Origin of the sequence: Pelagivirga sediminicola (assembly GCF_003072125.1) — a bacterium.
Lineage (GTDB): Bacteria > Pseudomonadota > Alphaproteobacteria > Rhodobacterales > Rhodobacteraceae > Roseovarius > Roseovarius sediminicola.
Genome location: NZ_QCYH01000009.1, coordinates 54,981 through 111,508, shown reverse-complemented (window position 1 = coordinate 111,508; position 56,528 = coordinate 54,981). Strand labels below are relative to the sequence as shown.

At 65.1% G+C, this 56,528-nt stretch carries 54 protein-coding genes, 1 tRNA gene and 1 pseudogene (2 of these 56 cut by a window edge); 29 read left to right on the top strand and 27 right to left on the bottom strand.

Features of this window, described 5'->3' with window-relative positions; all coding sequences use genetic code 11:
- On the top strand, positions 1-1,173 hold the 3' portion of the coding sequence (locus DC366_RS14675; RefSeq protein ID WP_108692979.1) for a TIGR02302 family protein. It extends 1,437 nt beyond the left edge of the window; the window shows 1,173 of its 2,610 coding nt (coding positions 1,438-2,610); its start codon lies beyond the left edge, outside the window; the stop codon is at positions 1,171-1,173.
- Here DC366_RS14675 and DC366_RS14670 read toward each other — a convergent pair.
- Positions 1,156-2,073: a DMT family transporter gene (locus DC366_RS14670; protein ID WP_108692978.1), complete on the bottom strand. Its 918-nt coding sequence runs from the start codon at positions 2,071-2,073 to the stop codon at positions 1,156-1,158. The genes DC366_RS14675 and DC366_RS14670 overlap by 18 nt on opposite strands.
- Before the next feature lie 5 nt (positions 2,074-2,078).
- Entirely contained in the window at positions 2,079-2,987 is a 909-nt protein-coding gene (locus tag DC366_RS14665) for a zinc-ribbon domain-containing protein (RefSeq protein WP_108692977.1), read from the bottom strand.
- A gap of 161 nt (positions 2,988-3,148) precedes the next feature.
- On the opposite strand from DC366_RS14665, the gene DC366_RS14660 reads away from it, so the two are divergent.
- Genes DC366_RS14660 through DC366_RS14645 form a run of 4 tightly spaced genes read left to right on the top strand, consistent with a single transcriptional unit; the run spans position 3,149 to position 6,063 of the window.
- Positions 3,149-3,826, top strand: a complete 678-nt coding sequence (locus tag DC366_RS14660) for a cell division ATP-binding protein FtsE (protein WP_108692976.1) — start codon at positions 3,149-3,151, stop codon at positions 3,824-3,826.
- Positions 3,823-4,734 (top strand): cell division protein FtsX, encoded by a 912-nt coding sequence (locus tag DC366_RS14655; protein ID WP_243405146.1) that lies wholly within the window; start codon positions 3,823-3,825, stop codon positions 4,732-4,734. Before DC366_RS14660 ends, DC366_RS14655 begins: the two co-directional genes overlap by 4 nt.
- Positions 4,731-5,471 carry a lysophospholipid acyltransferase family protein gene (locus DC366_RS14650; protein WP_108692975.1) on the top strand — a complete coding sequence of 247 codons (741 nt, stop codon included), beginning with the start codon at positions 4,731-4,733 and terminating at the stop codon, positions 5,469-5,471. Before DC366_RS14655 ends, DC366_RS14650 begins: the two co-directional genes overlap by 4 nt.
- Complete coding sequence (locus tag DC366_RS14645; RefSeq protein ID WP_108692974.1) at positions 5,458-6,063, top strand: MSMEG_1061 family FMN-dependent PPOX-type flavoprotein; 606 nt, start codon at positions 5,458-5,460, stop codon at positions 6,061-6,063. The genes DC366_RS14650 and DC366_RS14645 overlap by 14 nt, the downstream gene beginning before the upstream one ends.
- 66 nt (positions 6,064-6,129) lie before the next feature.
- Here DC366_RS14645 and lpdA read toward each other — a convergent pair whose 3' ends face one another.
- From lpdA to sucC, 8 genes are all read right to left on the bottom strand, one after another.
- On the bottom strand, positions 6,130-7,518 hold the full coding sequence (gene lpdA, locus DC366_RS14640) for a dihydrolipoyl dehydrogenase (RefSeq protein WP_108692973.1): 1,389 nt from the start codon (positions 7,516-7,518) through the stop codon (positions 6,130-6,132).
- 118 nt (positions 7,519-7,636) lie between these two features.
- On the bottom strand, positions 7,637-8,047 hold the full coding sequence (locus DC366_RS14635) for an MAPEG family protein (protein ID WP_108692972.1): 411 nt from the start codon (positions 8,045-8,047) through the stop codon (positions 7,637-7,639).
- Complete coding sequence (locus DC366_RS14630) at positions 8,044-8,577, bottom strand: hypothetical protein (RefSeq protein ID WP_108692971.1); 534 nt, start codon at positions 8,575-8,577, stop codon at positions 8,044-8,046. Before DC366_RS14630 ends, DC366_RS14635 begins: the two co-directional genes overlap by 4 nt.
- 3 nt (positions 8,578-8,580) lie before the next feature.
- Complete coding sequence (locus tag DC366_RS19680) at positions 8,581-9,294, bottom strand: hypothetical protein (RefSeq protein WP_133176218.1); 714 nt, start codon at positions 9,292-9,294, stop codon at positions 8,581-8,583.
- Position 9,295: 1 nt separating this feature from the next.
- The gene (gene odhB, locus DC366_RS14625) at positions 9,296-10,888 is read right to left on the bottom strand and encodes a 2-oxoglutarate dehydrogenase complex dihydrolipoyllysine-residue succinyltransferase (RefSeq protein ID WP_108692970.1); all 1,593 of its coding nucleotides are present in this window, start codon (positions 10,886-10,888) and stop codon (positions 9,296-9,298) included.
- Positions 10,889-10,891: 3 nt separating this feature from the next.
- Entirely contained in the window at positions 10,892-13,852 is a 2,961-nt protein-coding gene (locus DC366_RS14620) for a 2-oxoglutarate dehydrogenase E1 component (RefSeq protein ID WP_108692969.1), read from the bottom strand.
- 115 nt (positions 13,853-13,967) lie between these two features.
- On the bottom strand, positions 13,968-14,849 hold the full coding sequence (gene sucD / locus DC366_RS14615; RefSeq protein WP_108692968.1) for a succinate--CoA ligase subunit alpha: 882 nt from the start codon (positions 14,847-14,849) through the stop codon (positions 13,968-13,970).
- A gap of 75 nt (positions 14,850-14,924) precedes the next feature.
- Positions 14,925-16,118 (bottom strand): ADP-forming succinate--CoA ligase subunit beta, encoded by a 1,194-nt coding sequence (gene sucC / locus DC366_RS14610; protein ID WP_108692967.1) that lies wholly within the window; start codon positions 16,116-16,118, stop codon positions 14,925-14,927.
- Positions 16,119-16,345: 227 nt separating this feature from the next.
- On the opposite strand from sucC, the gene DC366_RS14605 reads away from it, so the two are divergent.
- Positions 16,346-17,377, top strand: coding sequence for a glycosyltransferase family 2 protein (locus DC366_RS14605; RefSeq protein ID WP_165802923.1), 1,032 nt, complete (start codon positions 16,346-16,348; stop codon positions 17,375-17,377).
- A 62-nt stretch (positions 17,378-17,439) separates the two neighbouring features.
- On the opposite strand, the gene mdh is transcribed toward DC366_RS14605, so the two are convergent.
- Positions 17,440-18,402 (bottom strand): malate dehydrogenase, encoded by a 963-nt coding sequence (gene mdh, locus DC366_RS14600; protein WP_108692965.1) that lies wholly within the window; start codon positions 18,400-18,402, stop codon positions 17,440-17,442.
- 263 nt (positions 18,403-18,665) lie between these two features.
- Here mdh and DC366_RS14595 point away from each other — a divergent pair, with 263 nt between their 5' ends.
- The 17 genes and pseudogenes from DC366_RS14595 (at position 18,666) to DC366_RS20315 (ending at position 34,196) form a co-directional block, all read left to right on the top strand.
- Complete coding sequence (locus tag DC366_RS14595; protein ID WP_108693001.1) at positions 18,666-19,526, top strand: HpcH/HpaI aldolase/citrate lyase family protein; 861 nt, start codon at positions 18,666-18,668, stop codon at positions 19,524-19,526.
- Positions 19,527-19,531: 5 nt separating this feature from the next.
- Positions 19,532-20,077, top strand: a complete 546-nt coding sequence (locus DC366_RS14590; protein ID WP_108693000.1) for an NnrU family protein — start codon at positions 19,532-19,534, stop codon at positions 20,075-20,077.
- Positions 20,078-20,084: 7 nt separating this feature from the next.
- The gene (locus DC366_RS14585) at positions 20,085-20,288 is read left to right on the top strand and encodes a DUF1737 domain-containing protein (RefSeq protein WP_108692964.1); all 204 of its coding nucleotides are present in this window, start codon (positions 20,085-20,087) and stop codon (positions 20,286-20,288) included.
- Positions 20,289-20,290: 2 nt separating this feature from the next.
- The gene (locus DC366_RS14580) at positions 20,291-21,325 is read left to right on the top strand and encodes a MaoC family dehydratase (RefSeq protein WP_108692963.1); all 1,035 of its coding nucleotides are present in this window, start codon (positions 20,291-20,293) and stop codon (positions 21,323-21,325) included.
- A gap of 91 nt (positions 21,326-21,416) precedes the next feature.
- Positions 21,417-21,872: a dUTP diphosphatase gene (dut, locus tag DC366_RS14575; protein ID WP_108692962.1), complete on the top strand. Its 456-nt coding sequence runs from the start codon at positions 21,417-21,419 to the stop codon at positions 21,870-21,872.
- Positions 21,872-22,927: a HesA/MoeB/ThiF family protein gene (locus DC366_RS14570; RefSeq protein ID WP_108692961.1), complete on the top strand. Its 1,056-nt coding sequence runs from the start codon at positions 21,872-21,874 to the stop codon at positions 22,925-22,927. Before dut ends, DC366_RS14570 begins: the two co-directional genes overlap by 1 nt.
- Positions 22,924-24,936 carry a M3 family metallopeptidase gene (locus DC366_RS14565; RefSeq protein ID WP_108692960.1) on the top strand — a complete coding sequence of 671 codons (2,013 nt, stop codon included), beginning with the start codon at positions 22,924-22,926 and terminating at the stop codon, positions 24,934-24,936. Before DC366_RS14570 ends, DC366_RS14565 begins: the two co-directional genes overlap by 4 nt.
- A 55-nt stretch (positions 24,937-24,991) precedes the next feature.
- Entirely contained in the window at positions 24,992-25,447 is a 456-nt protein-coding gene (locus DC366_RS14560) for a universal stress protein (RefSeq protein WP_108692959.1), read from the top strand.
- Between the two features lie 161 nt (positions 25,448-25,608).
- Positions 25,609-26,172, top strand: a complete 564-nt coding sequence (locus DC366_RS14555) for a NifU family protein (protein ID WP_108692958.1) — start codon at positions 25,609-25,611, stop codon at positions 26,170-26,172.
- A complete protein-coding gene (tsaB, locus tag DC366_RS14550; RefSeq protein ID WP_108692957.1) occupies positions 26,162-26,755 on the top strand; it encodes a tRNA (adenosine(37)-N6)-threonylcarbamoyltransferase complex dimerization subunit type 1 TsaB in 594 nt (197 codons plus the stop codon). The genes DC366_RS14555 and tsaB overlap by 11 nt, the downstream gene beginning before the upstream one ends.
- Complete coding sequence (locus DC366_RS14545; RefSeq protein ID WP_108692956.1) at positions 26,742-27,167, top strand: GNAT family N-acetyltransferase; 426 nt, start codon at positions 26,742-26,744, stop codon at positions 27,165-27,167. Before tsaB ends, DC366_RS14545 begins: the two co-directional genes overlap by 14 nt.
- Before the next feature lie 140 nt (positions 27,168-27,307).
- Positions 27,308-28,225, top strand: a complete 918-nt coding sequence (locus DC366_RS14540) for a sulfite exporter TauE/SafE family protein (protein ID WP_108692955.1) — start codon at positions 27,308-27,310, stop codon at positions 28,223-28,225.
- A complete protein-coding gene (locus DC366_RS14535; RefSeq protein WP_108692954.1) occupies positions 28,222-28,983 on the top strand; it encodes a TIGR02186 family protein in 762 nt (253 codons plus the stop codon). The genes DC366_RS14540 and DC366_RS14535 overlap by 4 nt, the downstream gene beginning before the upstream one ends.
- Positions 28,984-29,167: 184 nt before the next feature.
- Positions 29,168-30,390, top strand: a pseudogene (locus DC366_RS14530) (MFS transporter).
- Between the two features lie 73 nt (positions 30,391-30,463).
- The gene (gene metG / locus DC366_RS14525) at positions 30,464-32,182 is read left to right on the top strand and encodes a methionine--tRNA ligase (protein WP_108692953.1); all 1,719 of its coding nucleotides are present in this window, start codon (positions 30,464-30,466) and stop codon (positions 32,180-32,182) included.
- 189 nt (positions 32,183-32,371) lie between these two features.
- On the top strand, positions 32,372-34,039 hold the full coding sequence (locus DC366_RS14520) for a sodium:solute symporter family protein (RefSeq protein WP_108692952.1): 1,668 nt from the start codon (positions 32,372-32,374) through the stop codon (positions 34,037-34,039).
- A gap of 37 nt (positions 34,040-34,076) precedes the next feature.
- Complete coding sequence (locus DC366_RS20315; protein WP_243405145.1) at positions 34,077-34,196, top strand: putative transporter small subunit; 120 nt, start codon at positions 34,077-34,079, stop codon at positions 34,194-34,196.
- A 106-nt stretch (positions 34,197-34,302) separates the two neighbouring features.
- On the opposite strand, the gene tig is transcribed toward DC366_RS20315, so the two are convergent.
- The 10 genes from tig to DC366_RS14475 all read right to left on the bottom strand — a co-directional run bounded on the left by tig (position 34,303) and on the right by DC366_RS14475 (position 40,686).
- The gene (gene tig, locus DC366_RS14515) at positions 34,303-35,637 is read right to left on the bottom strand and encodes a trigger factor (RefSeq protein ID WP_108692951.1); all 1,335 of its coding nucleotides are present in this window, start codon (positions 35,635-35,637) and stop codon (positions 34,303-34,305) included.
- 116 nt (positions 35,638-35,753) lie between these two features.
- On the bottom strand, positions 35,754-36,041 hold the full coding sequence (locus DC366_RS14510; RefSeq protein WP_108692950.1) for a hypothetical protein: 288 nt from the start codon (positions 36,039-36,041) through the stop codon (positions 35,754-35,756).
- Positions 36,038-36,754: a hypothetical protein gene (locus DC366_RS14505; RefSeq protein WP_108692949.1), complete on the bottom strand. Its 717-nt coding sequence runs from the start codon at positions 36,752-36,754 to the stop codon at positions 36,038-36,040. Before DC366_RS14505 ends, DC366_RS14510 begins: the two co-directional genes overlap by 4 nt.
- Before the next feature lie 56 nt (positions 36,755-36,810).
- A complete protein-coding gene (locus tag DC366_RS14500) occupies positions 36,811-38,226 on the bottom strand; it encodes an APC family permease (RefSeq protein ID WP_243405144.1) in 1,416 nt (471 codons plus the stop codon).
- Between the two features lie 12 nt (positions 38,227-38,238).
- The gene (locus DC366_RS19940) at positions 38,239-38,406 is read right to left on the bottom strand and encodes a hypothetical protein (protein WP_165802920.1); all 168 of its coding nucleotides are present in this window, start codon (positions 38,404-38,406) and stop codon (positions 38,239-38,241) included.
- A 13-nt stretch (positions 38,407-38,419) separates the two neighbouring features.
- On the bottom strand, positions 38,420-38,800 hold the full coding sequence (locus DC366_RS14495; protein ID WP_108692948.1) for a hypothetical protein: 381 nt from the start codon (positions 38,798-38,800) through the stop codon (positions 38,420-38,422).
- Between the two features lie 14 nt (positions 38,801-38,814).
- A complete protein-coding gene (locus DC366_RS14490) occupies positions 38,815-39,108 on the bottom strand; it encodes a hypothetical protein (RefSeq protein WP_243405143.1) in 294 nt (97 codons plus the stop codon).
- A gap of 388 nt (positions 39,109-39,496) precedes the next feature.
- Positions 39,497-39,583, bottom strand: a tRNA-Leu gene (locus tag DC366_RS14485).
- Between the two features lie 42 nt (positions 39,584-39,625).
- On the bottom strand, positions 39,626-40,171 hold the full coding sequence (locus tag DC366_RS14480) for a tetratricopeptide repeat protein (RefSeq protein WP_108692947.1): 546 nt from the start codon (positions 40,169-40,171) through the stop codon (positions 39,626-39,628).
- Between the two features lie 47 nt (positions 40,172-40,218).
- Positions 40,219-40,686: an Lrp/AsnC family transcriptional regulator gene (locus tag DC366_RS14475; RefSeq protein ID WP_108692997.1), complete on the bottom strand. Its 468-nt coding sequence runs from the start codon at positions 40,684-40,686 to the stop codon at positions 40,219-40,221.
- A gap of 133 nt (positions 40,687-40,819) precedes the next feature.
- On the opposite strand from DC366_RS14475, the gene putA reads away from it, so the two are divergent.
- From putA to DC366_RS14460, 3 genes are read left to right on the top strand one after another with little or no spacing between them, the layout of a single operon-like run.
- Entirely contained in the window at positions 40,820-44,251 is a 3,432-nt protein-coding gene (gene putA / locus DC366_RS14470) for a bifunctional proline dehydrogenase/L-glutamate gamma-semialdehyde dehydrogenase PutA (RefSeq protein ID WP_108692996.1), read from the top strand.
- Between the two features lie 46 nt (positions 44,252-44,297).
- Positions 44,298-45,041: a rhomboid family intramembrane serine protease gene (locus DC366_RS14465; protein ID WP_108692946.1), complete on the top strand. Its 744-nt coding sequence runs from the start codon at positions 44,298-44,300 to the stop codon at positions 45,039-45,041.
- On the top strand, positions 45,038-45,394 hold the full coding sequence (locus DC366_RS14460) for a GFA family protein (RefSeq protein ID WP_108692945.1): 357 nt from the start codon (positions 45,038-45,040) through the stop codon (positions 45,392-45,394). Before DC366_RS14465 ends, DC366_RS14460 begins: the two co-directional genes overlap by 4 nt.
- A gap of 3 nt (positions 45,395-45,397) precedes the next feature.
- Here DC366_RS14460 and DC366_RS14455 read toward each other — a convergent pair whose 3' ends face one another.
- From DC366_RS14455 to DC366_RS14445, 3 genes are all read right to left on the bottom strand, one after another.
- Positions 45,398-46,186, bottom strand: a complete 789-nt coding sequence (locus tag DC366_RS14455) for an inositol monophosphatase family protein (protein ID WP_108692944.1) — start codon at positions 46,184-46,186, stop codon at positions 45,398-45,400.
- A 72-nt stretch (positions 46,187-46,258) separates the two neighbouring features.
- Entirely contained in the window at positions 46,259-46,561 is a 303-nt protein-coding gene (locus tag DC366_RS14450) for a monooxygenase (RefSeq protein ID WP_108692943.1), read from the bottom strand.
- Between the two features lie 85 nt (positions 46,562-46,646).
- The gene (locus DC366_RS14445) at positions 46,647-47,561 is read right to left on the bottom strand and encodes a LysR family transcriptional regulator (RefSeq protein ID WP_108692942.1); all 915 of its coding nucleotides are present in this window, start codon (positions 47,559-47,561) and stop codon (positions 46,647-46,649) included.
- A gap of 98 nt (positions 47,562-47,659) precedes the next feature.
- On the opposite strand from DC366_RS14445, the gene metF reads away from it, so the two are divergent.
- Positions 47,660-48,526: a methylenetetrahydrofolate reductase [NAD(P)H] gene (gene metF, locus DC366_RS14440; RefSeq protein ID WP_108692941.1), complete on the top strand. Its 867-nt coding sequence runs from the start codon at positions 47,660-47,662 to the stop codon at positions 48,524-48,526.
- 13 nt (positions 48,527-48,539) lie between these two features.
- Here metF and DC366_RS14435 read toward each other — a convergent pair whose 3' ends face one another.
- On the bottom strand, positions 48,540-49,613 hold the full coding sequence (locus tag DC366_RS14435; RefSeq protein ID WP_108692995.1) for a T6SS phospholipase effector Tle1-like catalytic domain-containing protein: 1,074 nt from the start codon (positions 49,611-49,613) through the stop codon (positions 48,540-48,542).
- Positions 49,614-49,762: 149 nt separating this feature from the next.
- Here DC366_RS14435 and DC366_RS14430 point away from each other — a divergent pair, with 149 nt between their 5' ends.
- Both DC366_RS14430 and DC366_RS14425 read left to right on the top strand, forming a co-directional pair.
- The gene (locus DC366_RS14430) at positions 49,763-50,371 is read left to right on the top strand and encodes an HD domain-containing protein (protein WP_108692940.1); all 609 of its coding nucleotides are present in this window, start codon (positions 49,763-49,765) and stop codon (positions 50,369-50,371) included.
- Positions 50,372-50,560: 189 nt separating this feature from the next.
- A complete protein-coding gene (locus DC366_RS14425) occupies positions 50,561-53,710 on the top strand; it encodes a valine--tRNA ligase (RefSeq protein WP_108692939.1) in 3,150 nt (1,049 codons plus the stop codon).
- 54 nt (positions 53,711-53,764) lie between these two features.
- Here the strand turns inward: DC366_RS14425 and DC366_RS14420 are convergent, their stop codons facing one another.
- Together DC366_RS14420 and DC366_RS14415 are read right to left on the bottom strand one after the other, a co-directional pair.
- A complete protein-coding gene (locus DC366_RS14420) occupies positions 53,765-55,291 on the bottom strand; it encodes an ATP-dependent DNA helicase (RefSeq protein WP_108692938.1) in 1,527 nt (508 codons plus the stop codon).
- Between the two features lie 81 nt (positions 55,292-55,372).
- Positions 55,373-56,528, bottom strand: partial view of a phosphomannomutase/phosphoglucomutase gene (locus DC366_RS14415; RefSeq protein ID WP_108692937.1) — the 3' portion only. Its footprint extends 338 nt past the window's final position; only the last 1,156 of its 1,494 coding nucleotides appear in the window; its start codon lies off the right edge, out of view; the stop codon is at positions 55,373-55,375.

Sequence of the window (56,528 nt, the reverse complement as noted above, 5' to 3'; positions counted from 1 at the left end):
GCCGAGCTTCGGGACGAGCTGGCGCAGGCGCTCTGGGATCTGGCGCTGGCGCTGGAGGACGGCGATATCGGCGACGCGCTGGAGCGGATGCGCGAGGCGCAGGAACGGCTGAGCGAGGCGATGCGCAACGGCGCCAGCGAGGACGAGATGGCGCGCCTGATGCAGGAGCTGCGCGACGCGACGGATGACTACCTGCGCCACAAATCCATGCAGGCCGAGCGTGAGGGCGGCCCTGATGAGCCCAATTCTGGGGACCGCGAGACCACGTTGCTCCAGCAGCAGGATCTGCAGGACATGATGGACCGGATCGAGGAGTTGATGCGCCAGGGCCGCATTGCCGAAGCCGAAGAGGCGATGCGCCAGTTCCAGGAGATGATGGAAAACCTGCGCGTCACCGAAGGGCAGGGCGGCGACGGCGAGGGCAGCCCCGGCGGTCAGGCGATGGAGGGGCTGGCCGACACCCTGCGCGAGCAGCAGGACCTGTCCGATCAGGCGTTTCGCGATCTGCAGCAGCAGTTCAATCAGGGCAGCGGCGGTGGCCAGACCCCCGGCAACGAAGGCCTTGGAGACGGGCAGGATGGTGAAGGCCAGCAAGGGCTGGGCCAGCAGGGCGAGGGTCAGGGCGCGGGCCGTGACGGAACCGGCGGAGGCGCGGGCGCGCAGCCTGGTCCGGACGGCCGGCCGCAGGGGCTGGCCGATCGCCAGCAGGCGTTGCGGCAGGAGTTGCAGCGCCAGCGCGGCAATCTGCCGGGCGGCGGCGAGGCTGCCGAGGACGCGCGCCGTTCGCTGGACCGCGCGGGCGAGGCGATGGACGGCGCCGAGCAGGCGCTGCGCGACGGCGACATGGCGGGCGCGATCGACCGGCAGGCCGAGGCGATGGATGCCCTGCGCGATGGCATGCGCGAGCTGGGCCGCGCGATGGCCGAACAGAACGGAATGCAGCAGGACGACGAGGGCCGCGCCGAGGGCGGCGCCAGCGGCCCGCAGTCCGATCCGCTGGGCCGCCGTGCCGGCGAAGGCCGGAGCGCGGGCACCGACGGCAACCTGCTGCAGGGCGAGGACGTGTATCGCCGCGCGCGCGAATTGCTGGACGAATTGCGCCGCCGCTCGGGCGAGGGCGCGCGCCCAGAGGTCGAGCGTGATTATCTGCGCCGCCTATTGGATCGTTTCTGACACGCTGCCGGATGTGGCGCGCAGCGCGGCGAGCGCCTCGATCAGCGCGGCGCCGATGATCAGCAGCCCGCCCGACAGCCGCCACAGGCCGAACGGCTCGTCCAGCAGCAGCGCGCCCGACACGACGCCCGCCACGATCTCCAGCGTGAACAGAAAGCTCAGCAGCGCCGGGGGCAGGCGCTGCGCGCTCCACAAGGTGATGCCAAGGACGGGCAGCAGATAGACCGCGCCGAGCGCCAGTGCGGCGCCCATCGCGGGCGCGTCGCCCGCGGCGGGCAATGCCTCACCGGTGGCCCAGGCAAAGAGCAGCGACAGCAGCATTGCCCACACGACCGTGGCCAGCGTCAGCGCCGACGCGGTCGAGCGGCGCCCCGTGAACACAAGCGCCGCCCCCACCGCCCAGGATACGCCCGACAAGAGCGCCAGCGCATCGCCCAGATTCATCGACTGAAGCGACACCTCGCCGCCCATCACCAGATACGCGCCGCCCAGCGACAGGGCCAGCGTTACGGTCGATGTCCTGTGCCAGCGCTGGCCCAGAAACGCCCATTCGATGATCTTGCTCCAAGCCGGCGCGAGATAGAACAGCAAGATCACGCGCACCACGTCCGACAGCGTGAACGCAACCGAATAGGACGCGAACGCCACCCCGATCAGCCCCGCGCCCAGAATGGTGCGCGCGCTGATGCGCGGATGTACGCGCGCGGCGATCATGTAGCCTGCGATCATCAGCGCCGCGCCCGCGTTGCAGATGATGCCCGCCTGCGCGCCGCTGAGTCCCATGCTCTCGATCCAGCGGATCGGCACCCACCACAGGCCCCAGAAAATCGCCGACACGAATGTCAGCAGGACCGGGGCCAGTTGGCTGGAAGACCCGCCGCGCGCGGCCGCAGGCAACATGGGGGTCAGTTGCCGGTGCTGTCGCCGGCCGGTTCAGGCGCGCCGGATGCCATCCCGTCCAGCCACAGCATCAGCGCGGCAATCTGCCCGTCCAGCCAGACGCGCAGCCCGTCAACCCAGGCGGCATAATCGGCCAGAACATCCTGCAACGAAGGCATCAGATTGCCCAGAGGCACCGCGAAAATGTAGATCAGCAGCAGGATAACCGCGATCAGCACCGCGATGAGAAATCCCCGCCGGAAGCCGCCGCGCTGCGCAGCCGCCGCGTCGGGATAGGCATCATACGCGGCGCCCGCGCCCTGCGGATCATCGCCGGGCCCCAGCGACGAGTTGATCTCCTCGATATCGGGAAAAAGGCTGCGGCGCGAGGTGGGGTCGATGCCCTGCGCATCCTCATCGGCGCTCGCGGCTTCCTGGTCCTCCTCGCCGCGCATACGGGCCATGCGGGCGCGGACCTCGCGGGTGCGCCGGGCCTCGTCCTGTCCGTCGCCAAGCCCCAGATCCGGCTGCGTCTCCAGCCCGCCCTGTGCGGCGGCACGGGCGCGTTTCTCGCGCTCGGCCTCCTCGCGCAGGACATTCGCGACGGCGGGATCAATCTCGCGCCGCTCCGGGCGTTCGGTCTCGGGCAGGGGCGCGGGCGCGGGGTCCGCGTCGCTTGCGGCGTCGGGCCCGGCCTCGGGCGCTGGATCCTGCGCCGCATCTTCGGCGGGGGCCTCTGGCGTATCCGGCTCTGGCGTGACCTCTTCCCAATCGTCAGCCTGATCGGCGTCTGCCGCCTCATCTGCGGGATGGTCGCGATGCGTCTGAAACCACGTGTCGCCGCAATTGGAGCATTGGACATCGCGACCCGCCTCGGGGATCACGTCATCGGGAACTTCGTATTGCGCCCCGCAATTCGGGCAAGTCAGCCTCATAGTCGCACCTGTCACTGTCCCCATTCGCCCGAGTTATACTGTCTCGTGGTTTTCGTAAGGTTTAATGGATTGGCGGAAAAGATCAAAGGATTTGCGCCCTGCGATTGCAAGACGCCTGCCGGTGGGGCATTTAGGAACCAAACAGGCATGAGGGGCGGCCGGTGATCGAGCTGGAAAATGTGGCCTATTCCTATGGCGGCGGCGAGCTGCTGAGCGATATCACGCTGCGGTTGCAGCCGGGATCGTTCCACTTCCTGACCGGGCCATCGGGCGCGGGCAAGACGACGCTGCTCAAGCTGCTTTACGGCGCGTTGATGCCGACGGCGGGCCATGTGCGCCTGTTCGATGCCGATGCGCGCGAATTGACCCGCGATGATATCGCACTGGCGCGGCGGCGGATCGGCGTGGTGCATCAGGACTGCCAGTTCCTGAACCATCTGAGCGTGGCCGAGAATATCGCCCTGCCGCTGCTGGTCTCGGACCGCGACATGCTGGCCGAGGATGCCAACCTGCGCGAGCTGACCGGCTGGGTCGGACTGACGCAACGGGCAGAGGCCCGTCCGCCCGAGCTTTCGGGGGGCGAGCGGCAGCGCGCGGCGCTGGCGCGGGCGATCATCATGTCGCCCGACGTCATTCTGGCCGACGAGCCGACGGGCAACGTCGATTGGGAGATGTCCCAGCGCCTGATGCGCCTGCTGATCGAGCTGAACCGCATGGGCAAGACCATCATGATCGCCACGCATGATCTGGCCCTGATCCGCGCGGCCAAGACGCATGTGCAGGCGCGCGTCTTGCGCATCTCGAACCGGCGCTTGCAACTGGCGGGGGCGGATCTGTGAGGAAATGGCTGGATCTGGAGCGTTTTCGCGGCCTTCTGGCCGGGGACGCGGGCGCGGACCGGGTGGTGCCGCCCACGGGCTTTACCGCGTCGCTGACCGTGTTCGCGGCGGGCGCGATGGCCTTTCTGGCGGTCTTCGCGCTGGCGCTGTCGCTGGCGACGGCGCGGCTGGCGGACCGGTGGGGGGACGCGCTGGCGCGCAGTTCCACCTTGCGGATCTCGGCCCCTGAGGGGCAGATGATCGCGCAGACCGATGCGGCCCTCAAGGTGCTGGGCACCACGCCCGGCATCGCGTCCGCCCGCGCGCTGGACGCAAGCGAGCAACGCGCTCTGCTGGAGCCGTGGTTCGGCCCCGATCTGCCGGTCGAGGATCTTCCCATTCCCCAGCTGGTCGAGATCATCGAGGAGGGCGCAGGCTATGACGCCGCCGGTCTGCGTCTGCGCCTTGCCGCCGAGGTGCCGGGCGCGGTGCTGGACGATCACACGCGTTGGCGCGCGCCATTGGTGCGGGCCGCATCGCGCCTTCGCCTTCTGGGCTGGCTGTCGCTGCTGCTGATCGCGGGGACGGTGGCGGCGATGATCACGCTGGCGGCCAACGCGGCGCTGTCGGCCAATGCGCAGGTGATCGGCGTGCTGCGCCTTGTCGGCGCGCGTGACGGGTATATCGCGCAAGCCTTCGTGCGCCGGTTCACGCTGCGCAGCCTTGGCGGCGCGGCGGCGGGCACGGTGCTGGGCTGCATCGCCGTGGCGCTGTTGCCGCGCACGGATGTGGGCGGGGGCTTTCTGACCGGGCTGGGCTTTCAGGGCTGGCACTGGCTCTGGCCGCTGGTCATTCCGCTCTTGTCGGGCGGGGTCGCCTATCTGGCCACGCGCGCGGCGGCGCAGCGCACATTGCGCGAGATGCCATGAAGCACGCGCTGCAATGGCTGCTGTCGCTGCTGTTCATCGTGCAGATGTATCTGGCGATGGCGGTGCTGGGCCTATTGTTCTTCCCTTGGGCGCTGTTCAGCACGCGGGGCGCGCGCACGGCCTGCAAGCTGTTCTGCGCCTGGGTGCGCACCAGCGCGCGCTGGATTGTCGGCCTGCGCACCGAAATCCGCGGCACCCCGCCGACCGGTGAGGTGGTGATCGCGGCCAAGCATCAGTCATTTCTGGACATCATCCTGATCTTCAGCGCCGTCCCGGCGGGCAAGTTCATCATGAAGCGCGAGCTGATGTGGACTCCGATCCTGGGCCAGTATGCCCTGCGCATCGGTTGCATTCCGGTGGACCGGGGCAAGCGCAGCGCGGCCGTCAAGAAGATGATCGCCGATGTCGCCAAGGGCGCGCAAGAGCCGGGCCAGCTGATCATCTACCCCCAGGGCACGCGCGTCGCGCCGGGGGTGCATATGCCCTACAAGATCGGATCGGGCGCGATCTATGCCGCCCTGGGGCAGGATTGCGTGCCTGCGGCCACGAATGTGGGCGTCTTCTGGCCGCGTCATGGCATCCTGCGCAAGCGGGGGCTGGCGGTGGTGGAGTTTCTGCCGCCGATCAGGACCGGCATGGAGCGCGGCGATTTCATGGCGCGGCTCGAGGCCGATATCGAGGGCGCGTCGGATGCGCTGTTGAGCGAAGCGGGGTTTGATCGGGATGGACTACGTTAAGGATATAGCCGCGCTGGAGGCGCTTTACGGCACGCCCAGCCTTGCGGCGGAACGCAAGGTTTCCAGGCAGTTATTGCCGCTGCACGCGAAATGGATCGCCGCGTCGCGGTTCTGCATCCTCAGCACGGTCGGACCAGGCGGCACCGACGGCAGCCCGCGCGGCGATGATGGCCCTGTCGTCACGCAGCTGGACCCGGTGACGCTCGCCATGCCCGACTGGCGCGGCAACAACCGGATGGACAGCCTGCGCAACATCATCACTGACGGGCGCCTGTCGCTGATGTTCATGGTGCCGGGGTCGACCACGGTCATCCGCATCAACGGGCGGGGGCGCATCACCACCGATGCCGCGCTGGTGGAGCGGTTTGCCAAGGACGGCAAGCTGCCCCGCTCGGTTCTGGTGATCGATATCGCGGAGGTCTATCTGCAATGCTCGCGTGCGCAGATGCGCTCGGGCATATGGGCGCGCGATGACAGCGCACAGTTGCCCGGCATGGGCGATCTGCTGGCCGAGGCGACCGAAGGCGCCATCGACGGCGCGCGCTTCGATGCCGATTGGGCAGAAAGATCGCAGCGCGAGATCTGGTCGTAGGTCGGCGGCTCTTATGAGGAAAACCGCCCCGACAGCCTGGGGATCAGGCCTATCGGGGCGGCGTCTTCATGCGTGGATCGCGCCGTCACCGCAGGCGAGCGCCGCTTCGCGCACGGCCTCGGAATAGGTCGGGTGCGCGTGGCAGGTCATCGCCAGATCCTGCGCCGCCGCGCCGAACTCCATAGCGACGCAGACCTCGTGGATCAGATCGCCCGCCGAGGGGCCGATGATGTGGCAGCCAAGGATCCGGTCGGTTTCTTTGTCCGCCAGGATCTTGACGAACCCGTCAGCGGCGAAATTCGCCTTGGCGCGGCCATTGCCCATGAAGCTGAACTTACCGGTCTTGTAATCGCGGCCCTCGTCCTTCAGCTCGGCCTCGGTCTTGCCGACGGACGCGACTTCGGGATGGGTATAGATGACGCTGGGAATGACGCCGTAATTGACATGGCCATGCTTGCCCGCCAGCACCTCGGCGCAGGCCATGCCCTCGTCCTCGGCCTTGTGGGCCAGCATGGGGCCGTCTATCGCGTCTCCGATGGCATAGATGCCCTTGACGTTGGTTTGCCAGTCATCGCCGGTCTTGATCTGGCCGCGCTCGGACAGCTCGACACCCAGCTCGGCCAGACCCAGACCATCGGTGAAGGGGCGGCGGCCGGTGGCCAGAAGAACGGTATCGGCCTCGATCTGGTCCTCCTTGTCGTTCTTGCGCAGGGTGTATTTGACGCTGGCCTTGCCGCCCTTGACCTCGCAGGACTGGACGGCGGCGCCCATGATGAATTTCAGGCCCTGCTTTTTCAGGATGCGCTGAAAGGTCTTTTGCACCTCGGCGTCCATGCCCGGCGTGATCGCGTCGAGATATTCCACGACCGTCACCTCGGCCCCGAGGCGCGCATAGACGCTGCCCATCTCCAGCCCGATAACGCCCGCGCCGATCACCACCATCTTCTTGGGGATCTTGCCCAATTCCAGCGCGCCGGTCGACGATACGACGGTTTTTTCGTCCACCTCGACGCCCTTCAGGCCCGACGGCTCTGACCCGCTGGCGATGATGATGTTTTTCGCCTCATGCGTGTCATCGCCCACCTTGACGCGGCCCGCCTCGGGGATCGAGGCCCAGCCCTTGATCCAGTCGATCTTGTTCTTCTTGAACAGGAACTCGATACCCTTGGTGTTGGTGTCGATCGTGTCCTGCTTGTACTCCAGCATCTGTTTCCAGTCGACCGAAGGCGACTTGCCCTTCAGGCCCATGGCGGCGAAGTTATGCTCGGCCTCGTGCAGCATGTGCGACGCGTGCAGCAGCGCCTTGGACGGGATACAGCCGACATTGAGGCAGGTGCCGCCCAGCGTGTCGCGGCCCTCGACGCAGGCGGTCTTCAAGCCCAGCTGCGCGCAGCGGATCGCGGCGACATAGCCGCCGGGGCCGGAGCCGATAACGATGACATCATAACTGGCCATGGTGATTTTCCTTTGTATCGGGTTCGGTCGGGCCAAGCAGACAGGGAATTGCCCGGAGGGTCAACCGAAGGGAGATTTGGCAAGGCTCGGATATGAGTATTTTTGCCAAGATGAAATGTCAGACAAGCGCCGCCAGCAGCATGAGCGCCGTGGCGCCGAAACCGACGCCCCAGATGACCGAGCGCCACGGGACCAGGCCGAAGTAATAGGCGGGCACGTATGCGACGCGGGCGGCCAGGTAGATCCAGGCGCAGGTGGCGGTGAGAGCGGTGGACTGGCCGGAAACGGTGATGACGGTGCAGGCGATAGTGAAGAGGATCAGCCCTTCGAAATGGTTGTTCAGCGCCCGCACGAGGCGGCCGGATTTGGCGCTGATCTGCTCGGCCATGGGGCCGCCGATATCGCCGGGATCGCGGGGCGACATGGTTTTCCCGGGGCCCAGCTCGAGGTTGACGGGGATCGCCATGAGGAAGAATTGCACGACCTGCAGCAGTGCGGCGAGGGTGAGAACGGTCAGTTCGGGTGTCATGCGGCGATTGCCTTTGCGATGAGGGCCGCGCGCGCGTCATAGCTGCCGATGCGGGCCGAAGGGTGGGGGGCGGCGGTGTGATCGACGCCGAAATGCGTCAGGACGCTTGCGGCGTCCGTCCCAAGGGCAACGGGGCGGCGGCCCATCAGTTCCAGCCGCCCGATGGCGTCAAAGCTGGCGCGGGCGTGGGCGGCCGGGATAGTGGAGGATCGCTTGGGCGTCAGCAGGTGAAACACCGGCGTGATGTAGATATCCGCGCGAGTGAGGTTCAGTCGTGCAAGCGCCTTGTCGATGACGCGGATGAAGGGGTTGCTTGCAAGGTGGCCGTGATGCTGCAGATGGTCGCGATGTGTGGTCGCGGAAGGGGCATCAAGCCAGTCCTTCGAGATCAGCAGCGGGCCGGTGAGGTTTCCGCAGGCGATCTGGATGGGCGAGACGTAGTCGCCATCGAAGCCGAGATCGGCGAGGGTGGGATAGCCGGGCAGGCGGAAAGCGCGGCGGGCGGCGATGGCGCGAGAGTAGGCGGTCATTCTTCAGGAAGTACTAACTTTTTTTGGTCCCTCAATTTGCTTTCGTGGGGCCTCCAAATATCCAGCGGGCTCATTATACTCGATGCGAAGCTTTTCACTTTCTGAACGCTCATGCTCTTCGCCCCAAATATTCTGCATATACCGCAAAGTTTCTAAAGCATCTGAGCCAGCCGCTGTAGTTGTTACGGTGAGATTAAGTACTGTTAGCGCCACAACGAGGTGTCCGCTGCCGATAGAAAATCGACTGCGGGGAGCGTCTAATTCTTCTAGAAAACTCACTATCGCTCGCTGGAGGCGAATTTTTTGGCGCTCATTAAGCTCCAATTCTGGGATGGTGCCTTGAATTTCAGAAGCAAGAGATCGAAGCCTCGACTTGGCCGAATTTCGTAGCCTAAATCCGAAAACAGTTTCCTCTGGCAGCGAATTTATTCGCACTCTTGTCGCAGCTGCCTGAACCCCAATCATAAACGAATCTAACCTTGCCGACGGGTCCGCTCCAGTAGGAATAGATATTCCGCGAACCCCCAGTTCACCAGCAGCCGCAGTTACAATATGCATATACTGAAGTTTAAGGCTATTTGATGTCCGCTGAGTATCGTCGCGCTCAAGTGCGCTATACAACCGAGCCCTCGCGAGACTTTCAATCGCTACCCATTTAGGACCTGCCTCAGTAGGCAGGTCCTGGTAATCCTCCTGATCAAGAAGATCCAAGATCATATCACAAATCCATCAACAACCGCCGCGGATCTTCCAGCGCCTCTTTCACCCGCACAAGGAACGTCACTGCCCCCTTGCCGTCCACGATCCGGTGGTCGTAGCTGAGCGCCAGGTACATCATCGGGCGGATCACGACCTCGCCCTTGATCGCCATGGGGCGGTCCTGGATCTTGTGCATGCCCAGGATGCCCGATTGCGGCGGGTTCAGGATGGGCGAGGACAGCAGCGAGCCATAGACGCCGCCGTTGGAGATGGTGAACGTGCCGCCCTGCATCTCGTCCATGGTCAGCTTGCCGTCACGCGCCTTGGCGCCCATCTCGCCGATGGATTTCTCGATCTCTGCAAAGCTCATCTGGTGCGCGTCGCGGATCACCGGCACGACAAGGCCGGAGGGGGTGCCGACGGCCATGCCCATGTGGACGAAGTTCTTGTAGACGATGTCGGTGCCGTCGATTTCGGCGTTGACCTCGGGCACCTCGTTCAGGGCATGCACGCAGGCCTTGGTAAAGAAGGACATGAAGCCCAGCTTCACGCCGTGCTTCTTCTGGAATTCTTCCTTGTACTCAGCGCGCAGGGCCATCACCTCGGTCATGTCGACCTCGTTATAGGTGGTCAGCATCGCGGCCGTGTTCTGGCTGTCCTTGAGGCGGCGGGCGATGGTCTGGCGCAGGCGGGTCATCTTGACGCGTTCCTCGCGGTCCGCATCATCCGCAGGCGAGGCCGCGCGCTTGGCCGGGGCGGGGGCATCCTGCGCCTTGGGGGCGGGTGCGCCGCCCTTGGCGGCCTTGGCGACGTCCTCTTTCATGATGCGGCCATCGCGGCCGGTGCCGGTGACCTGATCGGGGCTGAGGCCCGCCTCGGCCATCGCCTTCTTGGCCGAGGGCGCGTCTTCGATGTCTTCCCTGTCGGCCACCCCCGCCTTGGGCTGCTGATACTGCCCGCCACCCGCAGGCGCCGTTTCGGTGGCCTGCGCCACGTCCGCGTCGCTGCCGGAGGACAGCACGGCCAGCTTGCCGCCGGCCTGCACGGTGTCGCCCTCGGCGGCGAGAATTTCGGCCAGCGTTCCGGCGCCGGGCGAGGGCACCTCGACCGAGACCTTGTCGGTCTCCAGCTCGCACAGCATCTCGTCGGCCTCGACGGTGTCGCCGGCCTTCTTGAACCAGGTGGAGACGGTCGCCTCGGACACGCTTTCGCCCAAGGTGGGAACCATCACGTCGATCGAGCCGCCGCCGTCGCCGGTGGATTTCTCGGTCTGCCTGGCGGGCTTGTCCGCCGAAGGCAGATCGTCGCGGCCGGGCTTGCCCGCGTCCTTGGCCTTGTCGTCCTTGGATTTGTCATCCTTCGGCTTGGCGCCTGCGCCTTCCTCGATCGTGGCGAGCAGGGCATCGACGCCGACGGTTTCGCCCTCGGCAGCGACGATTTCGCCCATCGTGCCGGCGGCGGGGCTGGGCACCTCGACGGTGACCTTGTCGGTCTCCAGCTCGCACAGCATTTCATCGGCCTCGACACTGTCACCGGGTTTCTTGAACCAGGTGGCGACGGTGGCCTCACTGACGGATTCGCCCAGGGTGGGAACGCGGACTTCGGTGCTCATGGCTTAGTTTCCTTTGATCGTCAGGGCGTCGTCAACGAGCGCCTCTTGTTTCGCTTTGTGCTGGCTGGCAAGGCCCGTGGCGGGCGATGCCGAAGCTGCGCGGCCGACATATTCGGGGCGCGCGTGCTTGGCGTCTATACGGCCCAGAACCCATTCGATATTCGGCTCGATGAAGGTCCATGCGCCCTGGTTCTTGGGCTCTTCCTGGCACCAGACCATTTCGGCCTGCTTGAAACGCTCCAGCTCCTTGACCGCCGACTGGGCGGGGAAGGGATAGAACTGCTCGAAACGCATGAGGTAGATGTCGTCGATGCCGCGCTTGTCGCGCTCCTCCAGCAGATCGAAGTAAACCTTGCCCGAGCACATGACGACGCGTTTGATCTTGTCATCGGCGACCAGCCGGGTATCGGAGTTGCCGTATTGCGCATCATCCCACAGAACCCGGTGGAAGCTGGACCCGATGGTGAATTCCTCGGTCTTCGAGACGGCCAGCTTGTGACGCAAAAGCGATTTCGGTGTCATCAGTATCAGCGGCTTGCGATAGGTGCGGTGCAGCTGGCGGCGCAGGATGTGGAAATAGTTGGCCGGTGTGGTGCAGTTTGCCACGATCCAGTTGTCCTGCCCGCATATCTGCAGAAACCGCTCCAGCCGCGCGCTGGAATGTTCGGGCCCTTGCCCTTCATAGCCATGCGGCAGAAGGCAGACGAGGCCGGACATGCGCAGCCATTTGCTCTCGCCCGATGAGATGAACTGATCGAACATGATCTGCGCGCCGTTGGCGAAATCGCCGAACTGCGCCTCCCACAGGGTCAGCGCGTTCGGCTCGGCCAGCGTGTAGCCATATTCAAAGCCCAGCACCGCGTATTCCGACAGCATCGAGTCGATCGCCTCGTAACGGGCCTGCCCCTCGCGGATATTGTTGAGCGGATAGTAGCGCTCCTCGTCATTCTGGTTGATCAGGGCCGAATGGCGCTGGCTGAAGGTGCCACGCACGCTGTCCTGACCCGACAGGCGCACCGGGAACCCTTCGAGCAGAAGCGAGCCGAAGGCCAGCGCCTCGCCCGTGGCCCAGTCAAATCCGGTGCCGGTTTCGAACATCTGCGCCTTGGCGTCCAGAATGCGCTGAACCGTCTTGTGGATCGGAAAGCCGTCGGGCGCGCGGGTCAGCGCGGTGCCGATCTGCTTGAACGTCTCGTCCTGAATGGCGGTCTGGCCGCGCTGGTAATCCTCCAGCTTGCGGTCCAGATGCTTCCACTTGCCGTCCAGCCAATCGGCCTTGTTCGGCTTGTAGCTGGTGCCGGCCTCGAATTCGTCGGCCAGATAGGACTGGAACGCGTCCTTCATGTCCTCGACCTCGCCCTCGGGGATCAGCCCGTCCTTGACCAGCCGCTCTGTATAAAGGGTCAGCGTGGTCTTTTGCTGCTTGATCTTCTTGTACATCACCGGGTTGGTGAACATGGGCTCGTCGCCCTCGTTATGACCAAAGCGGCGATAGCAGATGATGTCGATCACCACATCCTTGTTGAACTTCTGCCGGAACTCCGTGGCCACCTTGGCGGCGTGAACGACCGCCTCGGGATCGTCGCCGTTGACGTGGAAAATCGGCGCCTCGACCATCAGCGCGATGTCGGTGGGATAGGGACTGGAGCGGCTGAAATGCGGCGCGGTGGTAAACCCGATCTGGTTGTTCACCACGATATGCATCGTGCCGCCCGTGCGGTGCCCCTTGAGGCCCGAAAGACCGAAACATTCGGCCACGACGCCCTGACCGGCAAACGCCGCGTCGCCGTGCAGCAGAACCGGCAACACCTTGGTGCGGCCGGTATCGTTCAGTTGGTCCTGCTTGGCGCGGACCTTGCCCAAGACAACGGGGTTCACGGCCTCCAGATGGCTGGGGTTCGCGGTCAGCGACAGATGCACCTTGTTGCCGTCGAATTCGCGGTCTGAACTGGCGCCGAGATGGTATTTGACGTCGCCCGATCCGTCCACGTCATCGGGCTTGAAGCTGCCGCCCTGGAATTCGTTGAAAATCGCGCGGTAGGGCTTGCCCATGACATTGGCCAGCACCGACAGGCGGCCGCGATGGGGCATGCCGATGACGATATCCTCGACGCCCAGCGAGCCGCCGCGCTTGATGATCTGCTCCATCGCGGGGATCAGGCTTTCGCCGCCATCAAGGCCGAAACGCTTGGTGCCCATGTATTTGACGTGCAGGTATTTCTCCAGCCCCTCGGCCTCGACCATCTTCTTGAGGATCGCCTTGCGGCCTTCCTCGGTAAAGTTGATCTCGTTGCCATAACCCTCGATCCGCTCCTTCAGCCATGCGGCCTGTTCGGGGTCGGAGATATGCATGTATTGCAGCGCAAAAGTGCCGCAATAGGTGCGCCGCACGATGCCCAGGATCTCGCGGATGGTGGCAATCTGAAGGCCCAGCACGTTGTCGATGAAGATTGGCCGGTCCCAGTCGCTGCCGGAAAAGCCATAGCTTTCCGGGTCCAGCTCGGGGCGATAGGGCTGCTCGCGCAGGTCCAGGGGATCCAGATCGGCGATCAGATGGCCCCGGATGCGGTAGGCGCGGATCAGCATCAGCGCGCGCACGCTGTCCAGAACGGCGCGCTGGATCACCGCGTCATCGACTTCGACACCCTTCTCGCGCGCCTTTTCGGTCAGCTTCTTGCCAACCTCCTTCGCCTCTGGCTCGGCCGGGTATTGGCCGGTCAGCGCGCCGGTCAGATCGTCCTGCGGCATGGGCGGCCAATCGGCGCGCGCCCAGGACGGGCCGGCCGCCTCGGCGGTGACATCGGCGCCATCATCGCCCATCTCGGCAAAGAATTTCTGCCACGCCTCGTCCACCGCGTTGGGATCATTGGCGTATCGCGCATAAAGCTGTTCGAGATATTCCACGTTGTGCCCCTGCATGAAGCTGGAGGCGTGGAAATCGTCGTTGGGGGATTGGTCGGTCATGGAATTACCTCAAACGGAGTGGGGCAAAAGGGGCGGGCCAGGCGGCACGCGTCTTGGCCGATAAGGGGGCGGACACCGGCCCGCCCCTCGATATGGCGCCGGGGGCGCATGTTTTCTACCCGATCGCCTCAAGCACGGCCTCGCCGAGGCCGGCGGGGCTTTCGGCGACGACGATACCGGCGGATTTCATCGCTTCGATCTTGTCATCCGCGCCGCCCTTGCCGCCCGCGACGATGGCGCCCGCGTGGCCCATGCGGCGGCCCGGAGGGGCGGTGCGGCCGGCGATGAAACCGGCGGTCGGCTTCCAGCGGCCGCGCTTCTTCTCGTCGGCAAGGAACTGCGCGGCTTCCTCTTCGGCGCTGCCGCCGATTTCGCCGATCATGATGATCGACTGCGTCTCGTCATCGGCCAGGAACCATTCCAGCACGTCGATATGCTCGGTCCCCTTGATCGGGTCGCCGCCGATGCCGACGCAGGTGGACTGGCCAAGGCCGACATCGGTGGTCTGCTTGACCGCCTCGTAGGTCAGCGTGCCCGAGCGGCTGACAACGCCGCAGGAGCCGCGCTTGTGAATGTGGCCGGGCATGATGCCGATCTTGCAGGCATCGGGCGTGATCACGCCGGGGCAGTTGGGTCCGATCAGCTTGGATTTCGACCCCTGCAGCGCGCGCTTGACGCGCATCATGTCCAGCACCGGGATGCCTTCGGTGATGCATACGATCAGCTCCATCTCGGCGTCGATCGCCTCAAGGATACTGTCGGCGGCGAAGGGCGGCGGGACGTAGATCACCGACGCATTCGCCTCGGTCTCGCGCCGCGCCTCGTGCACCGAGTTGTAGACCGGCAGGTCCAGATGCACCTGCCCGCCCTTGCCGGGGGTCACGCCGCCGACCATTTTCGTGCCGTAAGCGATAGCCTGTTCGGTGTGGAACGTCCCCTGGCTGCCGGTGAGGCCCTGACAGATGACGCGGGTGTTTTCGTCTACGAGGATTGCCATTTGTGGCTCCTTCTTCGGGGCAGGCATCGGCCCGCCATGTATCCTTGGGCATGCGGACCGCGGCCCGCCATGGATTCAACCTTTGACGGCCTTCACGATCTTCTGCGCGCCGTCCTTCAGGTCGTCCGCAGCAATCACGTCCAGCCCGGAATTGTTGATGATCTCCTTGCCCTTCTCGACATTGGTCCCCTCAAGACGCACGACCAGCGGCACCTTCAGCCCGACCTCCTTGACAGCGGCGACCACCCCATCGGCGATGACATCGCAGCGCATGATGCCGCCGAAGATGTTGACCAGAATGCCCTTCACCTGCGGGTCCGAGGTGATGATCTTGAACGCCTCGGTCACCTTTTCCTTGGTCGCGCCGCCGCCCACGTCGAGGAAGTTGGCAGGCTCGGCGCCGTAAAGCTTGATGATGTCCATCGTCGCCATGGCCAAACCGGCGCCGTTGACCATGCAGCCGATTTCGCCGTCCAGCGCGATGTAGTTGAGGTCGTATTTGGACGCCTCCAGTTCCTTGGCGTCCTCCTCGGTCACGTCGCGCAGCTCGGCGATGTCGCGGTGGCGATACATGGCGTTGCCGTCAAAGCTCATCTTGGCATCAAGGCATTTCAAATCGCCCTTGTCGGTCACGATCAGCGGGTTAATCTCCAGCATCTCCATGTCCTTTTCGATGAACATGCGGTAAAGCGTCCCCATCAGCGCGACGCATTGCTTGACCTGTGCGCCCTCCAGCCCAAGGTTGAACGCGATGCGGCGCCCGTGGAACGGCTGATAGCCGGTCGCGGGATCGACCGAGAAGCTGAGGATCTTTTCCGGCGTCTTGTCAGCCACTTCCTCGATGTCCATGCCGCCTTCGGTCGAGGCGACAAAGCTGACGCGCGATGTCTGGCGGTCGACCAGAAGGGCCAGATACATCTCGGTCTCGATGCCGCTGCCATCCTCGATGTAGATGCGGTTGACCTGCTTGCCGACCGCGCCGGTCTGCTTGGTCACCAGGGTGCGGCCCAGCATGCGCTTGGCCTCGCTCGCCGCCTCTTCGACCGATTTGGCCAGACGCACGCCGCCGGCCTCGCCTGCGCCCTCTTCCTTGAAGCTGCCCTTGCCGCGCCCGCCGGCGTGGATCTGCGCCTTGACCACCCAGAGGGGGCCGTCCATTTCGCTCGCGGCTGTCTTGGCCTCTTCGGCGCGCAGAACGACGCGGCCATCCGACACGGGCGCCCCGTAGGAGCGCAGCAGCGCCTTGGCCTGATACTCATGGATGTTCATGTGAAACTGTCCCGTTTTCCTGTGTTCGGTCCTGTTATACATAGAAGCCTTGACGAGGGTTAAACGGTTTTGTGCCGTTAAACACGGATAAGATGCAAATTTGATCGGTTTGTGATCACAGCATCCAACCGTGTGATCACAAAAATCGCGGCGCTTTTCCCGTTGCAGGGAATCAAGGCGCGGTTAGGCTGCGCGGACCCCTGTCGGCAAGAGTGGCGGAGATGCCCATGACCATCGACATACCGCCCCCGGCCAGCTGGGGAATCGCGATGACGGCGCATGAGCCGACGCAGCTGCTTTTGGCCAATGTCGGCTGGCATCTCGGCACCGGCGCGTCCGAGGTGCATGTCTATCTGGACGATCCGCAGGATCCTGCCGCGCCGCTGCTGGACGGGCTGGAGCGGGTGCATGTCACCCGCTGCGACGGGGCGCATTGGCGGCAGGTGGCGCCCTCGGGGCGGCGACCGCCCACCCATCGCAGGCGGCAGGGGCTCAATGCCAACCACGCGCTTGGCCGGTGCAAGGTGGATTGGCTGGTGCATCTGGATGCTGACGAATTTTTGGTGCAGGACCGCCCCTTGGGCGAGGAGATGGCCGCCGTGCGCGCGCTGGATTGCGAGCTTTATTTCCCGGTTGCCGAGCGGATGTATCTGCCCGGCCCGCAGACGACGATCTGGGACGGAGTGTTCCGGACCTGCACCCGCGCGCTGATCCGGCGCGGCGACGGGATTGATACCCAGCGCGTGATTTACGGCGATCAGGCCGATTGCCTCGATTTCGGCGTGCTTGGCCATTCGGCGGGCAAATGCGCGGTGCCGCGCGGCGCCGATTTCCGGCTGGGCATCCACTGGGCGTTTCGCGGCGAGGGCCGCCAGCGCGCCGAGCGGTTTCGCAGCACTGCGGCGCGCTTGCTGCATTTCGACGGGCTGACGCCGCTGCAATGGTGGGCCAAGCTGCGGCGCTATACCGAATATGACCCTGCCGATTTCAACATCGCGGCGCAAAGGCAGGCGCAGATCGACCGGGCCGCCAAAGCAGGAGCGATCCCCGGAGGGCGCGAGGCGCTTCACGCCGAATTGAAGGAGATTGGCCCCGCGGCGCAGGCGCGTCTGCGCGCTTTCGGCCTGCTCTATGAGGTGCCATTCGATCCGGCGCCGGTGCTGTCCCGCGTGCTGGGCCAGGTGCCCGATTTCAGCGTCGAGGCGTTTGACGCGGAGCTGCGCAGACGCTTGCCGGAGCGGACTGCGGGGCTGCCGTGACCTGAACGAAAAAGGCCCCGGGCAGGGGTGCCGGGGCCTTCCTTTGTCGCTGAAATGCCGGGTTACGCCAGCGAGCCGTCGATACCCTTGCACGCCTCGACCAGACCTTTGACGGCGCTGACCGATTTGTCGAACATCGCCTGTTCGTCCTTCGACATCTTGATCTCGATGACCCTCTCGATGCCGCCCGCGCCGATCACCGTGGGAACGCCCACGTAGAACCCGTTCAGCCCGTAAGCGCCGTCGACATGCGCCGCGCAGGGCAGCACGCGCTTCTGGTCCTTCAGATACGCCTCGGCCATTTCGATGGCGGAGGTTGCGGGCGCATAGAACGCGCTGCCGGTCTTCAGCAGGCCGACGATCTCGGCGCCGCCGTCGCGGGTGCGCTGCACGATGGCGTCCATCTTCTCCTGCGTGGTCCAGCCCATGTCGATCAGGTCGGGCAGGGGGATGCCGGCCACGGTGGAATACCGCACCAGCGGCACCATCGTGTCGCCGTGCCCGCCCAGCACGAAGGCCGACACATCGCGCATCGACACGCCGAATTCCAGGCTGAGGAAATGGCGGAAACGCGCCGAATCCAGAACGCCCGCCATGCCGCAGACCTTTTCATGCGGCAGGCCGGAGAACTCGCGCAGGGCCCAGACCATCGCATCCAGCGGGTTGGTGATGCAGATCACGAAGGCCTCGGGCGCGTGTTTGGCGATGCCTTCGCCAACCGATTTCATGACCTTCAGGTTGATGCCCAGCAGGTCGTCGCGGCTCATCCCCGGCTTGCGCGGCACACCGGCGGTGACGATGCACACGTCTGCGCCCGCGATGTCGGCATAGGATTGCGTGCCCTTCAGAGTGGCGTCAAAGCCTTCGGCGGGGCCGGATTCGGCGATGTCCAGCGCCTTGCCCTCGGGCGTGCCTTCGGAAATGTCGAACAGGACGATATCGCCCAGTTCCTTGATGGCGGCGAGATGGGCAAGCGTGCCGCCGATCTGTCCCGCGCCGATCAATGCTATCTTGGGTCTGGCCATGGGTTGTTACCTCCGGGTTGGCAGAATTTCCGCCGTGGGCGTAGTCCTATTTGGCCGCGCGCGCAAGGGTTCTGCGCTGCGGCGGAAGGGACCGGGCGGCGGATATTCTGCGCTGCGGCGAGAAAGGTCTTGAACAAATGCGGCCTAAAATGGCATCCCTGCGCAACAATATTGCCACCCTCAATTCGGTGCCATGCCCATTCGATCCGGGTTCCGCCACAGGCGGCCCGGCCGGGATGCACCGGTCCGAGCAGGAGAAAGTCATGGACTCTGCCACACGCCCCTTCCGGTCCGTCCTCTATATTCCCGCATCCAAGGAGCGCGCGCTGGAAAAGGCGCGCGATCTGCCTTGCGATGCGATCATCTTCGATCTGGAGGATGCGGTCGCCCCCGATGCCAAGGCCGCCGCGCGCAGCACGCTGGTGCAGGCGCTGGGCGCGGGCGGCTACGGGCGCCGCGCAAGGATCGTTCGCATCAACGCGCTGACCTCCGAATGGGGGCTTGAGGACGTGCGCGCGCTGAAGGATGCGGGCGCCGATGCGATCCTGCTGCCCAAGGTCAACACCCGCTCGGACGTGGACAACTTGGTTGACCTGCTGGACGCGAAAATGCCGGTCTGGGTGATGATGGAGACGCCCGTCAGCGTGTTCAACGCGCGTGACATCGCCGCCCATGCGCATGTGCAGGGGCTTGTGACCGGCACCAACGATCTGACCAAGGATCTGGGCAGCCGCACGCGCACGGACCGCCTGCCGCTGATGATGGCGCTGCAGACCATCGTCATGGCCGCCCGCGCGGCGCGCATCGTGGCCATCGACGGCGTCTACAACCGGTTTCGCGACGGCGACGGTCTGGCGGCGGAATGCGAGCAGGGCCGCGATCTGGGCTTTGACGGCAAGACGCTGATCCATCCCGCGCAGATCGAGGGCGCCAACCGCGCCTTTGCGCCGACCGCGTCCGAGATCGATCTGGCGCGGCGGCAGATCGCCGCGCATGAGGCCAGCCAGGCCTCGGGCGAGGGCGTGGCCGTCGTCGACGGCACGATCGTGGAAAACCTGCACGTCGTCGCCGCGCGCCGTATACTGGCCAAGGCGCAACTATTGGCCGAAATGGAGGACGCATGATGGGCATTGCCATTCTGATACTGGGACTTGCGCTGTGGTGCGCCGGACATTTTTTCAAACGCGTGGCGCCGGATGCGCGTGCAGGCATGGGCGCAAAGGCGCGGGGGCCGATCACGCTGGTGCTGCTGGGCGGCGTGATCCTGATGGTGATCGGCTACCGGATGTCGGACGGGGCGGTCTTCTGGGGACGCCATCCGGCGACGGTGGGCATCAACAACCTGCTGATGCTGCTGTCGATCTACCTTTTTGCCGCCGCCGGGATGAAGACGGCGCTGGCGCGCAAGATGCGCCATCCGATGCTGGCCGGGGTCAAGGCCTGGGCGCTGGCGCATCTGCTGGTCAACGGCGATACGGCGTCCTTCATCCTCTTCGGCGGCCTTCTGGCATGGGCCGTGGCCGAGGTGATCGTCATCAACCGGGCCGAGCCGAACTGGACCCCGCCGCCCCCCGCCCCGCGCCGCAAGGAGGTGATTGCCGTGCTGGCCAGCGTCGTGCTTTATGCCGTGATCGCGGCGGTGCATTATGCGCTTGGCTATCCCGTGTTCGGATGAGGATGACATGAAACTTTACCGCTTTCTTTCCGCCGATGACACGTCGGCCTTCTGCCACAAGGTGACCGAGGCGCTGAACAAGGGCTGGGAGCTCTACGGCAGTCCGACGCAGGCCTATGACGCGGCCAACGGCGTGATGCGCTGCGGGCAGGCCGTGACCAAGGACGCGCCGGGCGTGTACACGGCCGACACCAAACTGGGCGAGCACTGACCATGACCAAGACCAAGACAAATCCCGGCCGCTTTTTCGAGGATTACACCCTCGGCCAGAGGATCGACCACGCCGTGCCGCGCACCGTGTCGGGCGGCGAGCGGGCGCTTTATCACGCGCTCTACCCGGCGCGCCACGCGCTTTATTCCTCGGACGAGTTTGCGCGCGGCTGCGGCTTGCCGGGGGCGCCGCTGGATGATCTGGCCGCATTCCACGTGATCTTTGGCAAGACGGTGCCGGACATCTCGCTGAACGCGCTGGCCAATCTGGGCTATGCCGAGGGCCGGTGGCTGCGGCCGGTCTGGGCGGGCGACACGCTGCGCTCGGTCTCCGAGGTGATCGGGCTCAAGCAGAACTCCAGCGGCAAGTCCGGTGTCGTCTGGGTGCGCACCAAGGGATTCAACCAGCATAGCGAGATCGTGCTGGAATATGTCCGCTGGGTGATGGTGAAAAAGCGCGATGCGGATGCCCCGGCGCCCGAAACGGTCGCGCCCGATCTGGCCGCCGCGCTGAGCGCCGATCAACTGGTGATACCCAAGGGGCTGGATTTCACCGATTACGATTTCACGCTGGCGGGCGAGCCGCATCGCTGGGGCGATTACGCGGTGGGCGAGGTGATCGACCATGTTGACGGCGTCACCATCGAGGAGGCCGAGCATATGCTGGCCACGCGCCTGTGGCAGAACACCGCCAAGGTGCATTTCGATCGCGACGCACGCGAGGGCGGGCGGCTGATCTATGGCGGGCACGTCATCTCGATGGCGCGCGCGCTCAGCTTCAACGGGCTGGCGAATGCGCAGATCATCGCGGGCCTCAACGGCGGCGCGCATGCCAATCCGTGCCACGCGGGCGACACGGTGCGCGCGTGGAGCGAGGTGCTGGACCGCGCCGAGACGTCCGCGCCGGGCGTCGGCGCACTGCGCCTGCGGCTGGTTGCGACCAAGGGCGGCGCGGCCGGCGCGCTGAAGGGCGAGGATGGCAAGTACCTGCCGGATGTCCTGCTGGATCTGGATTACTGGGCGCTGGTGCCGATGTGACATTGCGCGCCGCGGCGCTATGGTATGGTCCGCGGCGCGCGTGGCTTGCCGCGGAATTCGAGTATTTTCGCCAAGATGAAGGGGCAGCCAGATGGTGACCGTGACGCTGTGCTGGGACGACGGGGCGGACCGCGCGCTTGGCTTGCCTGTCTATGCCAGCAGCGGCGCGGCGGGGGCCGACCTTCGGGCGAATTTTCCCGGCGGCGCGAGCATCACGCTGGCGCCCGGCGCGCGGGCGCTGGTGCCGACCGGGCTGCGGCTGGCAATCCCCGACGGCTATGAGGTGCAGTTGCGGCCGCGCTCGGGGCTGGCGCTGCGCCATGGTGTGACGCTGGCCAATGCGCCGGGCACGATCGACAGCGACTATCGCGGCCCGCTGGGGGTGATCCTGATCAATCTGGGCGATGCGCCCTTTGAGGTGGCGCATGGCGCGCGGATTGCGCAGATGGTGGTCGCGCCCGTGCAGGTGGCGCGCTTTGCCTTGGCCGAAACGCTGGAAGACACGGCGCGCGGCGCGGGTGGCTTTGGCTCCACCGGGGCGAACTGATGCTGCTGGTTTTGCTGCTTGCCGCTGCGCTGTGGGGGCTGGGGGCGCTCTTGGGCACGCCGCGGCGGCTGCGCTGGGCGATGATCGCGATCCTGTGGGCCGGGATCGTGCTGCTGCATCTGGTCCTGCCTGCGGGCACGCCCCTGCGCGCCGCGACCGGGGGAAGCGCCGCGCCCTGGCTTTTGCTGGGCGGGGGTGTCGCGCTGGTGATGGTCTATGGCGCGGCGCTGCGCCGGTTGCGCGCCCGCGCGGCGGCGGTGCAGGCGCCGGCCGCGCCACCTGAGCCCGCCGCCCCCTTTTCGGAGGCCGAGCTGGAACGCTATGCCCGCCACATCATGCTGCGCGAGGTGGGCGGGCAGGGCCAGAAGGCCCTGAAATCAGCGCGCGTTCTGGTGATCGGCGCAGGCGGTCTGGGCGCGCCGGTGATGCATTATCTCGGCGCGGCGGGGGTTGGCGTGATCGGCGTGATCGACCACGACGAGGTGGATCTGAGCAACCTTCAGCGGCAGGTGATCCACCGCGATGAGGATATCGGCCTGCCCAAGGTCCATTCCGCCGCCGCCGCGATCCGCGCGCTCAACCCGCATGTCCAGATGCGCCCCTATCACCGCCGCCTGACGGACGACATCGCCGAGGAGCTCTTTGGCGAATATGACATGATCCTCGACGGGACCGACAATTTCGCCACCCGCCATCTGGTGAACCGTGCCGCCGTCGCCACCGGAAAGCCGCTGATTTCCGGCGCGCTGACCCAGTGGGAGGGGCAGCTGAGCGTGTTCGACCCCGCGCGCGGCGCGCCCTGCTATGCCTGCATTTTCCCCGACATCCCGGCCGAGGGTCTGGCGCCCTCCTGCGCCGAGGCGGGAGTGATGGGGCCGCTGCCCGGCGTCATCGGCGCGATGATGGCGGGCGAGGCGATCAAGCTGATCACGGGGGCGGGCGAGGTGCTGCGCGGCACGCTTTTGATCTATGACGCGCTTTATTCGGACGCGCGCCGCATTCAAATCAAACGCCGCGCGGATTGCCCCGTTTGCGGCACCAAGGAGGCCACATGACAAATCCGCTGCTGGGCGAATGGAACACGCCCTTTGCCATCGCCCCGTTCGATCGCATCGAGGATGCCGATTTCGCCCCCGCGCTGGAAACCGCGCTGACACTGGCGCGCGCCGAGGTGCTGGCGATTGCCGAAGATCCCGAGGCGCCGACGTTCCCGAACACGATCGAGGCGCTGGAGGCGTCGGGCAAGACGCTGGATCGCGTATTGAGCGTGTTCTTCACCGTCGCGGGCGCCGACAGCAACCCGGAGCGGCAGGCATTGCAGCGCGATTTCGCGCCCAGGCTGGCGGCCTATTCCTCGTGGCTGTTTGCACAAAAGGCGCTGTTTGCAAGGATCGAGACGCTGTGGGACCGGCGCGAGGAGCTGGAGCTGACGGCCGAGCAGGCGCGCGTGCTTATGCTGACGCATCGCAGCTTCAAACGGCATGGCGCCGCGCTCGGCGGCGAGGCAGAGGCGCGGCTGGGCGCGATCATGGCGCGGCTGGCCGAGCTTGGCACGGCCTTCACCCAGAACCTGCTGGCCGACGAGGCGGGCTGGCACCTGGAACTGGCCGAGGCGGATCTGGAAGGCCTGCCGGATTTCGTGATCCGCGGTGCGCGGGAGGCCGGCCGGGAAAAGGGGCTGGAGCGCCCGGTCATCACCCTGTCGCGGTCGCTGATCGTGCCGTTCCTGCAATTCTCGCCGCGCCGCGATCTGCGCGAGCGGGCGTTTGCCGCATGGGTGTCGCGCGGTGCGAATGGCGGCGAGACAGACAACCGCGAGATTGCCGCCGAAACGCTGGCGCTGCGGGCCGAGCGCGCGAAACTCTTGGGCTATGACAGCTTTGCCGATTTCAAGCTGGAAACGGAGATGGCCAAAACCCCCGGCGCCGTGCGCGATCTGCTGATGCAGGTCTGGGCGCCCGCCAAGCGCCAAGCCGACCGCGACGCCGAGGTGCTGACCGCGATGATGCACAAGGACGGCGTCAACGGCGACCTGGCGCCATGGGACTGGCGCTATTACGCGGAAAAACGCAGGCAGGCCGAGCATGATCTGGATGAGGCTGAGCTGAAGCCCTATCTGCAACTGGACCGAATGATCGAGGCCGCGTTCGCCTGCGCGAACCGCCTGTTCGGGCTGGAATTCAAGCCCGTGCAGGTGCCGCTTTACCATCCCGATTGCCGCGCATGGGAGGTGACGCGCGATGGCGCGCATGTGGCAGTGTTCATCGGCGATTACTTCGCACGCGGCTCCAAACGTTCGGGCGCGTGGTGCAGCGCGATGCGCGGTCAGGCGAAATTCCCCGAAAAACAGGGGCCGGTGGTCATCAACGTCTGCAACTTTGCCAAGGGCGATCCCGCGCTGCTGAGCTATGACGACGCGCGCACGCTGTTCCACGAGTTTGGCCATGCGCTGCACCAGATGCTGTCCGATGTGACCTACGAGTCGGTCAGCGGCACCTCTGTTGCGCGCGATTTCGTGGAGCTGCCCAGCCAACTGTACGAGCATTGGCTGGAAGTGCCCGAAGTGCTGGCCGAATTTGCCACCCATTCCGAAACCGGCGCGCCGATGCCGCAGGCGCTGCTGCAGAAGGTGTTGGATGCGGCGAGTTTCGACATGGGGTTTCAGACCGTCGAATATGTCGCCTCCGCGCTGGTCGACCTGAGCTTTCACGAAGGCGCGCCGCCCGCGGATCCGATGGCGCGGCAGGCCGCGGTGCTGGACGAAATCGGCATGCCGGAGGCGATCACGATGCGCCACGCCACGCCGCAATTCGCGCATGTCTTTGCGGGGGACGGATACAGCTCGGGCTATTACAGTTACATGTGGTCCGAGGTCATGGATGCCGACGCCTTCGCCTCTTTCGAGGAGGCGGGCGGCCCGTTCGATCCAGAGCGCGCCCGCGCGCTGGAGCAGCATATCCTGTCACGCGGCGGATCTGCCGATGCAGAAGCGCTTTATCTGGCGTTTCGCGGGCAGATGCCGGGGGTCGAGGCGCTGCTGAAGGGCCGCGGGCTGACGGCGTGATCTTGCGCCGGGGCCTGCGTGATGCGATGGTCGGGCGGTCCATGGGGAGAGTGTGATGCGCAAGTTCATGGTGGTACTGGACGACAGCCGCGAATGCCTGAACGCCATGCGTTTTGCCGCGATGCGCGCGTCGCGCACGGGCGGCGGCGTAACGGTGCTGTCGATCATCCCGCCCGAGGAATTCAATCACTGGATCGGCGTCGGCGACATCATGCGCGAAGAGCAGCGCGAGCGGATCGAGGCGCATTTCGAGGTGTTCGCCAAGTGGATGCGCGACAAGCAGGGCGTCAACCCCGAGCTGGTCATCCGCGAGGGCGAGCCGGTGGCCGAGATCATCGCCCAGATCGCCGAGGATCCGCAGGTGGGCGTTCTGGTTCTGGGCGCATCGGCGGATCGCGGCGGACCCGGCCCGCTGGTCAGCCAGATGAGCCGCTGCGCCGGCAGCCTGCCCATCCCCATCACCATCGTGCCCGGCGATCTGAGCAAGGACCGGCTGGAGATGATTACTTGATCATGTAAAAGGTAAGCCGTGAAAATTCTGCGAATTTTCAGCCTCCGGCGGGGATATTTGACGCAAGAAGAAGCCGCAGGCGCAGTTTAGAATCGTTCCAAACCTTGACTCTGTCGGCGACGGGGCGCATATGCTGGTATACGCAATCCAGGGGGTGTCCCATGTTCATTCAGACCGAATCCACGCCAAATCCGGCGACGCTGAAATTCCTGCCTGGCCAGACCGTCCTGCCAGCGGGAACCGCTGATTTCCCATCGCCGGAGAACGCGGACGCCTCGCCGCTGGCAACGCGCATCTTTGCGGTGGACGGTGTGAACGGCGTCTTTTTCGGCAATGATTTCGTCACCGTGACCAAATCCGACGCGGCCGAGTGGGACCATATCAAGCCTGCGATCCTCGGCGCGATCATGGAGCATTTCCAGTCCGGCCTTCCGGTGATGAAGGAAGGCGGCACCGCCCAGTCCGGCCATTCCGAGCATACCGGCGAGGATGGCGAGATCGTCAACCAGATCAAGGAATTGCTGGACACCCGCGTGCGCCCCGCCGTAGCGCAGGATGGCGGCGACATCACCTTTCACGGGTTTGATCGCGGCATCGTCTATCTGCACATGCAGGGCGCCTGCGCCGGTTGCCCGTCCTCGACCATCACCTTGAAGATGGGGATCGAGAACCTGCTGCGTCACTACATCCCCGAAGTGACCGAGGTGCGCCCGATTGGTGTCTGACGCGTATATCCTGGGATTCGATACATCGGCCGCGCATTGCGCGGCCGCTTTGCTATGCGGCCCCCGCGTTGTGGCGATGCGCAGCGAGCAGATGACGCGCGGGCAGGCCGAGCGCCTGATGCCGCTCCTGCAGGAGGTGCTGGCGGAGGCGGGGATCACCTGGCGCGATCTGGGACGGATCGGCGTGGGCGTGGGGCCGGGCAATTTCACCGGCATCCGGATCGGGGTGTCTGCGGCGCGCGGGCTGGCGCTGGCGCTGGAGATCCCGGCGATCGGCGTCAGCGGGTTCGACGCGATATCGCTGGGCGCGCAGATGCCGCATGTCGCGGCCATCCCCGCGCCGCGCGATCAGATGTATGTTCAGGCGCCGGACGGCACGCAGTCCCTCGTGGAGGCCGCCGATGCCGCCGCGATGGGCGTGCCGCTGCGCTATTTGCCGCAGCCGCGCGAACTGGCCTGCCGCATCGCCCGGCTGGCGGCGGGCGCCGCGCCGGGGACGGCGCCCGTGCCGCTGTACCTGAGGGCCGCCGATGCGGCCCCTGCGCGCGATGCGCCCCCGGTGATGCTCGATGAGCGCGGCTGACCGGCTGGCGGGACTGCACGCGCGCGCCTTTGCCGGGCAGGGCCGCGGCTGGAGCGCGGATGAATTCGCCGATCTGCTGGCCTCGCCGCTGACATGCCTGCATAGCGCGCCGAACGGTTTTGCCCTGTCCCGCCTGATCGCGGACGAGGCCGAGCTGCTGACATTGGCCGTCGATCCGCAGCAGCGCAGGCAAGGCATTGCCGCCGCGCTGCTGGCGGCGCTGGAGGCCGATCTTGCCGCTCGCGGCGCCGCGCGCCAGTTTCTGGAGGTCGCGGCGGACAATACGGGCGCCCGCGCGCTTTATGCGAACGCGGGCTATGTCGAGACCGGGCGGCGCGCGGAGTATTACGCGCGGCCTGGCGGCGACCGCGTGGACGCGCTGCTGATGGAAAAACCGCTGGCGCGCGGTTGAGCGTGGCAGGCAGGCCCGTTTTCGGGCGCCGATGCACCGATCCGTGCCGCGAGGCACCGGCGCGGTCTTGCCCTGCGTCAAGCGGGGTGCAAATGTAGACCAGCGCGGCACAACTGGCGGATGGGGCAGAACGACAGATCATGCAAATCTATCTTCCCATCGCCGAAGTGTCGGTCAATGCCTTCCTGCTGCTGGGTCTTGGCGGCCTTGTCGGGGTGCTGTCGGGCATGTTCGGCGTCGGCGGGGGCTTCCTGATGACGCCGCTGCTGTTCTTTATCGGCATTCCGCCGCCCGTGGCCGTGGCGACCGGCGCGAACCAGATCGTCGCGTCGTCCTTTTCCGCCGTGCTTGCGCATTTCCGGCGCCGCGCGGTGGACCTGCGGATGGGGACGGTCCTGTTGATCGGGGGCCTTTTCGGTGCCGGCCTTGGCGTGATGCTGTTCAACTATCTCAAGGCGCTGGGGCAGGTGGATCTGCTGGTCACGCTGTTCTACGTCGTGTTTCTGGGCATCATCGGCGCGCTGATGTTCTTCGAGAGCCTGCGCGCAATCCGCCGCGCGCGCGGCGGCAAGGTGTCGACGAAGCGCAAGAAACACACCTGGATCCAGAAGCTGCCGCTGAAGATGCGGTTTCGCACCTCCGGCCTTTACATCAGCGTGATCCCCCCCGCGCTGGTCGGCGTCGCCGTGGGCGTTCTGGCCGCGATCATGGGCGTGGGCGGCGGGTTCATCATGGTGCCCGCGATGATCTATCTGCTGGGCATGCCGACCAAGGTGGTGGTGGGCACCTCGCTGTTTCAGATCATCTTTGTCGCCGCATTCACCACCATGCTGCACGCGGTCAGCAGCCATATCGTGGATGTCGTCCTGGCGGTGCTGCTGCTGGTCGGGGGCGTTATCGGCGCGCAATTCGGCAGCCGCATCGGCAACCGCATGAAGGCCGAGCAGCTGCGCATCCTGCTTGCCGTTCTGGTGCTGGCGGTTTGTCTCAAGCTGGGGCTGGATCTGCTGATCGAGCCGCGCGAGCTTTACTCCATCAGCGCGCCGGAGGCATCATGATCCGGCGGCTGGCGGCGGTGCTGCTCATTCTGGCATGCCTGCCCGCGGCGGCCGAGGAAGTGGTCCTTGGCCTCAGCCAGAACAGCATTTCGATCGACACCACCTTCAGCGGCTCGCAGATCCTGCTGTTCGGCGCGATCAAGCGCGAAGAGGCCATTCCGCTGGACCAGTTGGGCGTTGTCGTGGCCATCGCGGGGCCCAGCCAGCCGCTGGATGTGCGCCGCAAGGAGCGCCGCTTTGGCATCTGGGTCAATGTCGATACGGTCGAGGTGGACAGCGCGCCCAGCTTCTATGCCGTGGCGACAAGCGGGCCGTGGAGCCATGTGCTGAGCCAGGTCGAGGATTTGCGCCACAAGATCTCGATCCCGCGCGCGATCCGGTCGGTCGGCGCGCCCAGCAGCGTGGAGGACGCGCAGGCCTTTACCGACGCGGTGATCCGCATCCGCACGCGCAGCGGCGCCTACCAGATGCGCGAAGGCGCCGTCGAGCTGTCAGAGCAGACGCTGTTCCGCACCTCGATCGACCTGCCATCGAACCTGACCGAGGGCGACTATGCCACGCGCATCTTCCTGACGCGGAACGGCAATGTGGTGTCCCAGTACGAGACGGTCATAGACGTGCGCAAGGTGGGGATGGAGCGCTGGCTGTTCGAATTGTCGCGCGAGCAGGCGGTGATTTACGGGCTGATGTCGCTGGCCATCGCGATTTTTGCGGGCTGGGGCGCCTCGGCGATGTTCGGGCTGCTGCGGCGGGGCTGAAGCGGTTCGCCTTTGGCTGATGGTTCGGGTACAAAGGCAAAACGCTTTGCCGCAGGTGGCGGGCCGCGGGACGCCTCCGGCGGGAGTATTTCGGCCAAGATGAAATCATGCAGGCTTGGCTTTTGCGGGCGGGCTGTGCAATGTCGCCGCGGGTGCAGGCCCGGTCGCATGGAAAAACCGCACGATGCGTATGATCATCTCTTTCGCCGCGCTTTTCCTGTCGGTGATCCTGATGCAGCTTGCCTCGGGCGGGGTGGGGCCGCTGGACGCGCTGAGCGGTCTGACGCTGAGCTTTACGACGGCGCAGATCGGTCTGCTGGGATCGGCGCATTTCTTTGGCTTCTTCATCGGATGCTGGTGGGCGCCGCGCCTGATGGGCAGTGTCGGGCACAGCCGCGCCTTTGCCGCGTTTACCGCCGCGGGGACGATATCGCTGATCGCGCATATGCTGGTGGTGGATCCGTGGGCCTGGACGCTGATGCGCGTGGCGATGGGGCTGTGCGTGGCGGGCTGCTACACGGTGCTGGAGGCGTGGTTGCAGGCCAAGGTCACGAACGCCACGCGCGGGCGGGCGATGGGGATCTACCGGCTGGCCGATATGGGCGCGTCGCTGATGGCGCAGATGATGATCTCGGTGCTGGAGCCGGCATCCTATGTTTCCTACAACATCCTGGCGCTGTTCTGCTGCGCCGCGCTTTTGCCGATCACCCTGACGCGGGCCGAGCAGCCGCAAACCCCTGCCGCGCCGCGCCTGCGGCCGCGCCTTGCCATCGTCTGCTCGCCGCTGGCGGCCGCGGCCGTGGTGGTGGCGGCGATGAGCAGCGCGACCTTCCGCATGGTCGGCCCGCTTTACGGCCAGCAGGTGGGGCTGGAGGCGGCGCAGATCGCGTGGTTCCTGGCCGCTTTCGTGCTGGGCGGCGCGATTGCGCAGTATCCCGTGGGCTGGCTGCGGACAAGTATGACCGCCGTCATGTCATGGTGGGGCTGTCGGTGGCCGCCATCATCAGCTGCGCCGTCACCGCATGGCTGGGCGCGCTGTCGGCAGAAGGGGTGCTGCTGACCGCGTTCTTTTTCGGCCTCACGTCCTTTCCGATCTATTCGGTCGCCGCCGCCCATGCCAATGATTTCGCCACCTCCGACCAGCGGGTCGAGCTGTCGGCGGCGCTGATGTTCTTTTACGCGCTGGGCGCGATGGCCGCGCCGCTGCTGGCCTCGACCCTGATCGAGGCATACGGGCCGCCCGCGATGTTCGTGATGATCGCGGCGGGGCATGTCGCGCTGGTGATCTTCGGGCTTGCGCGGATGCGGGTGCGCCCCGCTCAAGCGCCGCGCACGCGCTATGTCTGGAGCCCCAGGACCAGCTTCATTATCGGCCGCCTGACCAAGGGCAGCCGCGACGCGGAGTGACGTATCGCCAACCCACTGGCAACGCTGGGGCGCTTGCGCTAAAGCAGGCCCACGCGTTTGAACGAGGGGCGACATGGCACGGCATCTGATCACATCGGCAATCCCGTATATCAACGGGATCAAGCATCTGGGAAATCTGGTGGGCAGCCAGCTTCCTGCCGATCTCTATGCGCGCTACCAGCGCGGGCGCGGCAACGAGGTATTGTTCCTCTGCGCCACCGACGAGCATGGCACCCCCGCCGAGCTGGCCGCCAAGAAGGCGGGCAAGCCCGTCGCCGAATACTGCGCCGAGATGCATCAGGTGCAGGCCGAAATCGCGCGCGGCTTTCGCCTGAGTTTCGACCATTTCGGACGCTCCTCCAGCCCGCAGAACCATGCGCTGACGCAGCATTTTGCCGCAAAGCTGGCCGACAATGGCCTGATCCGCGAGGTCGTTGAGGCACAGGTCTATTCCATCGCCGATGGCCGCTTCCTGCCCGACCGCTATATCGAGGGCACCTGCCCCAACTGCGGCTATGACAAGGCGCGCGGCGACCAGTGCGAGAATTGCACCAAGCAGCTGGACCCCACCGACCTGATCGAGCCGCGCAGCGCCATTTCCGGCTCGACCGATCTGGAGGTGCGCGAGACCAAGCATCTTTACCTGATGCAGGCCGGGATGCGCGACCAACTGAACGCGTGGATCGACAGCAAGGAGGACTGGCCGCTGCTGACCACGTCCATCGCGCGCAAGTGGCTGAACGATGGCGACGGGTTGCAGGACCGGGGCATCACCCGCGATCTGGACTGGGGCATTCCGGTGCGGCGCGGGGATAAGCCGTGGCCGGGGATGGAGGGCAAGGTATTCTACGTCTGGTTCGACGCGCCCATCGAATACATCGCCTGCGCCGGCGAATGGGCCGAGGCCAACGGGCTGAATGATGCCGCATGGCAGCGCTGGTGGCGCACCGACAAGGGCGCCGATGACGTGCGTTATACGCAATTCATGGGCAAGGATAACGTGCCGTTTCATACGCTTAGCTTTCCGGCCACCATTCTGGGCAGCGGCGAGCCGTGGAAGCTGGTCGATTACATCAAGTCGTTCAACTACCTCAATTATGACGGCGGCCAGTTCAGCACGTCGCAGGGACGCGGTGTGTTCATGGACCAGGCGCTGGACATCCTGCCGCCCGATTACTGGCGCTGGTGGCTGCTGAGCCATGCGCCCGAAAGCTCGGATTCCGAATTCACGTGGGAAAATTTCCAGACCTCGGTGAACAAGGATCTCGCCGACGTTCTGGGCAATTTCGTCAGCCGCGTGACCAAGTTCTGCCGCTCCAAATTTGGCGAGGCGGTGCCGGACGCGGGCGAGTTCGGCCCCGAAGAGCACGCCCTGATCGAGAGCATGACAACCCGCGTGCGCGCCTACGAGCGCCACATGGAGGCGATGGATGTGCGCAAATCCGCGGCTGAATTGCGCGGGATCTGGGTGGCGGGCAACGAATACCTGCAATCGGTCGCGCCTTGGACCACGTTCAAGACGGACCCGGACAAGGCCGCCGCGCAGATCCGGCTGGCGCTGAACCTTGTGCGGCTCTACGCGGTGCTGAGCGCGCCCTTCGTGCCCGATGCCGCCGCCGACATGCTGGCGGCGATGCAAACAGGCGATGACAGCTGGCCCGATGACGTGCCCGCCGCCTTGGGCATGCTGAAACCCGGCCATGCCTTTACCGTGCCGGAGGTGGCTTTTACCAAGATCACCGACACGCAGCGCGAGGACTGGCAGGCGCGGTTTTCGGGTGTGAGGGACTGACAGGGAGCGCAGCCGCCAAGCGTGCGGCTGCCCATCCCATTGAGGCTCGGGACCTTTTTCTTGCCGGTCGATTTCTATCGTGTAGGATGAATTAAAGGCAAAATGCTAAACGCCCGCGGGTGACAGCCGCTTCGCCCCTGCACGCAGGGGCGTGCCCGCGAGGACGGAAAAAAAGAGGGACAGGCATCCATGACAGATCCGGCATTCTATCAATTCTCGTCGATCACGGTGATATTGCTATTGGTGGCGTTTTACGGCGGCACCTTTTTCATGTCGACCTTCGTCAACAAGAAGAAGGAAAATGTCGATGGGTTCATGGTGTCCAGCGGCAAGGTGGGCTTTGGCATTTCCGCCGCCAGCATGACGGCGACGTGGATCTGGGCCGCGTCCTTCTATGGCGCCGCGATCTCGGGCTACAATTACGGGCTGTCGGGGCCGATGCATTACGGCTTCTGGGGGGCCTTGATGATCCTCTTCATCTACCCCTTCGGCCTGCGGTTTCGCAAGCTGGCGCCCAACGCGCATACGCTGGCCGAGGTCATGCAAGCGCGCCACGGGTCGGGCAGCCAGCTGATCCTGGCGGTGTCGAACCTTTTGGGCAGTCTCATCAGCCTGATGGTCAACTTTACTGCGGCGGGCGCGCTGGTGTCGGTGCTGTCGCCGCTGTCGTTCCAGACCGGCGTGCTGATCGCCGGGATCGGGGTGTTGTCCTATACACTCTGGTCGGGGTTCCGCGCCTCGATCCTGACCGATTTCGCGCAGGTGGTGGCAATGATGTCGATCGCCGTGGTCATCATCCCTTGGGTCTATTTCAGCGCGGGCGGCAGCGAGGCGCTGAGCGCCGGTTTCTCCCGCATCACCGAAGAGCAGGCGAATTTCTTCTCCATGACCGCGATCCTTGAACAGGGCGCGCCATTCTTCGTGGCGGTTCTGGCCTATGCCATCGGCAACCAGACCATCGCGCAGCGCCTGTTCGCGGTGCGACAGGATCTGATCAAGTCCACTTTTATCACCGCGACGCTGGGCTACGGATCAATCGTGATCGGGCTGGGGATGCTGGGGCTGATGGCGCTGTTGCTGGGCGTCGTGCCCTATGACGGCGACGTCAACAACATCATCCCGCAGATGGCGTCGGGCTATCTGCCGCCGGTGATGATCGCGCTGTTTTTCATCCTTGTGATCGGCTCGCTGTCCTCGACGGCGGATTCGGACCTCTCGGCGCTGTCGGCGATCATGATGACCGACATCTATGGCCGCAACCTGGCCAAGGGCAACCCCGATCCGCGCCGCATGCTGCTGCTGGGGCGGATCACGATGATCGTCGCGACGGTGGCCGGTCTGATCTTTGCCAGCTTCTCGCTCGATATCCTGGTGATGCTGGTCTTTGTCGGCGCGCTCTGGGGGGCGATCGTGTTCCCCGTGATCGTCAGCTGCTTCTGGAACCGCGTCACCGGCCCGGCCTTCGTGTGGTCGGTGGTCATCGCGCTGCTGCTCTTCACGATTGTCCGGTTCGAGCTGTTGCCGATGACCGGCATCATCGGCGGCACGTTCGAGCTGATCGCGGCGGTCGGGGGCGGTGTCGTGCTCGGCCTGATGGCATTCGGGTTCTTCGGACGCATCGCGGGGCTGGTGATCGGGGTGATCGGCGCCATCGCCTGCGCCATCTACTTCACCGGGTTCCTGCGGGATTATACCGTGCTTCTGGGATCGCTGACCGCTTACGGCACCAGCGCGATCCTGTGCACCCTGATCAGCCTGATGCGTAACGAGCGGTTCGATTTTGACCTGATCGCCCAGCGCGTCACCCATTTCGACGCGCCGACCCCCGAAGAAGCCGTGCGCGCGACCGAGACCTGATACCGATGCGCATGTCCACCACAAAAGGAAAGACAAGATGCTGACATTCTACATCCTGATCTGGCCGGCGATCTCGGCCATCGTCCTGGCGGTCATCGTCATCACCTTCATGCGCGAATTGCGCGAGGCCAGGGCGGAGGGCCGCAAGGTCGTCTAAAGCGTTTCGCCTGTGAGCCACCCCGCGCCCAAGCGCGAGGGCATAAAATGCAAAAGAGCGGGCCGGATCGGCCCGCTCTTTACGATTTCGCAAGTCTGGAAGGCGCTTACGCCTCTTCGTCCAGCTTCTCGATCTCTTTCTCCAGATCCGCCTTGGTGACTTCCTTTTCGGTCACTTTGGCCTGCTCGGCGACATAGTCGATGACCTTGTCCTCGAAGATCGGCGCGCGCATCTGCTGCTGCATCTGCTGGTTCTGCTGGATGAACTCAAAGAACTGACGCTCCTGCCCGGGATACTGGCGGGCCTGCTCCATGATGGCCTGCGTCATTTCCTGATCGGTCACCTGGATCTCGGCGCGCTGGCCCAGCTCGGCCAGCAGCAGGCCCAGACGCACGCGGCGCTCGGCCAGCTTGGTGTGCTCGTCGGTCGTCTCGATCTCGGGGTGATCGTGGCCCTGAACCTCGGGGTTGTCGTCATGCCACAGCTGATGCGCGATCTGCTTGGCTTCCTGCTCGACCATCGAGGGGGGCAGATCGAAGCTGACCATCTTGTCCAGCTCGTCCAGCATCGCGCGCTTCATCACGGCGCGGGCGGCGCTGCCATACTCGGCCTCCAGCCGCTCGCGGATCTGGCCCTTGAGGGCATCCAGATCCTCGGCGCCGAATTTCTTGGCCAGCTCGTCGTCGATCTCGGCATCCTTGGGGGCCTTCACCGCCTTGATGGTGCAGGAGAAGACGGCTTCCTTGCCGGCCAGATGCTCGGCCTGGTAATCCTCGGGGAAATTGACGGTAACGTCCTTTTCCTCGCCCTCCTTGACGCCGACCAGCTGCTCTTCGAAGCCGGGGATGAAGCTGCTGGAGCCCAGCACCAGCGGATAATCCTCGGCCGAGCCGCCCTCGAACGCCTCGCCGTCGACCTTGCCGACGAAATCCATCGTGACCTGATCGCCGTCCTTGGCCTTGGAGCCTTTCTTGCGGTCCTCGAAATCCTGCGCGTTCGACGCGAGATTCTTCAGCGCCTCGTCCACGGCCTCGTCATCGGGAACAACTTTCAGGCGCTCCAGCTTGATCTTGGACAGGTCCAGATCGGGGATCTCGGGCAGTGCCTCGTAGGACATCTCGACCTCGACGTCGTCGCCCTCTTTCCAGTCCTCGTTGGTCATCTTCATGGCAGGCACGGCGGCGGGGCGCTCGCCCTTTTCCTCGAAATGGCCCTTCATGGCCTCATCGACGGCCTCTTGCATGGCCTCGCCCATGACGCGCTGACCGAACTGCTTTTTCAGCAGCGCAAGCGGCACCTTGCCCTTGCGAAAGCCCTTCATTTCCACTTCGGGCTGCGCTTCTTTCAGCTTTTCGATAACCTTCGCGTCCAGCTCCTGAGCGGTGAGGAGCATTTTATAGGCGCGCTTGAGGCCTTCGTTCTGGGTCTCGGTGACCTGCATTGTTCGTCCTTATCCATTGCAATCGGGCCGCGGAGGCGTCCGCAGCGGTCAAAATCAAGCGCTTTCTAGGGGTGCGGGGGGCGCGGCGCAAGCGCGATCTTGGCGCGGCGCATGGCTCAGGCGGTGCGCCGGGTGGCGGCCCAGACGGCATGGCGCACGCGCGCCGTCTTGTAGGCATCGAAGATCGCCATCGCATAGACAAAAAGCCCGCCCGCCAGCTTGCCGACAATCGACACGTCCGGCGCCGCGGTCTGAAGCGTGTAGCCCCCCAGCAGCAGGATGAAGAAAAGAAAGATCAGGCCGCGCACCGGCTGGCGGTTCATCACCTGGCCGCTGCCCGGCAGGACGATCGCGGCGAGCAGCACTAGGTAGGGATTGGCCGGCGGGCGTGTGACGATGTTCATGCGCGCATCTCCTGCAGGGGCGCGGCGGCGTCATCGGTCCGCGCGCCGGCGATGATGTCGGCGCGCAGCGCGATCAGCGCGTCCAGCTTGGGGCGCAGCAGTTCGGGGGCCAGTGGCGCGGTCCCCATTTCCGCGTCGCGATAGATCAGGTAGCGGCTGCGCTGCGCTTCTTCGGCCAGGAACACGATCCGCACGCCCTTGGGCGAGATCACCAGTTCCTTGACGCGCGGATCGTCGAAGATGGACAGATGTGCGCGCACCAGATCCTCGGGCGGCACGTTTGCGCGGCTGTCGGTGCGGATCGCGCAATCCTCGGGAAAGCCCTCGGGGCGGTCCAGCTGATGCGTCAGGGTGTGAAAGCGCGAGAACGGCTCGACCCCGGTGGGGCGGATCATCAGGTTCATCGTCGCGTCCACCGGCAACGGGCCGGGCAGCGTCACCAGAACCCACAGCGCGGGCAGTTTGCGAAAGGTCAGCGTGTCGGGCAGCGTCTGGATGTCGGCCTCGATGCCGTCATACTGCCCTGCGAGCCGGGCAAAGCCGCTGCTCCCGCGGCCCATGCGCGGACGCTCCAGCAAGGGGCGGCAGGCGTCCAGATACCCGGCGCGCTGCGCGATCCGCTCGGCCGAGGCGCGGCTCAGATGCCGCCAGAGCAGCACCAGCAGCGCCGCGGCGGCAATCAGTATCGCACCTGTCAGAAATCGGTCCATCATTCCCCCATGAGGCGATCCGGCCCGCCGAAGGGGCGGGCCGGTCTGCGTCTGGTCGCTCAGTAGCCTTTGGGCCGCGGCCAGGGCATGGTGAACTGCGCCGCCCGGCGCACGAAGCGATAGCGCCAGAAGTGGAACCACAGCGACACGATGATGTAGAAGGACAGCATCGCCACCAGCTGAGAGCCATATCCCAGGAACACGGCAAAGAACGTGACCCCGCACAGGCACAGCAGGATGATCGCCGGGATCGGGTGGAACGGATGCTCATAGCCCCGCTTGATCGTGTCCACCGGCCATTTGCGGCGGAAAAGGATCACGTTCAGCGGCATGAAGGTGTATCCCAGCAGACCCGACAGGATCGAGAAGGTGATGACCTGGTCCAGCGGCGCCCCCAGCGCAAAGATCAACGCGATCGGCACGAGGAAGATGATCGCGCGGTAAGGCGTGCGGAACTTGGGATGCACCGCGCCGAACCAGTCGGGCAGGTAGTGGTCGCGCCCCATGGCAAACCACGCGCGGCTGGCATCGTTGATGCAGCCATTGGCCGAGGCCAGCGTGGCGAACATCGTGCCGATCCCCAGAAGCACCATCAGCGTCACCGATCCCGACATGCGCGCGGCATCAAAGAGCGGCACGCCCGCCTGTCCCAGATACTCCCACGGCATCAGTCCGACGCAGACATACCATGTCAGCGTCGCCGCGATCAGCAGCGTCATGATCCCGGCCAGCGTGCCGAAGGGCAGCGAGCGCGCGGGCGAGCGGACCTCCTCGGCGGCCTGGCAGGTGCCTTCGATCCCGAGGTAGTACCACAGGCCGAAATGCATCGCCGCAATCACGCCCAGCCAGCCGTAAGGCAGGTCCGTCATCAGCTCGGCATGGCGCAGCGGGCTGTCGGACATGAAGACCGCCGTTGTCAGGAAAAGCGCGATGATCGCGCAGAACGCGAAGGCCGTGATCACAAGGCTAAAGGTCAGTGTCGCCAGAACGCCGCGATAGTTCAGCCACGCCAGGAACATGATCGCCAGGATGATGAACGGCCTCTGGTCCAGCCCCTCGTGGCCCGTCATCCCCGCCACCGTATCAATGAGGAAACCGAAGGTGATCGCATTCGCCGCCTCCAGCATCGTATAGGCGAAAACCAGATAAAGCCCGACATTGAAGGCCATCAGCGGACCGATGATATGCTTGGCCTGCGTGTACTGCCCGCCCGCGGCGGCGACGGTCGATGTCACCTCGCTGTCGATCATCGCAACGCAGGAATAAAGGATCCCCGCGAACCAGCAGGCCAGCAGCGCGGCATAGGCGCCGCCCTTGCCCACCGAAAAGTTCCAGCCCATGTATTCGCCGACCAGCACGATCCCGACGCCGAGGCCCCAGATATGCGCCGGTCCCAGAACGCGCGCCAGTCCCACCTTGGTCCCGCCGGGGCCCATACCGTCCATCTCGGTGGACGTGATATCCGTATCAGACATGTTCGCTCCCGTTCAGAGTGTGTGTTCTTCGGTCATCGCCTCAAGCTCGCCCTCGCGGGAGGACATCAGTTCCTCCTCGCTGTAGGTGCTGTCGGTCTTGATCCAGTCGATGACGATATAAAGCCCGAAGATGATCGAAAGACCCCAGGCCGCGTATTCCATGACGTTCCACATATCCATGTTCAGTCTCCGTTCACTTGTCGCCGAATTTCTCGGAAATGACTTCGCTGTATTCCTTGCCGGAGAAGCGCAGAACGATGAAATAATAGCCGATCACGACGACGATCATCACCAGCAGGTTGAGGACCGAAAAGGAGTAGTCGAAGCGCGAGGTGATCAGCTCGGCCGCGTCGGTGGCGGTCGCATAGCCCAGCTCGTTCCACTTCTCGACCATCGTCGCATTCTGCCCGAGCGCGTCCCAGGTGACGTTTTCGGGCACTTCGGAGGTTTGCGCGCTGCCGGCCAGACCGAGGAACAGCGGCAGGTAAAGCGCGCCGATGGCCAGTACCAGCAGGACGATCACGTCGATGATCTGGCTGATCTTGCCTTGGACGGGGGGGATGTAATTTGCCATGCTGCTATCCTCTCTCAGCCGCGTTTCTTTTCGGCGCGGGCGAGATCAAGAAACTTGATGTCGAGGCCGTACATGAAATCGCGATCTTCCTTGTAATGGCGCAGCATGGCCATGATCGCAGCGGTGTTGAGCACCAGGATGGTCGCGCCGCCGATCAGCAGGACGATACGGGCGCCGGAGCTGGGTGCGAGGTTCCAGGTGGCGATCGCGACGAAAATGATGGCCAGCCAAAGGCCAATGACGAAGAACCACGCGATGGCGGTATCCTGTCCATGCATCTTCTTGATGCGTTCTGATAGTTCGGGCATCGACACTCCTTCTTTTGATGATCCGCAGCACATCCGCCGCGCCATTGTTTAGCCGCAGTGAAAACTTTGCCCTCGCAGGAAGGCACGGAGGCCGGTTTCCTGTCAACGCCCACGTAAGCCGTGCCAAACGCCGTCAAACCTGTGTGGAGGCGCGGAAATTTCGGGCGCCGCCAAGCAAAACGGCTTGAAAATATGGAAATTTTCGTAAAGTTTTCGCCGCGAAAACGTAACTTAATGACCCTCGAAAAAAAATCTGGCAGCAGCGCGCTCAGGGCGTTTTGCGCGAATCTTCGCCGATATTCAGCGCGCGATCAGGTGCATTTTGGCCGGTTGTGAGCGGGGCGAGTCGCGGGCGCGCCAGGGCGACGTTTTGCATGGCAGCCGTCGTTGGTGCGGACGGTGGGACTCGAACCCACACGGGCACAAGGCCCAACAGATTTTAAGTCTGGTATGTCTACCATTCCATCACGCCCGCACGTCCGGCGGACCATAAACGCCGTGGCGACCGTGTAAAGCGTTACAAGGCGTCCTCGCCCGCCTCCAGCGCCGGCAGCAGGCTGCGCTCGGGCAGCCATGGATTCATCGTGAGCGCCGCGCGCAAGGCCAGCGCGGCCTCGCCCTGCCGGTTCAGCGCATGCAGCGTCAGGGCCTTGCCGGCCTGCGCCGCCACATGCCGGGGCTGGCGGGCAAGGGCCGCGTCCAGATCCGGCAGGGCGGCGGCGAAATCGCCGCGCAGGAAACTGACGAAAGCGCGCTGATTGTACCCTTCGGCATAATCCGGGCAGTAGGCCACCAGCGCCTGAAATGCCGTCATCGCGCCGTCCAGGTCATGCGCCTCGCGCCGCGCCATGCCGCGATCCAGCAGCTCCTGAGCCTGAGCATCGGGCGCGTCGGCCCACAGCGCCCACATCTTGTCGGACGCCGCCATTCCGGCCGCGCGGTCCGGCGCCTTCTGCGCCTGCGCCACCAGATCGCGCAGCGCGCCGGTGTGATCGGGCGGGGCCGGGCAGGTCTGCGCCAGCGCGGGCAGCGGCAGGACAAGGGCAAGGATCGCGTATCGCATGGGGCAGTTAAGCGCATCCGGCGCCGGGCGGTCAAATCACAAGCGCATCAGATCGCATCTTCGGGCGCGTTTTCCTTGACCGCCTGCATGGCGACATAGGTGCTGGTGCCCGCCACATGCGGCAGGGTGCTGATCCGGTCGGCCAGCATCTGGCGATAGTCGTTCATGCTGCGCGTACGGATCTTCATCAGATAGTCGAAATTGCCCGCGATCAGATGCACCTGCTCGATCTCCGGGATCTTGCGCACGGCGGCGTTGAACTCGGCCAATGCGGCCTCGCGCGTGTCGGTCAGGCGCACTTCGACAAAGCTGACGTGATCGAGCCCCAGCCGGATCGGATCGATCATCGCACGGTACCCGGTGATGACGCGCGCGGCCTCCAGCCGCCGCAACCGCGCCTGGGTGGGCGATTTGGACAGCCCGATTCGCAGCGCCAGGTCGGTGATGCTGATGCGCCCCTCCGTGGCCAGCACCCGCAAAATTGCCCTGTCGAACTTATCCAGATCGGTTTGCATCGCTTTTGCCTCGTTTTCCATCCATCTGACCTGAAATCCGGCGTGGATCAGGAAAATCACCTTTCCATACCGTGATATGCTGGGTCAATTCACACGGGGGCCCCACGGGTCCGTTTGTCAAAGGATGCCCTCCATGCCGTATGATACCGAAGCACGCCGCGCCATCGATCTGCAAACCTATGCGGACGGCCCCACGACGATCGCCCGTCTCAAGACCGAGGCGAACCTGTCGCCCGAAGACCGCAAGCGTATCTGCGCACGCGGCGCCGATCTGGTGCGCGACATTCGCGGGCAGTCAGATCCGGGCATGATGGAGGTGTTTCTGGCCGAATACGGGCTGTCCACCGACGAGGGGATCGCGCTGATGTGCCTGGCCGAGGCGCTCTTGCGTGTGCCGGATGCCGAAACCATCGACGCGCTGATCGAGGACAAGATCGCCCCCAGCGACTGGGGCAAACATATGGGCCAGTCCACGTCGCCCCTGGTGAACGCGTCCACATGGGCGCTCATGCTGACGGGCAAGGTGCTGAAGGAAGACAAAAAGGGGCCCGTCGGCCATCTGCGCAGTGCCATGAAGCGTCTGGGCGAGCCTGTGATCCGCACCGCCGTGTCGCGCGCGATGAAGGAAATGGGCCGCCAGTTTGTGCTGGGCGAGAATATCCAGTCCGCCATGGACCGCGCCGCCAAGATGGAGAAGAAGGGTTATACCTATTCCTACGACATGCTGGGCGAGGCCGCGCGCACTGACAAGGACGCGACGCGCTATCACCTCAGCTATTCCCGCGCGATCAGTGCCATCGCGCAGGCCTGCACCCATGACGACATCCGCAAGAATCCCGGCATCTCGGTCAAGTTGTCGGCGCTGCACCCGCGCTATGAGGTCGCCCAGCGCGAGCAGGTGATGGATGTTCTGGTGCCGCGCCTGCGCAGCCTCGCGCTGTTGGCCAAATCCGCCGGAATGGGCCTGAACATCGACGCCGAAGAGGCGGACCGCCTTGCCCTGTCGCTGGACGTCATCGAAACCGTGCTGAGCGAACCCGCGCTGGCCGGATGGGACGGCTTTGGCGTGGTCGTGCAGGCCTATGGCCAGCGCGCCGGATATGTTCTGGATTTCCTCTACAACCTTGCGCAGCAACTGGACCGCCGCATCATGGTGCGTCTGGTCAAGGGCGCCTATTGGGACACCGAGATCAAGCAGGCGCAGGTCGAGGGTATTGACGGCTTCCCGGTCTTCACCTCCAAGCCCGCGACCGATGTCAGCTATATCGCCAATGCGCGCAAATTGCTGTCGATGACGGACCGCATCTATCCGCAATTCGCCACGCATAACGCCCATACGGTTGCCGCCGTTCTGGACATGGCGAGCGACAAGGAGACGTTCGAATTCCAGCGCCTGCATGGCATGGGCGAGGCGCTGCACGACATCGTCATGGCCAACGAAGGCACGCGTTGCCGCATCTATGCGCCCGTCGGCGCGCATCGCGATCTGCTGGCCTATCTGGTGCGCCGCCTGCTGGAGAACGGCGCGAATTCCAGCTTCGTCAACCAGATCGTCGATGAGGAGGTCGCGCCCGAAATCGTCGCCGCCGACCCCTTCAAGCTGGTCGAGGAAGAGCGCGTTCCGCTGGCCACCGGCCCCGAGCTTTTCCTGCCTGAGCGTGTGAATTCCAAGGGCTTCGATCTGCGCCACCAGCCCACGCTGGAGGCGATCGAGGCCGCCCGCGCGCCCTTTGCCACCCATAAATGGGAGGCCGCACCGCGTCTGGCGGCCAAGGCCGCGCCCGAGGAAAAGGTCGACGTGACCAACCCCGCCGACCCCGCAGGCAGCCCCGGCACCGTCGCCCATGCCAGCGCCGCGGATATCGAAACGGCGCTGTCGAAGGCCGCCAGATGGGACGCCCCCGCCGCCGAGCGCGGCAAGGTGCTCGGCAGGATCGCGGACCTGTACGAGGAAAACTACGGCGAGATTTTCGCCATCCTCGCCCGCGAGGCCGGCAAATCCCAGATGGACGCGGTCGCCGAGTTGCGCGAGGCGGTTGATTTCCTGCGCTATTACGGCGCCAATGCGCCCGATACCGGCGCTGTCGGCACCTTTACCTGCATCAGCCCGTGGAATTTCCCGCTGGCCATCTTCACCGGCCAGATCGCCGCGGCGCTGGCTGCGGGCAATGCCGTCCTGTCCAAACCGGCCGAGCAGACGCCGATCATCGCGCATTTCGCCGTGGGCCTCATGCACCGGGCCGGCGTGCCGGAGGCGGCGCTGCAACTGCTGCCCGGCGGCGGCGATGTGGGCGCGGCGCTGACATCCGATCCGCGCGTCGGCGGCGTCGCCTTCACCGGCTCGACCGCGACGGCAATGAAGATCCGCAAGGCGATGGCCGACAACCTTGCCCCCGGCGCGCCGCTGATCGCGGAAACCGGCGGGCTGAACGCAATGATCGTGGACAGCACCGCGCTGCCCGAACAGGCGGTGCAGGCGATCATCGAGAGCGCGTTCCAATCGGCCGGTCAGCGCTGCTCGGCCCTGCGCTGCCTTTATGTGCAGGAGGATATCGCCGAGGATTTCACCAAGATGCTGACCGGCGCGATGGATGCCGTCGTCATGGGCCGGCCCTGGGATCTGAGCACCGATTGCGGCCCGGTCATCGACGAGGCGGCCCGCGCCGGCATCGCCGAGCATATCCAGACCGCCCGCGCCGAAGGGCGCCTGATTCACGAGCTGAAGACGCCGAATGCGGGCACCTATATCGCCCCCACTCTGATCCGCGTGGACAGTATCGCGGATCTGGAACGCGAGGTGTTCGGCCCCGTGCTGCACATGGCCACCTTCGGCGCGACCGAGCTGGACACCGTGATCGACGCGATCAACGACACCGGCTATGGCCTGACCTTCGGGCTGATGACGCGGATCGACGACCGCGTGCAATACGTGACCGAGCGGGTGCAGGCGGGCAACATCTATGTCAACCGCAACCAGATCGGCGCGATCGTCGGCTCGCAGCCCTTCGGCGGCGAGGGGCTGTCGGGCACGGGCCCGAAGGCGGGCGGCCCGAACTACCTGGCACGTTTCACGGTGCATCCCGCGCCGGTGGCGGGGGACGATTTCGAGGGCATCATGTCCGCCAAGAACATTCAGGCCGCGCTCGACAAGGCATATACCGTCGAGATGCAGCCGCGCGAGGATCAGCTGATGCCGGGGCCGACGGGCGAATCCAACCGCCTGACCAGCCATGCGCGCAAGCCGCTCCTTTGCATGGGGCCGGGACGCGAGGCGGCCAAGGCGCAGGCCCGCGCGGTGATGTCGCTGGGCGGTATGGCGGTCGAGGCAAACGGCACCGTCCCGCCCGAGGCGCTGACCTCGCTCAAGGGGCTTGTCGGCGCGCTATTCTGGGGCGACGAGGCCGCGGCGCGCCCCTATGCCAAGGCGCTGAGCGAGCGCTCCGGGCCGATCCTGCCGCTGATCACAGGGCTGCCGGATACGGGCCACGTGCTGAACGAGCGGCATGTCTGCGTCGATACCACGGCAGCGGGCGGCAACGCCGCGCTGCTGGGCGGCGCGTCCTGACTGCGCCGCGCTTGACCGCGTCTGAACATGGGGCCAACGTGGCCCCATGTTTCCCATCCGCGATCATAACCCATCGGGCCGCACGCCCTACGTGACCTACGCCCTGATGGCCGCGAATATCGCGATCTTCCTCAGCTACTGGCCGCTTTTCGATCAGCCCCGCGCGCTGAATGCGTTTTTTGTCGAATGGGCCATGATCCCCGCCAGGGTGATGCATGCGGATGCCTACGGCTCGCTTGTCAGTTCCATGTTCCTGCATGGGGGCTGGATGCATCTGGCCGGTAACATGCTGTTTCTATGGATATTCGGCGACAACCTGGAGGACGAGATGGGGCATCTGGCCTATCTGGGTTTCTACTTGCTCTGCGGTGTCGGATCGGCGCTGGCGCAGGTGGCGTCCGCGCCTTATTCGCTGGTGCCGACGGTGGGCGCGTCCGGCGCGATCGCCGGGGTGATGGGGGGCTATCTGCTGCTGTTTCCCAAGGCGAGGGTGGATATCCTGATCATCTTCGTGGTCTTTTTCCGCATCCTGCCGATCCCGGCGTGGATCATGCTGGGCCTGTGGTTCGCCTTTCAGGTGTTCGGCGGCCTGTCGATGCCAACCACCAGCGGCGGCGTTGCGTATTGGGCGCATGCGGGCGGTTTCGTGCTGGGCGCGGTGCTGACCGTGCCGCTCCTGCTGCGCCGGGGCGGGGTGCAATTCTGGAGCCGCACGGATGGACATCCGCCACATCCCGCAGCAACATATCAATACGCCCAAACCCGCATCCCGAAAGTGAGGCGCAAATGAAAGCGACATGCCATTGCGGCGCAGTAGAGCTGCGCGTGACCCTGACGGACGGTCTGAACACCGCCAGCCGCTGCGATTGCAGTTTTTGCGCGCGGCGCGGCGCCGCTGCGGTGACGGCGCCGCTGGACGGGGTCGAGGTGGTGAAGGGCGCGGACAAGCTGACGCTTTACACCTGGGGCACCGGCACGGCGCAGCATTACTTCTGCTCGGTCTGCGGGATTTATACGCACCATCGCAGGCGGTCCAACCCGAATGAATACGGTGTCAACCTGGGCACGCTGGAGGGCGCGCATCCCCGCGATCTGGGCGATATCGCCTGGGTCGACGGGATCAACCACCCGTCCGACCGATAGCTGTCAGCGGTTTCGGATGATCCCGGCGAACTTGCCGAAAATGGCGTTGTTCGCGCAGATCACTGCGCCCTCATCGAGGATCTCGCGCCCATCGGTCATCGGCTCGACCAGCGCGCCGGCCTCGCGCGCGATCAAAAGGCCCGCGGCCATGTCCCACGGCTGCAGGCGCCGCTCCCAAAAGCCGTCATAGCGCCCGGCGGCGACATAGGCGAGATCCAGCGAGGCCGCGCCAAAGCGGCGCACGCCCGCGCAGGCAGGCAGGAGCCGCGCCAGATCCTGCAATGTATGCGGCAGATCGCTGCGCCCGCCAAAGGGCAGGCCGGTGGCAAAAATGCTCTCGATCAGCTTCTCGCGGCCCGACACGCGCAGGCGGGATTCGTTCATCCACGCGCCTTCGCCCTTCTCGGCAAAGAACAGCTCGTCCTTGGAGGCGTCATAAACCACGCCGGCGACGATCTGGCCCTTGTGCTCCAGCGCGATGGACACGGCCCAATGCGCGAGGCCGTGCAGGAAGTTGGTGGTGCCGTCCAGCGGATCGACGATCCAGCGGCGGGTGGGGTCGGTGCCCGGCTCCTCGCCGCCCTCTTCGGCCAGCCAGCCATAGGTGGGGCGCGCGTTCATCAGCTCGGACTTGATGATCTGCTCGGCCTGGATGTCGGCGCGGCTGACGAAATCGCCGGCGCCCTTCATGCTGACCTGAAGGTTCTCGACCTCGCGGAAATCCTTGGCCAATGCGCGCCCCGCCTTGCGGGCGGCCTTCATCATCACGTTGAGATTTGCGCTGAGTGCCATGGAGCGGTCCTTACCTGTATCAAGCCGCGCGTATAGGCCCCCCGCGCCGCGCCCGCAAGGGCAAGGCGCGTGTCACAGCGGCGCGCTGTTGATCGCAGACAACTCGGCATTGACCTCGAAGATGATTCCCCGGATCCCTTGGATACCCATCGCCTCCAGCCGCGCGGAATGCATGACGAGATAGGATTTCGCCGTTTCCTCGCTTTCGAACAGATAGATGCCCCCGGCCTTGCCCGTGCTCTTGTCCTCCGTCCATATTTTCCAGATCATCCCCGGCTCGTCATTGATGGATCTGGCCAGATCGCCCATCGCGGCAGTCATGTCCGCGCCGAACGGACCTGTGAAATCGAAATCTACCTGTAAAAGTTTCTGCATGGTCGATCCTCGCGGTTTGGTGTGAATATGGTCTTAACATCCGCTCAGCGGTTTCTGGACAGTTTGAATGGCGGGCGCCCTTGCGTCAAACCTTCTCCCGCCTCTGCAACTTCACCGGAATTTCCCGCGCCAGTTTCAGCAGATGCGCCATGAAGGGCTTGCTCGCGTCATCATCGCGGATCGCGGCATAAAGCCGTTTGGTCAGGCCATTTTCGGTAATGGGCCGCACCACGTAATCGTCACTGCTGCGCAGCTCGCGCACCACCCAGTCGGGCAGCACGGCAACGCCCCGGTTGCTTGCCACCAGCAGCAGGATCACCGCCGTCAGCTCCACCTGCCGGATGCTGGCCGGTTCCACCTTGGCGGGGGTCAGAAGTTCGGTGAATACGTCCAGCCGCGAGCGATCCACCGGGTAGGTGATCAGCGTCTGACCGCGAAAATCCTCGGCCTCGATAAAGTCCTTCTGCGCCAGCGGATGCACCGCCGAGGCCAGAAACACCGGCTCGTAATCGAACAGCGGCTTGAACCCGATGCCGCGCAGCGCTTCGGGGTCCGAACTGACAACCAGATCCACCTCCTCCTTTTGCAGGGCGGGCAGCGCGTCGAAGGCAAGGCCGGGGCGGATATCGACATCGACCTCGGGCCAGTTGTGGCGGAACGCCTCCAGCACCGGGAACAGCCATTCGAAACAGGCGTGACACTCGATGGCGATGTGAAGGCGCCCGGAGCTTCCCGCGCGCACGCCCGAAAACTCGGCCTCCAGCGCCTCGATCTCGGGCAGCACCTTGTTGGCGACGCGCAAAAGGCGCAGGCCCGCCGCCGACAACGTCATCGGCTTGGACCGGCGCACGAACAGCTCGACCCCGGCCTGATCCTCCAGCCCCTTGATCTGATGGCTCAGCGCGCTTTGCGTGATGTTCAGCGTGTCGGCCGCTTTGGCCAGCCCCCCGGCGGCGTGAATCGCGCGGATCGTGCGCAGGTGCCGGAACTCGATATGCATTTTATTAGCGCGCCTCATGTAGATCGTGAGAATTATGAATTTGCATAACATATGCTGCATTGCGACAAAGGCTCAAGTCCTCACACGGGAAACCCATCATGAACGCGCCGAACATCTCCTTCGAATTCTTTCCGCCCAAGACCCTGGAGGCGTCCTTTCGCCTGTGGGACACGGTGCACACGCTGGCGCCGTTGCAGCCGCGGTTCGTGTCCGTCACCTACGGCGCGGGCGGCACGACGCGCACCCTGACGCGCGAGGCGGTCAGCGCGCTGCACGGCTCGGCCGGGCTGAATGTCGCGGCGCATCTGACCTGCGTGAACGCCACGCGCGAGGAAACACTGGCCATCGCCGATGAATTCCACGCCGCCGGCGTGCGCGAGATTGTCGCCCTGCGCGGCGACGCGCCCAAGGGCAGCGGCGGGTTCAAGCCCCATCCCGGCGGCTTCAACGACAGTTGCGAGCTGATTGCGGCGCTCAAGGAGCGCGGTGATTTCACCCTGCGCGTCGGCGCCTATCCCGAGCGTCACCCCGATGCGGCCGATGACAACGCCGATGTCGAATGGCTCAAGCGCAAGTTCGATGCGGGCGCGGACGAGGCGATCACGCAGTTCTTCTTCAGCGCCGATACCTTCCTGCGCTTTCGCGATCGCTGCGCTGCGGCGGGCATCGACAAGCCCGTCATCCCCGGCATCTTCCCGATCGAGAACTGGGACGGCGCGCGCCGCTTTGCGCAATCCTGCGGCGCGACGGTGCCCGATTGGCTGAACGCCGCCTTCGCCACCGCCGAGCGTGACGAGCGCAGCGATCTGCTGGCCATTGCCCATGCGACCGAACTGTGCAGCAAGCTGATGGACGAGGGCGTGGAGGATCTGCATTTCTACACGCTGAACCGGCCCGAACTGACACGCGACATCTGCCATGCGCTGGGCGTGGCGCCCAAGGTGCAACTGCGCGACGTCGCCTGAAGCAATGGCAGACCTAAAGGGCGCCGCTCCGGACGGGCGGCGCCTCGCCGTTTTCATATGCGGTCTCATGCACCCGCTCCGACGGATCGCGCCCGATGGTGCGGCGCCCGCGCGCCAGGAATATCTTGCCCCAACCGCCCCATGTGCCGACCGACGGCGCGCTCGCATCGCACGGATAGCGCGCGCGCCAGTCCTGCGGCAGCGTCAGACCTGCCGCCTCGCCGCGCTCCAGCATCCAGACAAGGGGAATGTTGGCGAGGGGACGGGCGGCGTCGAATCCGCTCAGATGCCCGCCGATATCTGCATGCGTGCCGCGAAACCAGACCTGCTGCACATCGGCGGCCGTTTCGGGCCCGGTTTGCCAAAGGACCGGCCGGTAGGCGATGCGCGTCTCGTCCAGCGCCAGCGCGTGATAGCCGCGCCGAACGGTCCTGCCCAGCTGATGGGAATGAAACGCATGGCTCGGCGCGCTCCAGCGCCACAGGATCGGCAGGCGCAGGCCCAGCGCCTTGACGGTGTCCCAGACGCCGACCATCTCGATCGGAACGGCCTCGTGGCAATAGGCGTTGTGGAATGCGCGGGCGACGGGCCGCTCGGGGCCGCTCTGATAGTGGCGCCACGCGAGGCGCACGTTGCGCTCGGTCGCGTGTTCGCCGCGCAGAAGGCCGACCATGTCGATCGCGCCGGCCAGCGACCGGACGGCATAGGCCCCGCGCGAATAGCCCAGCAGATAGATGCGGTCGCCGGGCCTGTAACGGCTGGACAGATAGCCATAGGCGCGCCGGATCTGGCGGTTGATGCCGCGCCCCATCATCACGCTGATCGTGCCGCGCCAATCCTGCCACTGCAGCCCGGCCTCGTAATAAAGCGACATGCGCGCGCCGCGCACCTCGCTCAAAAGGCGATAGACAAGGCCCGCGTTGCTTTCGTCGCCCGGCACCAGGGACGACATCGTTCCGTCAAGGATCAGCACATGCGTCACCGGCCCGCGAGGATCCACCGCGCCCTTGTGGCCGCGCCGCAGGTCGCGCCCGAAACCCGGCAGCACCAGTGAATAGATCCGCTTGACCCAATTACGCCACGACATCTTCGCCTTCACCCCTTTCGCGCGTCACCATTGCCGCGGGACAAGACATAACGCAGGATCGCGCGATTGACAGCCGCGGGGCCTTGCGCGCCGCCCCTTTTCGGGTGTTGAATCCCTCCCACCGGACCCGATACCCGAAGGAGCCAGCCATGGACCGCGTCAGCTTTACCCAGATGAAGGACGGCACGAAGGAAGAATACGAATTCCTGACCGAACACGAGATCGATCATACCCGCCACACGGCACGGCGCCTGCTGAGCGCGCTGGTCGATCTGGACAAAAGCCTGTCGGGCTACCAGATCACGCGGCTGGGCCATTCGCTGCAATCGGCAACGCGCGCGTGGCGCGATGGGGCTGATACCGACTGGATCGTCGCGGCGCTCCTGCACGATATCGGCGACATCTATGCGCCCTATAACCACGACGAATACGCCGCCACGATCCTGAAGCCCTTCGTGCGCGAGCAGTGCACATGGTGCGTGGCCGCGCATGGCGATTTCCAGATGCTCTATTACGGCCACCACCTGGACGGGGCCGATCCGAACAAGCGCGAGCGTCATCGCGGCGCCCCCTATTTCGACGATTGCGCCGAGTTCTGCGAGCGCTGGGACCAGGCCAGTTTTGACCCGGATTATGACACGCTGCCGCTGGAGTTCTTCGCCCCCATGGTCGAAGAGGTGTTCGCCCGCCAGCCCTATGACCCGGCCGTCATCCGCCCCGGTGCGCGCGAGCCGCTGACCGGCACGCCGCGCGGCTGAAGCGAGCGGCGGGATTCGGGTATTTGCACCCAAGAAAAAACCAAGGCGCATATCCCCGGCTTTTTCTTGGTGAAAATACCCATGGCGCGCCGTTTGCCGCGGCTGGGGCGCCCGCCGATCATGCGCATCGGGCTTTCACTTGCTCCGCAGATTGTCTAAGCCAAAAGCCAAGAACGAAGGAGCGATCCCATGGCGATGGAAAAGACATTCGATGCGGCCGAGGCCGAGCAGCGGCTCTACGAGGCGTGGGAGCGCTCGGGCGCGTTCAAGGCGGGCGCGAATGCGGCCCCCGGCGCCGAGACGTTCAGCATCATGATCCCGCCGCCGAACGTCACCGGCAGCCTGCATATGGGGCACGCGTTCAACAACACGCTTCAGGATATCCTGGTGCGCTGGCACCGGATGCGGGGCTTTGACACGCTGTGGCAGCCCGGCACCGATCATGCCGGCATCGCCACGCAGATGGTGACCGAGCGCGACATGGCCGCCAATGACGAGCCGACGCGGGTCGAGATGGGCCGCGAGGCGTTCATTGATCGCGTCTGGCAGCAGAAGGTGAAATCGCGGGGCACCATCATCGGCCAGCTCAAGCGCCTTGGCGCCTCTGCCGACTGGTCGCGCGAGGCGTTTACCATGGGCGGCGCCGCGGGCGATCCCGAAAAGGGGCAGGGCCCGAATTTCCACGATGCGGTCATCAAGGTCTTTGTCGATATGTATGACAAGGGGCTGATCTATCGCGGCAAGCGTCTGGTCAACTGGGATCCGCATTTCGAGACGGCGATTTCCGATCTGGAGGTCGAGAATGTCGAGACCTCGGGCCATATGTGGCATTTCAAATATCCGCTCGCGAACGGCGCGACCTACGAGTATGTGGAGAAGGATGAGAACGGCGCGGTGATTTTCCGCGAGACGCGCGACTATATCTCCATCGCCACGACGCGGCCCGAAACCATGCTGGGCGATGGCGCGGTGGCGGTGCATCCGTCGGATGCGCGCTATGCCGCGATTGTCGGCAGCTTGTGCGAAATTCCCGTCGGACCGAAAGAGCATCGGCGCCTGATCCCGATCATCACAGATGAATATCCCGATCCCGCCTTCGGCTCGGGCGCGGTCAAGATCACCGGCGCGCATGATTTCAACGACTATGCCGTGGCGCGGCGCAATGGCATCCCCTGCTATCGGCTGATGGACACACGCGCGCAGATGCGCGAGGACGGCGCGCCCTATGCCGAGGCCGCCGCCATCGCGATGGCCGTCGCGCGCGGCGAGCGCACGCTGGACGAGGCCGAGGTAGATGCGATTAACCTGGTCCCCGACGATCTGCGCGGGCTGGACCGGCTGGAGGCCCGCAAGCGCGTGGTCGAGCAGATCACCGGCGAGGGGCTGGCCGTGATGGTGCCGGGCGATCCCGAGGAGTCGGGTGGCAATGTCTGCATGGACCCCGGCATGGTGCCGCTGGTCGAGGCCAAGCAGATCATGCAGCCTTTCGGCGACCGCTCGAAAGTGGTGATCGAGCCGATGCTGACCGATCAGTGGTTCGTCGATACCGCACAGATCGTGCAGCCCGCCATCGACGCCGTGCGCTCGGGCGAGGTGACGATCATGCCCGAGAGCGACCGCAAGGTGTACTTCCACTGGCTGGAGAATATCGAGCCGTGGTGCATCTCGCGACAGCTGTGGTGGGGGCACCAGATTCCGGTGTGGTATGGGCTCGATCTGGAGCGGGGCGCGTTCCGGGATGACGAGGGTGACGGCGCGCTCGACATGGTCGAGATGCAGCGCCTGCTGTGGGATCAATCGCTGGCGCCGGGCACGGACCGCTACCATGCGGCGCCTGATTTTGACGGGCTGGGCGCCAAGTTCGATGACGTGCTGGCCGGGCTGCCGACGCCGTTGAATCATGCGCGGCTGATCGAGGTCGCGGATCGCGGCGCGGCCATGCATGCGCTGGCCGAGAGCCTTGCCGAATATGTCGCGACGCAGGATCCCACACAGCTGGTCTATCCGGTCTGGCGCGATGCGGATGTTCTGGACACGTGGTTCTCGTCCGGCCTGTGGCCGATCGGCACGCTGGGCTGGCCCGAGGACACGCCGGAGCTGCAGAAGTACTTCCCGACATCGACGCTGATCACCGGCTTTGACATCATCTTTTTCTGGGTCGCCCGGATGATGATGATGCAATATGCCGTGGTCGGGCAAAAGCCGTTCAGCCATGTTTATGTCCATGCCCTTGTGCGCGACGAGAAGGGCAAGAAGATGTCCAAATCCTTGGGCAATGTTCTGGACCCGCTGGAATTGATCGACGAATACGGCACCGATGCCGTGCGCTTTACCCTGGCGGCGATGGCCGCGATGGGCCGCGATCTGAAGCTGTCGACGCAGCGTATCGCCGGGTATCGCAATTTCGGCACCAAGCTGTGGAACGCCGCGCGCTTTGCCGAGATGAACGGCGCAACGCCTGCCGCGCTGGGCAGCGATTATTCGCACGCGGCGCCGCCCGCCGCCACCGAGACGGTCAACAAGTGGATCATCGGCGAAACCGCGCGGGTGCGCGCCGAGGTGGACGCGGCGCTGGACGCGTATCGTTTCAACGATGCGGCCGGGGCGCTTTATGTGTTCGTCTGGGGCAAGGTCTGCGACTGGTATGTGGAATTCTCCAAGCCGCTGCTGACGGACGGCAGCGACGCGGTCAAGGCCGAAAGCCGCGCCACGATGGCGTGGGTGATCGATCAATGCCTGATCCTGCTGCATCCCATCATGCCCTTCATCACCGAAGAACTGTGGAGCAATCTGGGCGCGCGGCAAAAGATGCTGATTCACGCCGATTGGCCGGAATACGGCAGCGAGCTGATCGACGCCGGCGCCGACCGCGAGATGAACTGGGTCATCTCCCTGATCGAGGCGATCCGGAGTGCGCGCGCGCAGATGCATGTCCCTGCCGGTCTGCAGATTCCGCTGCTGGTGACGTCGCTAGATCCCGCGGGCGAGGCTGCGTGGAGCCGCAACGAGGCGATGATCAAGCGGCTGGCACGTATCGAGAGCCTTGAGCATGTCGATGCCTTTCCCAAGGGCTGCGCGACCGTCGCGGTGGAGGGCGGCACCTTTGGCCTTCCGCTGGCGGACATCATCGATGTGGAGGCGGAAAAGGCGCGTCTGGACAAGACGCTGGGCAAGCTGGAGAAAGAGATCGGCGGATTGAAGGGGCGCGTGAACAACCCCAAATTCGCGGCATCCGCGCCCGAGGAGGTCGTCGCCGAGGCGCGCGAGAACCTTGCCCTGCGCGAGGAAGAGGCCGAGACGCTGCGCGCCGCGCGCGCGCGTCTGGCCGAGCTGGGCTGACAGCGCCGCCTCCGGCGGGAGTATTTCGGCCAGGATGAAGCCGGGGGCGCGGCCTCAATCCTCACCCGTCTCCAGCGTCAGGGGGACGGGCCGGGTGCGCAGATCGTCGACGCGCAGGGCGTGTTCGGGCTTGGACAGGCGGTTGCGCACGACCCAGTGCAAACGCTCTTCGGCGCGGGTGATGGCGACATAGGCAAGGCGTTTCCACAGCGGCTGGCCCGCCTCGCTGCGGCCCATGCGGGCGGCGGCGTAAAGGTCGGGGGCGAAGACCTGCACATCCTTCCATTGGCTGCCCTGCGCCTTGTGGATGGTGACGGCAGCGCCGTGCAGAAACGTGGCGCCCATGTTGGCGGCGAAGGGGATGAACGGCTCTTCCTCGTCCGGCTTCTCGATCTTCACGATCGACGCGGCGCTCAGTTGCGGATCTTCGGCGCCCATCACGTGCAGGCGGGAAAAGCCGGGTTTGCGGCCCGGCCCGAGATAGATCACCTGCGCACCCTTGATCAGGCCGCGCGCCTCCAGATCCAGCCGCTTCTTGCGGTGTTTCAGCGGCAGCTCAATCCCGTCGCAGATCAGCGGCTCGCCCTCAAGAAGCGCATCGGGCGGCGCGCCGTGGACGTTGCGAAAGGCGTTTATCAGGCGGATGCGCGTGGCGTTGCGCCAGACCAGAACGGGGCTGCGCGCCATCAGATCGACCTCGACACGGCTCGCCCATTGCACGCGCTCGTCGCGCTTGGCGGCCTCTTCGATCATGCGCTCGAAATCGTGAAATTCCAGCGCCGGATCGGCCAGCGCGTGGGCCAGATCAAGGATCGGGTTGTCGGCGTCCTGCCGGTGGATGCGGTGCAATTCCAACTTGGAGCTGTCCGGCAGGCTCTCGAACGCCATGCTGCCATCGCCGCCCACCGGGGCAAGCTGTGCGGGATCGCCAAAGAGCAGCAGGGTGGGGAAGATCTCCTTGAGATCGTCCAGCTGGCGCGCGTCCAGCATGCTGGCCTCGTCGACGAAACCGATATCCAGCGGCTCGTCCCGGCGCTTCCAGCCGGTGATGAAATCGCTGCCCTTCAGCCCTGCGGCGGCCAGCGCGCCGGGAATGGACTTGTTCGTCTGGTAAAACGCATGGGCCCGGTCCAGCGCGGTTTCGGTCAGCGCCTCGATCTCGGGACGCTCGCCATTACCGGCCAGCCATTCGGCGATCTTCTCGTATTCCGGATCATAAACGGGGGTATAGAGGATCCGGTGGATCGTTGTCGCCGGAACGCCGCGCATGCGCAGGACCGACGCCGCCTTGTTCGTGGGCGCGAGGATGGCAAGCGTGCGGCGGTCGCGCCTTTTCTTCCCCTCGTAATCGCCCGAGACGATGTCGACGCCCGCCTCCTCCAGCGCGCGGTAAAGCGCGGCCAGAAGCAGCGTCTTGCCCGATCCGGCCTTGCCGATGACGGCCATGATGCTGTCCTTGCCCTCGCGCGGCGGTGTCGTGCTGCCGCCGTGCAGATCGACGCCGGCGGCCTGCAGGGCCTCGGCGATGCGGTCATGCGCTTCGGCCTGATCGGGCGAGTAGGTGAGGGCGGTTTCGGTCATGGCCGGACACTATAGGCGACGCCGCAGGGGTGCCAGCGAAAGACGCGCGCAGCGATGCCGAATGGTGGCCGCGGCGCCGGGTCAGATCGTCTGATCGTACGCGCCGACCGACGGCTCGGTGCGGATCACCGCGTCGATATCGGCGAATATGGCGCGCATTTCCGCCTCGCTCTCGCTGCTTTCGCAGACCACGACCAGATTGGGCGTGTTCGAGGAGGCGCGCACGAGGCCCCAACTGCCGTTGTCGAGGATCACCCGCGCGCCGTTGACCGTGACGATCTGCGCGATCTTGCGGCCCGCAAGCGGTTTGCCTGCCTCGTGATGCGCGACCAGCTTGGCGACCAGTCGGTCGAGCACATCGTATTTCTCAAGATCGGGGCATAAGGGCGACATGGTGGGCGTCGAGTATGTCACCGGCAGGGCGCGGCGCAGATCGGCCATGGATTTACCCGGGTGCCGGTCCATCAGCTTGCAGATTTCCACCGCCACGCGCAGGCCGCAATCATAGCCGCGCCCGATCGGTTCGGCCAGGAAGTAGTGGCCGGATTTCTCGAACCCCGCCAGCGCGCCCAGTTCCTTGACCCGGCGCTTCATGTGGCTGTGGCCGGTTTTCCAGTAATCGGCCTTGGCGCCGTGAGCCTGCAATTCGGGGTCCGACGCGAACAGCCCGGTCGATTTCACATCCGCCACAAAGGTGCTGCCGGGATGGAGGCGGGCGAAATCGCGGGCCATGATGACGCCCATCTTGTCGGCGAAAATCTCCTCGCCCTCGTTATCGACCACGCCGCAGCGGTCGCCGTCGCCGTCGAAGCCCAGCGCGAAATCGGCGCCGGAGGCGCGCACGGCATCGGCCATGTCGTGCAGCATTTCCATCGCTTCGGGGTTCGGGTTGTAGTGGGGGAAAGTGTAGTCCAGCGTGTTATGCGACGCGACCACCTCGACCCCCATGCGCGCGAACAGCTCGGGCGCGAAGGCCGACGCAGTGCCATTGCCGGTGGCGCAGACCACCTTGAGGGGGCGCGTCATGCGGAAATCGCCGACGAGATCGTCGAGATACGCCTCGCGCACACCGTCCACGAATTCGTATCCGCCGCCGGGGCGGGGCTGGCCGCGGCCTTCCAGCACGATGGATTTCAGCTCGCTCATCTCGTCCGGGCCGTGGGTCAGGGGCCGCTCGAACCCCATCTTGACGCCGGTCCAGCCGTTGGGATTGTGCGAGGCGGTGACCATCGCGACG

Bases quoted from the DNA above. Each gene is read 5' to 3' on its own strand.
- DC366_RS14545 (WP_108692956.1), top strand. From the start codon at position 26,742: ATGAGCGCGGCTGACCGGCTGGCGGGACTGCACGCGCGCGCCTTTGCC.
- DC366_RS19940 (WP_165802920.1), bottom strand. From the start codon at position 38,406: ATGGATATGTGGAACGTCATGGAATACGCGGCCTGGGGTCTTTCGATC.
- DC366_RS14585 (WP_108692964.1), top strand. From the start codon at position 20,085: ATGAAACTTTACCGCTTTCTTTCCGCCGATGACACGTCGGCCTTCTGC.
- DC366_RS14480 (WP_108692947.1), bottom strand. From the start codon at position 40,171: ATGCGATACGCGATCCTTGCCCTTGTCCTGCCGCTGCCCGCGCTGGCG.
- DC366_RS14555 (WP_108692958.1), top strand. From the start codon at position 25,609: ATGTTCATTCAGACCGAATCCACGCCAAATCCGGCGACGCTGAAATTC.
- DC366_RS14570 (WP_108692961.1), top strand. From the start codon at position 21,872: ATGCTGCTGGTTTTGCTGCTTGCCGCTGCGCTGTGGGGGCTGGGGGCG.
- metF (WP_108692941.1), top strand. From the start codon at position 47,660: ATGAACGCGCCGAACATCTCCTTCGAATTCTTTCCGCCCAAGACCCTG.
- DC366_RS14460 (WP_108692945.1), top strand. From the start codon at position 45,038: ATGAAAGCGACATGCCATTGCGGCGCAGTAGAGCTGCGCGTGACCCTG.
- DC366_RS14490 (WP_243405143.1), bottom strand. From the start codon at position 39,108: ATGCCCGAACTATCAGAACGCATCAAGAAGATGCATGGACAGGATACC.
- sucC (WP_108692967.1), bottom strand. From the start codon at position 16,118: ATGAACATCCATGAGTATCAGGCCAAGGCGCTGCTGCGCTCCTACGGG.
- DC366_RS14670 (WP_108692978.1), bottom strand. From the start codon at position 2,073: ATGTTGCCTGCGGCCGCGCGCGGCGGGTCTTCCAGCCAACTGGCCCCG.
- DC366_RS14430 (WP_108692940.1), top strand. From the start codon at position 49,763: ATGGACCGCGTCAGCTTTACCCAGATGAAGGACGGCACGAAGGAAGAA.
- DC366_RS14455 (WP_108692944.1), bottom strand. From the start codon at position 46,186: ATGGCACTCAGCGCAAATCTCAACGTGATGATGAAGGCCGCCCGCAAG.
- DC366_RS14520 (WP_108692952.1), top strand. From the start codon at position 32,372: ATGACAGATCCGGCATTCTATCAATTCTCGTCGATCACGGTGATATTG.
- DC366_RS14635 (WP_108692972.1), bottom strand. From the start codon at position 8,047: ATGACACCCGAACTGACCGTTCTCACCCTCGCCGCACTGCTGCAGGTC.
- sucD (WP_108692968.1), bottom strand. From the start codon at position 14,849: ATGGCAATCCTCGTAGACGAAAACACCCGCGTCATCTGTCAGGGCCTC.
- DC366_RS14565 (WP_108692960.1), top strand. From the start codon at position 22,924: ATGACAAATCCGCTGCTGGGCGAATGGAACACGCCCTTTGCCATCGCC.
- DC366_RS19680 (WP_133176218.1), bottom strand. From the start codon at position 9,294: ATGATCTTGGATCTTCTTGATCAGGAGGATTACCAGGACCTGCCTACT.
- DC366_RS20315 (WP_243405145.1), top strand. From the start codon at position 34,077: ATGCTGACATTCTACATCCTGATCTGGCCGGCGATCTCGGCCATCGTC.
- putA (WP_108692996.1), top strand. From the start codon at position 40,820: ATGCCGTATGATACCGAAGCACGCCGCGCCATCGATCTGCAAACCTAT.
- DC366_RS14645 (WP_108692974.1), top strand. From the start codon at position 5,458: ATGGACTACGTTAAGGATATAGCCGCGCTGGAGGCGCTTTACGGCACG.
- DC366_RS14620 (WP_108692969.1), bottom strand. From the start codon at position 13,852: ATGACCGACCAATCCCCCAACGACGATTTCCACGCCTCCAGCTTCATG.
- DC366_RS14495 (WP_108692948.1), bottom strand. From the start codon at position 38,800: ATGGCAAATTACATCCCCCCCGTCCAAGGCAAGATCAGCCAGATCATC.
- DC366_RS14560 (WP_108692959.1), top strand. From the start codon at position 24,992: ATGCGCAAGTTCATGGTGGTACTGGACGACAGCCGCGAATGCCTGAAC.
- DC366_RS14630 (WP_108692971.1), bottom strand. From the start codon at position 8,577: ATGACCGCCTACTCTCGCGCCATCGCCGCCCGCCGCGCTTTCCGCCTG.
- tig (WP_108692951.1), bottom strand. From the start codon at position 35,637: ATGCAGGTCACCGAGACCCAGAACGAAGGCCTCAAGCGCGCCTATAAA.
- DC366_RS14580 (WP_108692963.1), top strand. From the start codon at position 20,291: ATGACCAAGACCAAGACAAATCCCGGCCGCTTTTTCGAGGATTACACC.
- DC366_RS14595 (WP_108693001.1), top strand. From the start codon at position 18,666: ATGGACTCTGCCACACGCCCCTTCCGGTCCGTCCTCTATATTCCCGCA.
- DC366_RS14435 (WP_108692995.1), bottom strand. From the start codon at position 49,613: ATGTCGTGGCGTAATTGGGTCAAGCGGATCTATTCACTGGTGCTGCCG.
- DC366_RS14605 (WP_165802923.1), top strand. From the start codon at position 16,346: ATGACCATCGACATACCGCCCCCGGCCAGCTGGGGAATCGCGATGACG.
- DC366_RS14465 (WP_108692946.1), top strand. From the start codon at position 44,298: ATGTTTCCCATCCGCGATCATAACCCATCGGGCCGCACGCCCTACGTG.
- DC366_RS14425 (WP_108692939.1), top strand. From the start codon at position 50,561: ATGGCGATGGAAAAGACATTCGATGCGGCCGAGGCCGAGCAGCGGCTC.
- DC366_RS14510 (WP_108692950.1), bottom strand. From the start codon at position 36,041: ATGAACATCGTCACACGCCCGCCGGCCAATCCCTACCTAGTGCTGCTC.
- dut (WP_108692962.1), top strand. From the start codon at position 21,417: ATGGTGACCGTGACGCTGTGCTGGGACGACGGGGCGGACCGCGCGCTT.
- DC366_RS14450 (WP_108692943.1), bottom strand. From the start codon at position 46,561: ATGCAGAAACTTTTACAGGTAGATTTCGATTTCACAGGTCCGTTCGGC.
- DC366_RS14505 (WP_108692949.1), bottom strand. From the start codon at position 36,754: ATGATGGACCGATTTCTGACAGGTGCGATACTGATTGCCGCCGCGGCG.
- odhB (WP_108692970.1), bottom strand. From the start codon at position 10,888: ATGAGCACCGAAGTCCGCGTTCCCACCCTGGGCGAATCCGTCAGTGAG.
- DC366_RS14535 (WP_108692954.1), top strand. From the start codon at position 28,222: ATGATCCGGCGGCTGGCGGCGGTGCTGCTCATTCTGGCATGCCTGCCC.
- DC366_RS14650 (WP_108692975.1), top strand. From the start codon at position 4,731: ATGAAGCACGCGCTGCAATGGCTGCTGTCGCTGCTGTTCATCGTGCAG.
- metG (WP_108692953.1), top strand. From the start codon at position 30,464: ATGGCACGGCATCTGATCACATCGGCAATCCCGTATATCAACGGGATC.
- DC366_RS14475 (WP_108692997.1), bottom strand. From the start codon at position 40,686: ATGCAAACCGATCTGGATAAGTTCGACAGGGCAATTTTGCGGGTGCTG.
- DC366_RS14540 (WP_108692955.1), top strand. From the start codon at position 27,308: ATGCAAATCTATCTTCCCATCGCCGAAGTGTCGGTCAATGCCTTCCTG.
- lpdA (WP_108692973.1), bottom strand. From the start codon at position 7,518: ATGGCCAGTTATGATGTCATCGTTATCGGCTCCGGCCCCGGCGGCTAT.
- DC366_RS14420 (WP_108692938.1), bottom strand. From the start codon at position 55,291: ATGACCGAAACCGCCCTCACCTACTCGCCCGATCAGGCCGAAGCGCAT.
- DC366_RS14445 (WP_108692942.1), bottom strand. From the start codon at position 47,561: ATGCATATCGAGTTCCGGCACCTGCGCACGATCCGCGCGATTCACGCC.
- DC366_RS14665 (WP_108692977.1), bottom strand. From the start codon at position 2,987: ATGAGGCTGACTTGCCCGAATTGCGGGGCGCAATACGAAGTTCCCGAT.
- DC366_RS14500 (WP_243405144.1), bottom strand. From the start codon at position 38,226: ATGTCTGATACGGATATCACGTCCACCGAGATGGACGGTATGGGCCCC.
- mdh (WP_108692965.1), bottom strand. From the start codon at position 18,402: ATGGCCAGACCCAAGATAGCATTGATCGGCGCGGGACAGATCGGCGGC.